Source organism: Vreelandella sp. L-15, assembly GCF_056857635.1.
This window is the reverse complement of record NZ_JBSXNN010000085.1, coordinates 1-56,284: the sequence shown is the minus strand read 5'-3', so window position 1 is coordinate 56,284 and position 56,284 is coordinate 1. Positions and strand designations below refer to the sequence as shown.

The 56,284-nt window shown below is 55.8% G+C and carries 56 protein-coding genes and 2 rRNA genes (1 of these 58 cut by a window edge); 22 read left to right on the top strand and 36 right to left on the bottom strand.

Features of this window, described 5'->3' with window-relative positions; translation table 11 throughout:
- The 3 genes in view from AC13CY_RS12910 to coxB are tightly spaced (at most 4 nt apart) and all read right to left on the bottom strand, a layout consistent with a single transcriptional unit that may run on beyond the window.
- Nucleotides 1–281 carry the 5' portion of a hypothetical protein gene (locus tag AC13CY_RS12910; RefSeq protein ID WP_172514358.1) on the bottom strand. Its footprint begins 64 nt before the window's first position, so the window shows 281 of its 345 coding nt (coding positions 1–281); the start codon lies at nt 279–281; its stop codon lies beyond the left edge, outside the window.
- A 4-nt stretch (nt 282–285) separates the two neighbouring features.
- On the bottom strand, nt 286–2,811 hold the full coding sequence (gene ctaD, locus AC13CY_RS12905; RefSeq protein WP_172514357.1) for a cytochrome c oxidase subunit I: 2,526 nt from the start codon (nt 2,809–2,811) through the stop codon (nt 286–288).
- Entirely contained in the window at nt 2,808–3,872 is a 1,065-nt protein-coding gene (gene coxB / locus AC13CY_RS12900; protein ID WP_074210739.1) for a cytochrome c oxidase subunit II, read from the bottom strand. Before coxB ends, ctaD begins: the two co-directional genes overlap by 4 nt.
- A gap of 68 nt (nt 3,873–3,940) precedes the next feature.
- On the opposite strand from coxB, the gene AC13CY_RS12895 reads away from it, so the two are divergent.
- Nucleotides 3,941–4,399 (top strand): DUF2231 domain-containing protein, encoded by a 459-nt coding sequence (locus AC13CY_RS12895; protein ID WP_058578324.1) that lies wholly within the window; start codon nt 3,941–3,943, stop codon nt 4,397–4,399.
- Nucleotides 4,400–4,448: 49 nt separating this feature from the next.
- On the opposite strand, the gene AC13CY_RS12890 is transcribed toward AC13CY_RS12895, so the two are convergent.
- The 8 genes from AC13CY_RS12890 to AC13CY_RS12855 all read right to left on the bottom strand — a co-directional run bounded on the left by AC13CY_RS12890 (nt 4,449) and on the right by AC13CY_RS12855 (nt 10,705).
- A complete protein-coding gene (locus AC13CY_RS12890; RefSeq protein WP_044630638.1) occupies nt 4,449–4,874 on the bottom strand; it encodes a CopD family protein in 426 nt (141 codons plus the stop codon).
- 92 nt (nt 4,875–4,966) lie between these two features.
- Nucleotides 4,967–5,830, bottom strand: a complete 864-nt coding sequence (locus AC13CY_RS12885; RefSeq protein WP_083602212.1) for a DUF2797 domain-containing protein — start codon at nt 5,828–5,830, stop codon at nt 4,967–4,969.
- A complete protein-coding gene (locus AC13CY_RS12880) occupies nt 5,814–6,098 on the bottom strand; it encodes a YeaC family protein (protein WP_044630636.1) in 285 nt (94 codons plus the stop codon). Before AC13CY_RS12880 ends, AC13CY_RS12885 begins: the two co-directional genes overlap by 17 nt.
- Before the next feature lie 41 nt (nt 6,099–6,139).
- Nucleotides 6,140–6,991: a rhomboid family intramembrane serine protease gene (locus AC13CY_RS12875; RefSeq protein ID WP_483052631.1), complete on the bottom strand. Its 852-nt coding sequence runs from the start codon at nt 6,989–6,991 to the stop codon at nt 6,140–6,142.
- Between the two features lie 200 nt (nt 6,992–7,191).
- Complete coding sequence (locus tag AC13CY_RS12870) at nt 7,192–8,178, bottom strand: metallophosphoesterase (protein WP_289094655.1); 987 nt, start codon at nt 8,176–8,178, stop codon at nt 7,192–7,194.
- Nucleotide 8,179: 1 nt separating this feature from the next.
- Nucleotides 8,180–9,112, bottom strand: a complete 933-nt coding sequence (locus AC13CY_RS12865) for an NAD(+) kinase (RefSeq protein ID WP_172416063.1) — start codon at nt 9,110–9,112, stop codon at nt 8,180–8,182.
- A 112-nt stretch (nt 9,113–9,224) separates the two neighbouring features.
- Nucleotides 9,225–10,094 carry a carboxylate/amino acid/amine transporter gene (locus AC13CY_RS12860; protein ID WP_054641093.1) on the bottom strand — a complete coding sequence of 290 codons (870 nt, stop codon included), beginning with the start codon at nt 10,092–10,094 and terminating at the stop codon, nt 9,225–9,227.
- Between the two features lie 86 nt (nt 10,095–10,180).
- Nucleotides 10,181–10,705 carry a YqaE/Pmp3 family membrane protein gene (locus AC13CY_RS12855; protein WP_044629749.1) on the bottom strand — a complete coding sequence of 175 codons (525 nt, stop codon included), beginning with the start codon at nt 10,703–10,705 and terminating at the stop codon, nt 10,181–10,183.
- A gap of 145 nt (nt 10,706–10,850) precedes the next feature.
- Between AC13CY_RS12855 and AC13CY_RS12850 the strand changes: the two genes are divergently transcribed.
- From AC13CY_RS12850 to AC13CY_RS12825, 6 genes are all read left to right on the top strand, one after another.
- Entirely contained in the window at nt 10,851–11,258 is a 408-nt protein-coding gene (locus tag AC13CY_RS12850) for a CBS domain-containing protein (RefSeq protein ID WP_044629750.1), read from the top strand.
- 278 nt (nt 11,259–11,536) lie between these two features.
- A complete protein-coding gene (locus AC13CY_RS12845; RefSeq protein WP_044629751.1) occupies nt 11,537–11,896 on the top strand; it encodes a hypothetical protein in 360 nt (119 codons plus the stop codon).
- Nucleotides 11,897–11,923: 27 nt separating this feature from the next.
- Nucleotides 11,924–12,787, top strand: coding sequence for a helix-turn-helix domain-containing protein (locus tag AC13CY_RS12840; protein WP_483052630.1), 864 nt, complete (start codon nt 11,924–11,926; stop codon nt 12,785–12,787).
- A 259-nt stretch (nt 12,788–13,046) separates the two neighbouring features.
- Nucleotides 13,047–16,238: a bifunctional proline dehydrogenase/L-glutamate gamma-semialdehyde dehydrogenase PutA gene (gene putA / locus AC13CY_RS12835; protein WP_483052629.1), complete on the top strand. Its 3,192-nt coding sequence runs from the start codon at nt 13,047–13,049 to the stop codon at nt 16,236–16,238.
- A gap of 298 nt (nt 16,239–16,536) precedes the next feature.
- Nucleotides 16,537–18,027 carry a sodium/proline symporter PutP gene (gene putP / locus AC13CY_RS12830; RefSeq protein WP_044629754.1) on the top strand — a complete coding sequence of 497 codons (1,491 nt, stop codon included), beginning with the start codon at nt 16,537–16,539 and terminating at the stop codon, nt 18,025–18,027.
- 251 nt (nt 18,028–18,278) lie between these two features.
- The gene (locus tag AC13CY_RS12825) at nt 18,279–18,905 is read left to right on the top strand and encodes an OmpW family outer membrane protein (RefSeq protein WP_348665220.1); all 627 of its coding nucleotides are present in this window, start codon (nt 18,279–18,281) and stop codon (nt 18,903–18,905) included.
- Nucleotides 18,906–19,023: 118 nt separating this feature from the next.
- On the opposite strand, the gene AC13CY_RS12820 is transcribed toward AC13CY_RS12825, so the two are convergent.
- Nucleotides 19,024–19,356, bottom strand: coding sequence for a YqcC family protein (locus tag AC13CY_RS12820; RefSeq protein ID WP_483052628.1), 333 nt, complete (start codon nt 19,354–19,356; stop codon nt 19,024–19,026).
- A 285-nt stretch (nt 19,357–19,641) separates the two neighbouring features.
- On the opposite strand from AC13CY_RS12820, the gene AC13CY_RS12815 reads away from it, so the two are divergent.
- The 4 genes from AC13CY_RS12815 to AC13CY_RS12800 all read left to right on the top strand — a co-directional run bounded on the left by AC13CY_RS12815 (nt 19,642) and on the right by AC13CY_RS12800 (nt 22,671).
- On the top strand, nt 19,642–20,694 hold the full coding sequence (locus AC13CY_RS12815) for a DUF3549 family protein (RefSeq protein WP_054645068.1): 1,053 nt from the start codon (nt 19,642–19,644) through the stop codon (nt 20,692–20,694).
- A gap of 52 nt (nt 20,695–20,746) precedes the next feature.
- Entirely contained in the window at nt 20,747–21,187 is a 441-nt protein-coding gene (locus AC13CY_RS12810) for a putative ATP-dependent zinc protease (protein ID WP_213262220.1), read from the top strand.
- Nucleotides 21,188–21,227: 40 nt separating this feature from the next.
- The gene (gene rimK / locus AC13CY_RS12805; protein WP_044629759.1) at nt 21,228–22,136 is read left to right on the top strand and encodes a 30S ribosomal protein S6--L-glutamate ligase; all 909 of its coding nucleotides are present in this window, start codon (nt 21,228–21,230) and stop codon (nt 22,134–22,136) included.
- A gap of 88 nt (nt 22,137–22,224) precedes the next feature.
- The gene (locus tag AC13CY_RS12800) at nt 22,225–22,671 is read left to right on the top strand and encodes a hypothetical protein (protein WP_062375354.1); all 447 of its coding nucleotides are present in this window, start codon (nt 22,225–22,227) and stop codon (nt 22,669–22,671) included.
- Nucleotides 22,672–22,692: 21 nt separating this feature from the next.
- On the opposite strand, the gene AC13CY_RS12795 is transcribed toward AC13CY_RS12800, so the two are convergent.
- The 10 genes from AC13CY_RS12795 to AC13CY_RS12750 form a co-directional block, all read right to left on the bottom strand.
- On the bottom strand, nt 22,693–23,481 hold the full coding sequence (locus tag AC13CY_RS12795) for a SanA/YdcF family protein (protein ID WP_083602213.1): 789 nt from the start codon (nt 23,479–23,481) through the stop codon (nt 22,693–22,695).
- An 18-nt stretch (nt 23,482–23,499) separates the two neighbouring features.
- A complete protein-coding gene (gene sufT, locus AC13CY_RS12790; protein WP_058578313.1) occupies nt 23,500–24,069 on the bottom strand; it encodes a putative Fe-S cluster assembly protein SufT in 570 nt (189 codons plus the stop codon).
- A gap of 8 nt (nt 24,070–24,077) precedes the next feature.
- The gene (locus AC13CY_RS12785; protein WP_074210745.1) at nt 24,078–25,343 is read right to left on the bottom strand and encodes an aminotransferase class V-fold PLP-dependent enzyme; all 1,266 of its coding nucleotides are present in this window, start codon (nt 25,341–25,343) and stop codon (nt 24,078–24,080) included.
- 14 nt (nt 25,344–25,357) lie between these two features.
- A complete protein-coding gene (sufD, locus tag AC13CY_RS12780; RefSeq protein WP_058578311.1) occupies nt 25,358–26,698 on the bottom strand; it encodes a Fe-S cluster assembly protein SufD in 1,341 nt (446 codons plus the stop codon).
- The gene (gene sufC / locus AC13CY_RS12775) at nt 26,695–27,444 is read right to left on the bottom strand and encodes a Fe-S cluster assembly ATPase SufC (RefSeq protein ID WP_044629764.1); all 750 of its coding nucleotides are present in this window, start codon (nt 27,442–27,444) and stop codon (nt 26,695–26,697) included. The genes sufD and sufC overlap by 4 nt, the downstream gene beginning before the upstream one ends.
- A gap of 70 nt (nt 27,445–27,514) precedes the next feature.
- Nucleotides 27,515–28,957, bottom strand: a complete 1,443-nt coding sequence (gene sufB / locus AC13CY_RS12770; protein WP_074210746.1) for a Fe-S cluster assembly protein SufB — start codon at nt 28,955–28,957, stop codon at nt 27,515–27,517.
- 69 nt (nt 28,958–29,026) lie between these two features.
- A complete protein-coding gene (locus AC13CY_RS12765; RefSeq protein ID WP_483052627.1) occupies nt 29,027–29,491 on the bottom strand; it encodes an SUF system Fe-S cluster assembly regulator in 465 nt (154 codons plus the stop codon).
- A gap of 306 nt (nt 29,492–29,797) precedes the next feature.
- The gene (locus AC13CY_RS12760) at nt 29,798–30,139 is read right to left on the bottom strand and encodes a zinc ribbon domain-containing protein YjdM (protein WP_054641090.1); all 342 of its coding nucleotides are present in this window, start codon (nt 30,137–30,139) and stop codon (nt 29,798–29,800) included.
- Nucleotides 30,140–30,232: 93 nt separating this feature from the next.
- Nucleotides 30,233–30,709: a YbhB/YbcL family Raf kinase inhibitor-like protein gene (locus tag AC13CY_RS12755; RefSeq protein WP_483052626.1), complete on the bottom strand. Its 477-nt coding sequence runs from the start codon at nt 30,707–30,709 to the stop codon at nt 30,233–30,235.
- A 52-nt stretch (nt 30,710–30,761) separates the two neighbouring features.
- Nucleotides 30,762–31,334, bottom strand: a complete 573-nt coding sequence (locus tag AC13CY_RS12750) for a hypothetical protein (protein WP_483052625.1) — start codon at nt 31,332–31,334, stop codon at nt 30,762–30,764.
- A gap of 159 nt (nt 31,335–31,493) precedes the next feature.
- On the opposite strand from AC13CY_RS12750, the gene AC13CY_RS12745 reads away from it, so the two are divergent.
- Nucleotides 31,494–31,955: a flavodoxin family protein gene (locus AC13CY_RS12745; RefSeq protein WP_139528436.1), complete on the top strand. Its 462-nt coding sequence runs from the start codon at nt 31,494–31,496 to the stop codon at nt 31,953–31,955.
- Between the two features lie 62 nt (nt 31,956–32,017).
- Here the strand turns inward: AC13CY_RS12745 and fadA are convergent, their stop codons facing one another.
- The gene (gene fadA, locus AC13CY_RS12740) at nt 32,018–33,196 is read right to left on the bottom strand and encodes an acetyl-CoA C-acyltransferase FadA (RefSeq protein WP_044629769.1); all 1,179 of its coding nucleotides are present in this window, start codon (nt 33,194–33,196) and stop codon (nt 32,018–32,020) included.
- A 24-nt stretch (nt 33,197–33,220) separates the two neighbouring features.
- Nucleotides 33,221–35,407, bottom strand: coding sequence for a fatty acid oxidation complex subunit alpha FadB (gene fadB / locus AC13CY_RS12735; RefSeq protein ID WP_062362021.1), 2,187 nt, complete (start codon nt 35,405–35,407; stop codon nt 33,221–33,223).
- Between the two features lie 258 nt (nt 35,408–35,665).
- Here fadB and AC13CY_RS12730 point away from each other — a divergent pair, with 258 nt between their 5' ends.
- The gene (locus AC13CY_RS12730) at nt 35,666–36,823 is read left to right on the top strand and encodes a DUF5924 family protein (RefSeq protein WP_137094187.1); all 1,158 of its coding nucleotides are present in this window, start codon (nt 35,666–35,668) and stop codon (nt 36,821–36,823) included.
- Nucleotides 36,824–36,895: 72 nt separating this feature from the next.
- The gene (slyA, locus tag AC13CY_RS12725) at nt 36,896–37,348 is read left to right on the top strand and encodes a transcriptional regulator SlyA (RefSeq protein ID WP_054641086.1); all 453 of its coding nucleotides are present in this window, start codon (nt 36,896–36,898) and stop codon (nt 37,346–37,348) included.
- Between the two features lie 3 nt (nt 37,349–37,351).
- On the opposite strand, the gene AC13CY_RS12720 is transcribed toward slyA, so the two are convergent.
- Nucleotides 37,352–37,894, bottom strand: coding sequence for a hypothetical protein (locus AC13CY_RS12720; RefSeq protein WP_044629773.1), 543 nt, complete (start codon nt 37,892–37,894; stop codon nt 37,352–37,354).
- 146 nt (nt 37,895–38,040) lie between these two features.
- On the opposite strand from AC13CY_RS12720, the gene AC13CY_RS12715 reads away from it, so the two are divergent.
- Nucleotides 38,041–38,493 (top strand): universal stress protein, encoded by a 453-nt coding sequence (locus tag AC13CY_RS12715; RefSeq protein ID WP_044629774.1) that lies wholly within the window; start codon nt 38,041–38,043, stop codon nt 38,491–38,493.
- A 53-nt stretch (nt 38,494–38,546) separates the two neighbouring features.
- Here the strand turns inward: AC13CY_RS12715 and AC13CY_RS12710 are convergent, their stop codons facing one another.
- Nucleotides 38,547–40,466, bottom strand: a complete 1,920-nt coding sequence (locus tag AC13CY_RS12710; protein ID WP_044629775.1) for an ATP-binding cassette domain-containing protein — start codon at nt 40,464–40,466, stop codon at nt 38,547–38,549.
- A 154-nt stretch (nt 40,467–40,620) separates the two neighbouring features.
- Between AC13CY_RS12710 and AC13CY_RS12705 the strand changes: the two genes are divergently transcribed.
- Nucleotides 40,621–41,625, top strand: coding sequence for an AraC family transcriptional regulator (locus AC13CY_RS12705; RefSeq protein WP_082051457.1), 1,005 nt, complete (start codon nt 40,621–40,623; stop codon nt 41,623–41,625).
- 11 nt (nt 41,626–41,636) lie between these two features.
- Here AC13CY_RS12705 and AC13CY_RS12700 read toward each other — a convergent pair whose 3' ends face one another.
- From AC13CY_RS12700 to AC13CY_RS12680, 5 genes are read right to left on the bottom strand one after another with little or no spacing between them, the layout of a single operon-like run.
- Nucleotides 41,637–43,289 carry a fatty acid--CoA ligase gene (locus AC13CY_RS12700; protein ID WP_483052624.1) on the bottom strand — a complete coding sequence of 551 codons (1,653 nt, stop codon included), beginning with the start codon at nt 43,287–43,289 and terminating at the stop codon, nt 41,637–41,639.
- 39 nt (nt 43,290–43,328) lie between these two features.
- Complete coding sequence (gene bktB, locus AC13CY_RS12695) at nt 43,329–44,513, bottom strand: beta-ketothiolase BktB (RefSeq protein ID WP_044629778.1); 1,185 nt, start codon at nt 44,511–44,513, stop codon at nt 43,329–43,331.
- A 50-nt stretch (nt 44,514–44,563) separates the two neighbouring features.
- Nucleotides 44,564–45,706: an acyl-CoA dehydrogenase family protein gene (locus AC13CY_RS12690; RefSeq protein ID WP_483052637.1), complete on the bottom strand. Its 1,143-nt coding sequence runs from the start codon at nt 45,704–45,706 to the stop codon at nt 44,564–44,566.
- Nucleotides 45,706–47,280, bottom strand: a complete 1,575-nt coding sequence (locus AC13CY_RS12685) for a fatty acyl-CoA synthetase (RefSeq protein ID WP_483052623.1) — start codon at nt 47,278–47,280, stop codon at nt 45,706–45,708. The genes AC13CY_RS12690 and AC13CY_RS12685 overlap by 1 nt, the downstream gene beginning before the upstream one ends.
- Before the next feature lie 6 nt (nt 47,281–47,286).
- Complete coding sequence (locus AC13CY_RS12680) at nt 47,287–48,516, bottom strand: ABC transporter substrate-binding protein (RefSeq protein ID WP_483052622.1); 1,230 nt, start codon at nt 48,514–48,516, stop codon at nt 47,287–47,289.
- 254 nt (nt 48,517–48,770) lie between these two features.
- On the opposite strand from AC13CY_RS12680, the gene AC13CY_RS12675 reads away from it, so the two are divergent.
- Nucleotides 48,771–49,631 carry a TatD family hydrolase gene (locus tag AC13CY_RS12675; protein WP_427722637.1) on the top strand — a complete coding sequence of 287 codons (861 nt, stop codon included), beginning with the start codon at nt 48,771–48,773 and terminating at the stop codon, nt 49,629–49,631.
- 13 nt (nt 49,632–49,644) lie between these two features.
- Nucleotides 49,645–50,124 carry a hypothetical protein gene (locus AC13CY_RS12670; protein WP_044629783.1) on the top strand — a complete coding sequence of 160 codons (480 nt, stop codon included), beginning with the start codon at nt 49,645–49,647 and terminating at the stop codon, nt 50,122–50,124.
- Here AC13CY_RS12670 and AC13CY_RS12665 read toward each other — a convergent pair.
- Entirely contained in the window at nt 50,121–50,702 is a 582-nt protein-coding gene (locus AC13CY_RS12665; protein ID WP_058577833.1) for an elongation factor P hydroxylase, read from the bottom strand. The genes AC13CY_RS12670 and AC13CY_RS12665 overlap by 4 nt on opposite strands.
- Nucleotides 50,703–50,838: 136 nt before the next feature.
- Here AC13CY_RS12665 and AC13CY_RS12660 point away from each other — a divergent pair, with 136 nt between their 5' ends.
- Together AC13CY_RS12660 and AC13CY_RS12655 are read left to right on the top strand one after the other, a co-directional pair.
- Nucleotides 50,839–52,284 carry an MATE family efflux transporter gene (locus AC13CY_RS12660; RefSeq protein WP_062362004.1) on the top strand — a complete coding sequence of 482 codons (1,446 nt, stop codon included), beginning with the start codon at nt 50,839–50,841 and terminating at the stop codon, nt 52,282–52,284.
- 375 nt (nt 52,285–52,659) lie between these two features.
- Nucleotides 52,660–53,364, top strand: coding sequence for a hypothetical protein (locus tag AC13CY_RS12655; RefSeq protein ID WP_044629786.1), 705 nt, complete (start codon nt 52,660–52,662; stop codon nt 53,362–53,364).
- Nucleotides 53,365–53,424: 60 nt separating this feature from the next.
- On the opposite strand, the gene tusA is transcribed toward AC13CY_RS12655, so the two are convergent.
- Nucleotides 53,425–53,676: a sulfurtransferase TusA gene (gene tusA, locus AC13CY_RS12650; protein WP_044629787.1), complete on the bottom strand. Its 252-nt coding sequence runs from the start codon at nt 53,674–53,676 to the stop codon at nt 53,425–53,427.
- Between the two features lie 28 nt (nt 53,677–53,704).
- On the opposite strand from tusA, the gene AC13CY_RS12645 reads away from it, so the two are divergent.
- Nucleotides 53,705–53,992 (top strand): antibiotic biosynthesis monooxygenase family protein, encoded by a 288-nt coding sequence (locus AC13CY_RS12645; protein ID WP_044629788.1) that lies wholly within the window; start codon nt 53,705–53,707, stop codon nt 53,990–53,992.
- A gap of 23 nt (nt 53,993–54,015) precedes the next feature.
- Here AC13CY_RS12645 and rlmM read toward each other — a convergent pair whose 3' ends face one another.
- Complete coding sequence (rlmM, locus tag AC13CY_RS12640) at nt 54,016–55,083, bottom strand: 23S rRNA (cytidine(2498)-2'-O)-methyltransferase RlmM (RefSeq protein WP_058577831.1); 1,068 nt, start codon at nt 55,081–55,083, stop codon at nt 54,016–54,018.
- A gap of 251 nt (nt 55,084–55,334) precedes the next feature.
- On the opposite strand from rlmM, the gene rnk reads away from it, so the two are divergent.
- On the top strand, nt 55,335–55,748 hold the full coding sequence (gene rnk, locus AC13CY_RS12635; RefSeq protein WP_172514353.1) for a nucleoside diphosphate kinase regulator: 414 nt from the start codon (nt 55,335–55,337) through the stop codon (nt 55,746–55,748).
- 165 nt (nt 55,749–55,913) lie between these two features.
- Here rnk and rrf read toward each other — a convergent pair.
- A 5S ribosomal RNA gene (gene rrf, locus AC13CY_RS12630) occupies nt 55,914–56,029 on the bottom strand.
- 139 nt (nt 56,030–56,168) lie between these two features.
- Nucleotides 56,169–56,284 (bottom strand): 23S ribosomal RNA (locus tag AC13CY_RS12625); the annotation flags it as partial.

Sequence of the window (56,284 nt, the reverse complement as noted above, 5' to 3'; positions counted from 1 at the left end):
AAGTAGAGCCAACCGGATACCACGGCATGAAAGCGCTGACGCCCCTGATGCTGCTTGGCTGTGCGGCAGCACCCCCAGGCCAAGAGCACAAGCCCGGCGGCACAGACTAGGGTAAAACCGCCCAAACCTACGTTGAGGAGCGTTAGCGCTCCCGCCTCGGGCGGAGGGGGGGTGACCGCGCACGCCACGGAAAGGCCGCTATACACGGCCACGAACCAAACGCTCCATAGCGTTAGCCCCACCGCCAAATGGATAGGATGAGTAAAGTTGAGTCGTTCCATCGCCCTACCCTCCTAACACGCGGGGCAGCACCGCTAGCGCCGCTATTAATAGACCAAAGGTGACCACGTTATAGCGCCACAACAGTGTTACGACGCCAGGCTCAAAAGGCGCATGAGCGCCTACATAGCCATAGCCCACTCGCAGCCCTTGTAGCACGGTCAAGATGACGGCTAAACCGCCGTGGAACAGCGCATAGACAAGGCCGACCAGCATCACCGCATCGTGGGAGGTTTGCGTGGGGGCAAGCTCAGCTTGCCACAGCGCCCAGCCCGTTAGCCCCACTTGTAGTGCGCCTAACGCAGCGGCTAAATAGAAGCCTGCACCTAGCCCGGCGTCACGCTGCTGGCGCAGCCCACGTACCAGCTTTTCCATCACACCACAACCGGCTAAAACCGCTACGCCAGCTGCACCCATTAATATGAGCGATAGCGGCGGCGTCTCTGGCATCTGCCATTCGGGTGAAACGGTCCAGAGGTAGAACCAGCCAAACAGGTAAGAGAGATAAAACGATCCGTTGGCGATCAGAAAAACACCCATCGCCCAGAGGCCGGGGCCATCCATGGTGCGCGAGTGAAGCGGTGGGTCGCCGGGTTTGACGCCTGCATCCGGTGCCGCCTTGGGGTGGGCACCGTTCTCCCAGGACCAGCGCAGCAGAAAGATACCGGCAATCATCACGAACACGCCTGCCAACGCGTACACCTTGGTCAGCAGGCTCAGGCACACCACCGCCAGCGCGGCAGCGGCAAACAGCGGCCACCAGGAGTTACCGGGCAGGTGGATAATCTCGCGCACCTTGCCTGAAATTGGATCGGTGCCCCACATCTCCCTTCTGCCGTGGGAAGCCACCGCCAACGAGTGCTTACCCTCGGCCATGGTATGAGGCAGATTTGGGTCATCCCACAACGGGTGGCGGGTTTCGACATTGGGAAGGCTGACAAAGTTATAGGCGCTGGGCGGCATGGTGTTGGCCCACTCCAGCGTATCGGCATTCCAGGGGTTATGCTTGGCAGGCTTGCCAAACCGAAAGTGCAGCGCGATATCCAGCAGCACCATGGCAATCCCTGCCGAGAGCACAAAGCTGCTGATCGACGAGAGCAGGTTAAAAATCTCCCAGCCCGACCCTGCTTCATAGGTGTAAATCCGCCGGGGCATACCGAGCAGCCCGGTCCAGTGCATGATCAAGAAGGTGCCGTTAAAGCCCAGGAAAGTAAGCCAAAACCCCCAGCGCCCCAGGTTTTCGGAGGGCATTCGCCCGGAGAAGAGCGGCAACCAATAGTAAAGCCCGGCGATCAGCGGGAAGAACATGCCCCCCACCAGCACGTAGTGCATGTGAGCCACTACAAAGTGGGTGTCGTGCACCTGCCAGTTAAACGGCACCAGCGCCAGCATGACGCCGGTTAACCCACCACACACAAAGATAATTAAAAAGCCCATCACCCACAGCATGGGCAGCTTCATTTTGGGTTTGCCAAGCCAGAGCGTGGCTATCCAGACAAACACCTGAATCGCCGTGGGCACGGCCACTAGCATACTGGCCGCCGAGAAAAACGCCTGGGCCAGCTGCGGAATGCCAATGGTGAACATGTGGTGAACCCATAGCCCAAAGCTGATAAAGCCCATAATGGTGATCGCTGCCACTACCCAGCCGTATCCCACGATGGGCCGCCCGGCAAACACGGGAATCAGCGTCGAAATAATCCCGGCAGCAGGCAGAAAGATGATGTACACCTCTGGGTGGCCAAACAGCCAGAACAGATGCTGCCAGAGTACCGGGTCGCCGCCGCCCGCAATTTGGAAAAACGGCATGCCTACCGCCCGTTCAAGCTCCAGCAGCACGCTGCCGAGTATCAGCGGTGGGAAACCCACCACGATCATTAGCGCCATGGCGAGGATATACCACGCAAACAGCGGCATCTTATGCAGCGCCATGCCCTGGGTGCGGGTGCGTAAGATAGACACCACCAGCTCCACTCCCGCCGAGAGCGCTGATATCTCCACAAAGGTAATGCCCAGCAGCCAAAAATCGGAGCCCAAATCCGGGGCAAACTCTTTACTGCTCAGCGGCGTGTACATAAACCAGCCGCTTGAAGGCGCCATCTCAATAATTAGGCTGGAGGTGAGGATGATCCCGCCAAACAGGTAGCAGAAATAACCCAGCGACGTTAGCCGTGGGCACACCAAGTCACGGGCACCAATCATTTTAGGGATCAGGTAAATCGCCAGCCCCTCCAGCATAGGGATGGCGAACAGGAACATCATCACCGTGCCGTGCATGGTGGTGACCTGGTTATAGATCTCCGGCGACATAAAGTCCTGGTCGGGCATCGCCAGTTGGGTGCGCACTAGCATGGCGAGAATGCCGCCAATCAGGAAAAACACCATCCCGGTGATCATAAAACGCAGACCGAGCGTTGTATGGTTCACGATGGTGAGGGCCTTTAGCCCTTTCGGGTTGCCCCAAATGTCATGTAGGTCTTCGTGTAGTTGCTGCGGGTCCTGCTCTACCGCCTCTTGATTCACGCTCTTCATGGGGTCAAGGTCTCCAGCCAAGCACCCAGGGCATCCAAGGTGTCCTTATCAATATCGTCGTGGGCGGGCATTTTATTGCCCGGCTTCAGCGTTTGGTGCTGCTGCAGCCACTGGCTCACCGCGCCCTCTTCCATGGCCATCACACCGGCACCCAGCATCGTGCGGCTACCGATATCCGAGAGGTTCGGCCCTACATCGCCCTGGCTGACGCCAGCCACTTGATGGCAGCTCGCGCAGTGGGTCGCAAAGGCCTCTCTTGCACCATCATGAGTGGTATCTTGCGTCGCTAATTCGCTTAGTTCTGCGTCTTGGCGAGCTGCCAGCCATGCATCGAATGCTTCACGAGGCACGGCTTCGACGTACAAATGCATATGGGCATGGCCCACCCCGCACAGCTCGGCACACTGGGCACCAAATACGGCGGGCTCATCGGCTTCCAGGCGGATTTTATTCACCCTTCCTGGCAGCATGTCGATTTTGCCGCCCAGGCGCGGCACCCAAAACGCGTGAATGACATCCGCCCCGCTCACATGAAAATCCACCGGCTCCCCGGCGGGCATGACGAGCTGGTTAGCGGTGACGACTTCGCCGCCTTCGGCGCCTGGGTAGCGTACCTCCCACCACCATTGGTGGCCGATCACTTCAATCACTTCAGGCGGCTCGCCTAGCGGGAGCGGTAGCATGCGTTGCCCGGCGGGCACCCCAAACATCAGCAGTGCAGTCACACTGGTGATCGGCAACACAAGGCCTCCACCAATAATCCAACGCCGGGCAATGCGTCGTTCTTGGGCAGGCGTGCGCTCCACGTTGCGCGGCTTGAAGGCGTACAGCCAAACCACGGTGACACCAATCAGCACGATGGTGGCAAAGCCCAGCATTACCCACCAAATTAACCGAACGTCTCGCGCGGCGGGCCCTGCAGGGTCTAAGATAGATCTGTCGCCAGTACAGCCCGCGACACTGAGCAGCAGGCTAAGCCCTAGCCAGCAGGCGGCTTGACGGGCTCGTCGCGATGTTAAACACGACATGATGGCGGACGTAGCGCTATTACGTTCCCTCATTAGCGTTTTCCCTGAAGTGCAGTTGATCTGTCCGACTGTTTTGCTTTGTCTAACCACAGGAAGTGACGATGACACCTACTCCCCAACGCTCGATCAAAAGCCGCGCGTCGCTGGCTGGCCATCCACTCCATCCGGTAATGATTCACTTCCCGGTGGCGGCCCTGATGGCACTGGTCGCTTGCGATATTGCCTACTGGTATACCCAGGATGCATTCTGGCTGCGCGGCGGGCTTTGGCTGGCGGGTGTCGGCGCGTTTGGCGGCTGGATTGCGTCGGTGGCAGGCATTATTGACTTGGTGTCGGTAGCACGCATTCGCCGCCTGATTACCGGCTGGAGCCACGCCATTGTGGCTGTGGTCATGCTCTCTCTGGCGTCGCTGAACTGGCTGCTGCGTTTCACTGAGCCCAGTGCGGTGCTGCCGTGGGGGTTGGCCATCTCGCTGGTAACGGCCGGCTTGATTGCGCTGGCTGGGTGGCTCGGTGGCCAACTGGTGTACGAGCACGCGGTGGGCGTTGAAGTAGAATAGTAACCCGAGCGGCTCAATGGCAGCCCGTAATTGGATATTGGCCATTGAGCTAGCTCCACTCCAGCGGTTTAGAGAGCACAAACCCTAGCACGCCAAAGATGCCCACCAGCGCCAACAGCAGCGCACACAAGCTGGCTGCCTTCACCCCTTTAAAAATTCCCATTTCCAGGCGCAGGATGAGCCAGCCAAAGCACCCGTGAGCGGCCACCATTAACACTACGGCCCCTAGCTTGAGTATTAGCCAGCCCCCTAACAGGCCATGCAACAGAAATAGCAGCGTGCCTGAGGCAATCGCAGCGAGTGCCGCCGGGGTAGCAATGGAGTTATAAAAAAAACGCGGCATGGGCGGCGTGCCCTGAGCGAAGCCCGCATCTTTACGTAGCTGAAGCGCCTGTAATAAAAGTGCAGGCAAATAAAGAAGAGCGCCGCACCAAATGACCAGCGCGGCGATGTGCAGCAGTTTTAGCCATGGCATCGAGGCTTCCTTGCGTTACTAGGGCAGAGTCTATTGTGACCCTGATAACCTTAGTCAACCGATGCCATTCTGGCTAGGCAAAACGCTAAGTTTCACTCCACCGAAATCTCGTAACCTGTGAATTTACGTAGATTTATCACACCCGTATCGAACATGAGATACTGCCCTTTCACGCCCTGAAGGATGCCTTCAACCAGCGGCTGCTTATCAAAATTATGAGAGACTACTTTGCGGGGAAACGCAGCCACAGGATAGTCGAACTGCAAAGGAGCCTCATCCAACGTGCGAATGGCGTCTTCGCCGTGAACACTACGTAGCTGGCCTAAACCGTCTGCCAGTGTGTTTAACAATCGGTCACGCTCAGCGCGCAGATCAAGGGGATCGACCTCACCTTTGACCATAGCGCGCCAATTGGTGCGATCAGCCACCTGCTCTTTGAACAGCATCTCGACGAACCCGGACTGCTGGCGGGTATTCACTTCGAGAATCGGCAGCGCCTGAATAGCGCCTTGATCCAACCAGCGAGTGGGCATTTGTGTTTTGCGAGTAATGCCCACCTTCAAACCGGAAGAGTTAGCCAGATAAACGATGTGGGGCTGAAAGCAGTGCGCCTCGCCCCACTCCGGCTCGCGGCAGGTGCCTTGGTAGTAGTGGCAGGTCTCTGGCTTCATGATGCAGGTATCGCACTGCGCCAAGCGCTTAAAGCAAGGGTAGCAGTAGCCTTGTGCAAAGCTTTTTTTGGTTGCCCGACCGCAGTGGGTACAGGCAATAGCACCGCTCCATGCAAGGCGCATGGGGGAGCCAATACGCTCATTCAACGCCACCCGATGCTCACCAGCGCGCAGATGGTAAACCACTTGCTCGTCTTGGCGGCTAGGCAGTGCCGCCGCCATTTTTTGCAAACACCCTTTAACGGGAGAGACCTCGGGGATTAACAAATCAGTCACGCGTGGCATCCCGGCCAAGGCCCGCCATTTCTGGGCTAACGCCTGCGCCCGTCGCACCCGCCCCACAGGTACGCCGCTCCAAATAACCTACGCGATTCTCTTCCGGTACATTGTTTTCAACTTCGTAACGCATGACGGCCTCCAAACACAGCTCGGTTTGCTCCGGCGTTAAGCGGCGGCCGTCAGGCCATTTGCGTAGCGACACCGCCTGCTTAAGGCTTTCATAAATCGCAGGCGTCATCTGGCTGATCATTTTATCGAAGGTCATATCGCTCACGGTTAGCACCTCAAGTATTTGCTGCTTTCAAATTGGCGGCGTTAGGCTTTGCTACGTTTGGAGGAATAATACCAGCCCGTGGCGAGCCCCACGAGCAGCCCGCCCAGGTGGGCTTCATTGGCCACGTTGCCAAAGCCGACGGTACTGGCAATATCGGTCATGGTGAACACCATCCAGCCGAGCATAAACACCACCAGCATTTGCGGCACGAAAAAGCCACTGTTCGGGGCACGGCGGGACATGAGCCACACATGGCCCAATAGCGCATAGACCACGCCGGACATACCGCCAAACAGCACCGTTCCGGTGACGTATTGCGCCAAGTTGGCACCGATACCGGCGACGAGAAGCAGGAGCAGCATCGTTTTACTGCCTTGGCGCAGCTCGATTTGCCGTCCGAAGTACCACACCCACATCAGGTTGAAAATCAGGTGCATCCAGCCAAAATGCAGGAATGCGGGGGAGAGCAGACGCCATACCTGCCCCCCCATCACGGTGTCTGCCAGCGACCCATATACCAATTGGCCGCCGGAGATGCCCACCGGCACAATGGTGAGCGCCACAATTAGCAGATCGCCGGAAATGCCGCTTAGGGCAAATACCAGCAGGCTCACGCCGATCATCAGGCCAGTCACCGGCACTTGGCGTAGCGTGGCAGCAAGGCTGTGGGCCGCAGGCGGGCGTTTGGGCCGGGTAGCTTCAAGAATCAGCGGTTCGCCTCGCTCCCAGCGGCTAACCAGGGTACGTAACTCTTCATGTTGGCGGGGGTCGGCCACCCAGAGCAGCTGGCCGTCCGCTTCGTCGGTGATCCGGTGGCCAATACGGTAGTGCCATAACGCTTTGCGCAGTGCCTGTGTGTCTGCGCCCGCGGGTAAGAGCATGACTGGATGCATGGCATCTCCCTTCTATCCAAGTGGTGGTCGCGCTTTAGCGCCGCTTTACCAAAGGATAAACAAAAAAATCCGGCGGAGGGGGCCGCCGGATAAAAGCAAGGGATCATTCAAGGGAACACTTACTCTGATAGCCGGCAGCTAGATTAGTTCAGCAGTTTTGCAAAAATTATGTAACCATTTGTAAATCATCCACAGCACGCTTAATCAAAATCTATTTCCCAGGGTTTGGGCAGCGCACGCTCCTCTTTAGGTACTTGAATCCATACGAAATGATCAGCGTTCAACTGGGTTTCACCGCTCCAACGATAGGCAACCAAACGGCCAAACTTTACGGCGCTGTAATCCAAGCAGGCGATATTTGCGGCAGGCAGGGCGGGAATTCCTTCGCACCAGTAGTGGCCAATAAATAGCGGCGGCTGCTCTGGGCCGTAATAACTTAGCCGCTCTCGCTCACTGTCGGTGAGTGGTCGCGCTTCCAAATCGCCGGGCAGGTTATCTGGCTGAAATACCACATCTCCCCACTGCTGCGGGTTAGCTGCCCAAAAGTGGGCGCGAAAGCTTTGTCGGGTAAAACCGTCCCCCGAGTGAATCGCGACACCTTTTGGTAACCGTATATGGGGGCCACGGGTAAGACGATCAAGGATTCGATACGCCTGGGAGCCTGGGTCGTTGGACTCTACCAGAAACTGATCATCCATTCGGGCAGTCGGTAAGCGCTGCTTGAGCTCGCTGATCAGCGCATCATCCCAACACGCGTGTACCACGCGAATACCGTCTAGCTCTAGAAACAGCGGAATGGTTTTGAACCAGGCCAGCGTGTCCTCCCACTCGTTGGTATGGTGGCGATACTGATCAAGAGTGTCTTGAATAATGCGGTTGTGGCGCGGGGTATGTTCGCGCAGCCAGCGCTTGTGGCTGCCAGAGGGCGCGGGATGGGTATAGGCCAACGCGTTATACTCGTGATTGCCCATCACAATATGCGCTTCGCCCGCCTCTACCATGCGCCGTGCAATGGTCACCGCCAAGCGAATACGTGGCCCACGATCAATCAGGTCGCCTAAAAAAATCACTTTGCGCCGCGGGTGGCGATAAACACCGCCGTGCTGGTGGTAGCCAAGCTTTTCCAGCAGTGCCGCTAGCGTGGCACCGCAGCCGTGGATATCACCAATTAAGTCGTAACCCTCCATATTAATCCCCTAGCCGGTGGCTCCAGCCGAGTTTACTGCGCAGCACGTCATAGAAGTTGTGCCCAATGGGATGCACTAATTGAACGCGCTCCGACTTACGGGTGATAACCAAGACATCGTCAGGCTTGGCCACCGCGCGGGTTTGCCCGTCGCAGCTAATATGGGGGTAGGTCTGATTGGTTTCGCCAATATGAATGCGTATTTCGCTGGCCGCATCAATCACAATCGGCCGACTGGAGAGCGTGTGCGGGAACATCGGCACCAGCGTCACCACATCCAACTTCGGGTGCATAATCGGCCCACCACCGGAAAGCGCATAGGCGGTAGAGCCGGTTGGAGTGGCGACAATCAGCCCATCGCTGCGCTGGCTGTAGACAAACTGCCCATCGATAAACAGTTCAAACTCAATCATGCGGACCGCTTTACCGGGGTGCACCACAACTTCGTTAAGCGCGTCGCCATTTCCTACGGCGACCCCATTGCGGTAGAGCACGGCATCCAGCAAGAAGCGCTCTTCAACCTCAAACTCCCCCGCCAGCACTTCGCCTACCCGGGTCTCTAACTCATCGGGAGAAATATCGGTTAAGAAGCCCAGCCGCCCGCGATTGACGCCTAGAATCAGCGTACCGCTGCGGCACAGGGTGCGTGCAGCGCCTAACAAGCTGCCATCGCCACCCACCACAATCACTAAATCGCACAGTTCACCCAACATGCGGCGGCTAGCTTCAGGTAAGCCGTGTTGGGGCAGCGCCGTGGCGGTGCGGTCTTCGATGAGTACCTTATAGTCATGTTCCGTTAAGTAACGGACCAAGCGTTGAAGCGAGTCGACAACTTTGTCGCTGCCTAAGCGGCCAATCAAGCCAATCGTCTTGAACGGCTTCACTGGGTGACTAAGGCTACCGGGGTTGGAACCTGACGATGTGGTATTAGACATGGGCGACTCTCGCTAGCATCAGCCCACATTATGGAGAGGAAGGCAGTATCGAGCAAATCACCCGGTGCGCCAGAGGTAAGCCTTGCGCACCGGGAAAAATCAGCGGTTTAGTTTAAGCAGCCGCCACCTTGCGGCGCTGCAGCCACCAGTGGTTTAGCCACAGCGAAGCGCCCATAATCGCCGCCCCCAAAAGCAGCTTGCCCACATCAGCATCGCGGTTCCAAATCACCAGGTTAACGACCAAACCAGCCGGCACCAGCGCATTGTTCATAATCGCCAGGGTGCCCGCATCCACCTTGGTTGCCCCTTGGTTCCAGGCAAAATAGCCAACGCCCGATGCCACCAGCCCCAACCACGCCAATACGCCCCACTGCAGAGTGGTGGATGGCAGCGCGGTGCTATTACCAAACAGCAAGAAGGCAGGTAGCGCTACCAGAATAGCCCCGATAAAGAACCAGCCAAACACGTTATGCCAAGCAAGAGTGGGCGGCAGGTCTGCCGCTAGGCGGCGGTAACCGACTTGGCCGATGGCGAAACATAGGTTAGCGCCCTGCACGACCAAAAAGCCGAGCCAGAAGCCGCTGTCGATGCCGTCGTAACGAATCACCCCGGCGCCTAGTACTGCCAAAATAGCTGTTACCAAATAGATCGGCGTAAAGCGTTTGAACATCAGGTCATCCAACAACGCGATATACACCGGCGTAAAGATGGTAAACAGCAGCACCTCCGGCACGGAGAGTAGCAAGAAGGAGTGATAAAAGAAGGTGTACATAATGCCTAACTGGATCGCGCCCAGCGCCATCAATGCCAAGCGCTGCTTACCGCGCAGCAGGCTTGGGCGCAGAAAAGGTAGGAACACCAGCATTGCTAGGGTCACGCGGACCAGCACGGCAAAGTAGCTATCAACCTGACCCGCCAAATACACACCAATTAAAGAGAACGAAAACGCCCAGAGCGCCGTTACGCCAACCAAATAGCCCATCAGTAAACCTCAAACAAGAAGAAAGTTGACGGGGATTATACGCCTTTAGAATCCCCTGCCAATGGGCCAAAAGCGTAAGGCGGTTTTTACCGTTTATTCAGCCAAACAAGTGCATAGACAACACCGGGTAACCAACCTATTAGCGTCAGCACGACACTGATTAACACACGCTGGGCCCCGCCTTCGGTTAAACCAACGGCTAAGGGCGGTAGCAGCACGGCCAGGGCGCGATAAGCTAGCTGTAAGTTGGCAGGTTCTTTCGCGGGTGTGGCGGGTGGTTCTGGTGAAGTTTTTTCTTCAGGGGCTATAGGCTTCGCTGAGGGGGTAAAGTGCCCAACGGCCGCTTGTGCTTTCTCGGCCTGCTCCTTTTCATGGGCAAGCGCTTTACGGTGCGCCTCTTTATCTATTTTTTGCTCTAGGGTGTCTGCGCCCTCTGCCAAGTCGTCGTGGTAGCGCTCCCAATCTTCCCAGTCGTAGGGTGTCCCCGAGTTGGGCCGATGACTGCCTGCGCCACGGGCACGCTCCCAGGCTTTCTCTTCCAGCGTATTGGGCCTGTCAGGGTCTCGATCTAGGCCAACGCCTTTACGGTTCAGATATTCACGAGCATCCATAACGACTCCTCACAGCATTTGAAGCGGGCTTGAAAAATTGGCAAAGCGTTGAATAGAGACAGTATGGGGTCAGCACAGGGTGAGTTAAATCACCTACAGTAAGAGAATCGGCAGTGGCCTGTCGATCACGTTAAGGAGTGCTCCAATGAATAAAAAAATCCCGGATACCGTACGCGATATTATGTCCCGCGACTGCTACCGCGTCTCTAGAGAAACGTCTATCACTACCCTTGCCCAAGGGCTTGCCCTGCACCGTTTGCCGGGCGCCCCGGTGGTGGATACGGCTGACCGCTTAATCGGCTTTATCTCTGAGCAGGATGTTCTGGGGCACGTGCTCGACAGCATTTACCATGACCACGAAGCGCCGTTGGTCCGAGAGTTAATGCGTCAGGACGTGCTCACTACCTCCCCCAATAAAAGCGTGACCGATTTAGCGCAGGAAATGCTGGGCGCGAAACCGAAAATTTATCCGGTCGTCGAACAGCATCGCTTAGTGGGCATCGTCACGCGTCGGGACATTTTGATGGCCTTACTAATGATTCGCCGCCATTAGACGCTTGAACACCTGCGGCATGATGCTAATAAAGGTACCTACAAAAAAAACCGCTGCTTGAAACAAGCAGCGGAAGCAAGGGATCGAAAACAATAGCCAGAACAACACTATTAGCGACTGCTATCGCGATGTTGTCTGTACATACTCAGACACCCTGCAGAGAAAAAGTTCGCAAAAGGTTAAAATTTTCGTCTCAGCAGGCGCAGGCGTATACTAGGTGGCTATTCTCAACTGGGCGCATAAGCTGGCGTCTATCCTGATGTGGCCAGGAGCTATGCATGGCACTTTACTTACTGGTGTTTGGCGTTTGTTTACTGGTAATGGGGGCTGTGTTGCTGGTGCTGATGAACGCAGGAACGCCTCGCTACCGCACCGAGCCCAAGGATCTGATCGCGCTGTTTGATAAGGCGCTGGAGAGCAAGGTCAGCGAGACCGAGTGGAATGCTCTGATTGGCTACCCTATCCGCCATGATGAGTATTTAGACAACGTTCGCCGCCGTGCCTCACACCTAATGGATACACACGGGCGACGCTGGCAGATTGCTCAGGGCAAGCCGCTCCTCAACCAGGAGGGTTACGCGGAGCTAAAAGCATTACGTGATCATTTAGCGGCACATACAGCGCTTCGTCAGCGCTAACAGAGCAGCAGCGACGAGGAGAACCGTATGCCGAGTACCATTCGTCAAATACCCCTGGAAACGGCGACGAAGCATCACTCCCATGACTTCCATCAGATAGTGATCACGCTATGTGGCTCTTCTGAATTTGAAATCGAGGGGTTGGGCGGCCGTGTAAACGCTTTTTCCGGCTGCATCGTGCCTGCTAACCACGAGCACTACTATTCTGGCAACGGCCATAATCGTCAGTTGATTCTAGATTTACCAGAAGATGCTCCCGCTTTGACGGGTGAGCACCGTGAATTGGTGGCGCTATTTGATGTGCCGCGCTTTTTTGCCTTAGACAGCCCGCTGCGCCACTATCTTACCTTTGTCGAGAGCGAACTGGCCCGAGGATTAGACAACTCTGCCACCTCGTTTCAGCAAGACCGCCTAGCGGCCACGCTGTTAGGCTCGCTAAAAGCCCGCCTAGGTGCCTCAGGGAGCGCTGCCCAGCGACGCATTGACCTTAACCAGATTGACCGGTTTATCCGCCGTCACTTAGCCGATGAGCTGCGGGTGGCCGACCTGGCCAAGCTCGCCTGCCTGAGCGAAGCACATTTTTCTGAGCGTTTTCGCGCCCAAACCGGCCTCTCCCCCTGGCAGTATGTACGACGGCAGCGGCTTCACGCGGCGCGCCAGTTGGTCATGCAAAGTCGTTTGCCACTTACCGATATCGCCATACAAACAGGGTTTGCCAACCAGAGCGCGCTGTCCCATGCGTTTCGCCGCAGCTACGGAGCCTCGCCGCGCCAGCTACGCCAAGGCTTTGCCAGCCCCTCCTTAGATACCAACAATCGTTCAACGGCTCATTCAACGGCGTTATCATCCTCAGCCACCCCCGCAGGGGCAGGCGCGCTCTCGTCTCGCTGATATTACGTTGGTGGATGTAGTAAAAAAGTCGCGTTGTTTGCCGCTAGCGAGCCGCACCCAACTCAACTAAAGTCGTAAATAGGCACAGCTTGCCGTGAAATTGACACGTTTTGCCACGAAAACGACATACACCTAACGACGGCTAGCTCTACATTCGAACGTCAGTCTGGGCATCTGCCCTGCCACCACTTTTTGAACGCTAGCTGACACAGCTATTCGCTCAAGCTGTTCGTTTCAGACCTGTCTTACGGGGGCCTCAATGCTCAATGCTAAAAAAATGCGTGACCCTGCCACCTGGCAAACCGATCTTGATACGCTAATGCAGCGTGTCAGCGAACACTATATCGTCGATGAAGATGCCTACGTCAGCGAGCTGATTAAACTGCTCAACGCCGACCAAGACGATTTTTCGCGCATTGAGGCCAACACGGCAGCGCTGGTGCGCGACGTACGCAACATGGATACCGCCGTTGATACTATCGACGAGCTGCTGCAGCAGTACAGCCTGGATACCCATGAAGGCCTGATGCTGATGTGCCTGGCGGAAGCGATGCTGCGTATTCCCGATAAAGCCACCGCAGATGCGCTGATCGAAGACAAGCTGGGCCCAGCGGATTGGCAGTCCCATGTAGGCAAAAGCGAGTCGTGGATGGTCAACGCCTCGACCTGGGGCCTGCTGATGACCGGCCGCGTGCTGAAGCTGGACCATCCGAAAGAGGGCCAGCCCGCCCACTTTATTAACCGTATGGTTAATCGTATGGGCGAGCCGGTGATTCGACGGGCGATGATGGAAGCGATGAAAATCATGGGCAAGCAGTTCGTGCTTGGCCGCGATATTAACGAAGCCCTGAAACGCTCTAAGCCGCTATTCAATAAAGGCTACACCTACTCTTACGATATGCTGGGTGAAGCCGCGCGCACCCGCGACGATGCCAAACGCTACTTTGACGACTACGCCCGTGCCATTGAGCAAGTGGGCAAAGCGTGCAAATCTCTGGGCGACAAAACCCCGGCACCATCGGTCTCCATCAAACTCTCTGCCCTGCACCCCCGCTATGAGTTTGGCCGCCGCGAACAGGTACTGACCGAGCTGGTAGATACCGTCATTCAACTGGTCACCAAAGCGCGTGAGCTGGATGTGGCTGTGACTATTGACGCTGAAGAAGTCGACCGCCTGGAGCTTTCTCTGGAAGTCTTCCGCGCGATTTACCAGAGCGACGCCGTCAAAGGCTGGGGCCACTTTGGCCTAGTGGTTCAGGCATACTCCAAGCGTGCTCTGCCAGTGCTGCACTACATCAACCGCTTGGCGGATGAACAAGGCGATGAAATCCCGCTACGCCTAGTAAAAGGTGCTTATTGGGATAGCGAAATCAAAGAGTCTCAGCAGCTTGGTATCGATGGCTACCCGGTCTATACCCGCAAGGCGTGTACCGATGTAGCCTACTTGGCCTGCGCGCAGTTCCTACTGTCTGACGACACCCGTGGCCGCATCTTCCCTCAGTTTGCGACGCACAACGCTCACACCGTGACCACCATTCTGGAGCTGGCGAACCACGACAGCCGGCCGTTTGAATTCCAGCGCCTGCACGGCATGGGCGAAGCCCTTTACGATGCAGCCCTTGAGCGCGCTCCCAAAGGCACTTACTGCCGTATTTACGCGCCGGTCGGTGCCCATAAAGACCTACTGCCCTACTTGGTACGTCGCCTGCTGGAAAACGGTGCCAACTCGTCGTTCGTTCACCAGATTGTCGACCCGGACGTGCCGGTGGAGTCGCTGTGCCAGCACCCTATCGAAACACTGCGCCAGCAAAAAACCTTCTACAACAAGCGCATCCCGCTGCCAAAAGACATCTACGGGCCGAAGCGCCGCAACTCCCGTGGGGTCAACTTAAACATCCGTAGCCACTACTACCCGCTGATGGAGAAAATGGCGACGTTCATGGATAAGCAGTACCCCACCAAGCCGCTGCTAGCGTTTGATGTGGCCGACGATAGCACCAATACCCATAGCGTCACTTCGCCTTTCGACCGCCGCCAAACCGTCGGCAGCGTGCAGTGGACCAGCAAAGAGCAGGCAGCGAAAGCCCTCGACGCTGCCTGGGAAGCCTTCCCGCGCTGGGACACGACTCCCGTAGCCGAGCGCGCAGCGATTGTGCGTCGGCTGGGCGACCTGATGGAAGAGCACATGGCGGAGCTGATGACACTCTGCTCCCGTGAAGGCGGCAAGCTGCTCACTGACGGCGTCGATGAAATCAAAGAAGCGGTTGATTTCTGCCGTTACTACGCCATGCGCGCTGAAGAGTCGTTTGGCGAACCCATCGAACTGCCTGGCCCGACCGGTGAATCCAACCGCTTGATGATGGGTGGTAAAGGTGTTTTTGCCGCCATTAGCCCTTGGAACTTCCCGGTAGCCATCTTCTGCGGTCAAATCGTTGCCGCCGCCGTTGCAGGCAACACGGTGCTGGCAAAACCCGCCGAGCAAACCTCGATCGTTGCCCACCGCGTTATCGAGCTGCTATACGAAGCCGGTATGCCCCGTGATGTGGTGCAGCTGCTGCCGGGTGACGGCCCGACCGTGGGCAGTGTGCTGACCTCTGACCCGCGCATTACCGGCGTAGTGTTTACCGGCGGTACCGACACAGCGCAAATTATTAACCGTGCTCTCGCCGCCCGTGACAATGCACCGCTACCCACGCTGATCGCTGAAACCGGCGGCATGAACGCGATGATCGTTGACTCTACCGCCCTGCCTGAGCAGGTCGTAGTGGATGTCATTCAGTCTGCCTTCCAGAGTGCTGGCCAGCGCTGCTCTGCCCTACGGGTGCTCTACCTTCAGGAAGACGTTGCTGACCGCGTTATCGAAATCCTCAAGGGGGCGATGAGCGAACTGCGCATTGGCGACCCTCGTGACCTGGGTACCGATGTCGGCCCGGTCATTGATGAAGACGCCCGTAAAGGCTTGATGGAGCACATCGAGAAGCTCAAAGGCGAGAACCGCTTAGTCGCCGAAACACCGATGTCTGCCGAGCACACCCAGCACGGCACCTTTGTACCGCCGGTGGCGTTTACCATCGACAGCATTGATGCCCTTTCTCGCGAGCAGTTTGGCCCGGTGCTGCACATTGTGCGCTACAAAGCCCGCGAGCTTGATAAGGTGATCAACGATATTAATGGCCGGGGTTATGGCCTGACATTTGGGGTGCATAGCCGTAACGAATCCTTTGCCGCTGAAATAGCGCAGAAAATTCGGGTAGGCAATGTGTACATCAACCGTAATATCATCGGTGCTGTTGTTGGTGTTCAGCCGTTTGGTGGCCAAGGGTTGTCAGGTACTGGCCCTAAAGCAGGCGGACCGCACTATTTGCAGCGCTTTGTGACCGAAAAAACGATTACTAATAACACCGCCGCCCTGGGTGGCAACGCGTCGCTTCTGGCGCTAGGGGATGAGTAACGGCTCATCAACACTACTAACCTGAACTCCTGAAAAGGAACCGTCTCATGGTTGACAACAATAGAGCGATTGCCTTCACATTCGCGGCCCCTCAAGGCCGTGTGCTGGGTATAGGGAACATTGCACATAAACGTAGCCATACCCCCTCTAATGACATCCCTAGCGGTTACTCGCTAGGGTCAGCGACTTGAATACGAAAAGGGGTTAACAACAACAAGACTGCGCGGCGGCCAACGTTACTTGGTCGGCGCAGGCACCTGTCGGAGCTAGCTCCGTCCTGATGAATTGGAGATATTTTATGGATATTGGCGTTTGGGTCAGCCTTTTTGCCTACTTTGCGCTCATGATTGCCATCGGCGTTTATGCTATGCGCAAATCGACATCTACGTCTGAGGATTACATGCTGGGTGGCCGTACCCTCAGCCCTAAAGTAGCCGCCCTGTCGGCTGGCGCGTCGGATATGAGCGGCTGGCTGCTACTGGGTTTACCAGGGGCGATGTTCGTCTCTGGCTTGGGTTCGGCCTGGATCGGGATTGGCCTATTTGTGGGCGCACTCTTTAACTGGATTCTGGTCGCGCCGCGCCTTCGTGAACAGACAGTTCACTATGGTAACGCGATTACCATTCCAGCCTTCCTAGCCAACCGCTTCCCCACTCGGGCGCTGTCGCTGAGAACGGTGTCCGCTATCGTCATCGTGATTTTCTTCGCCGTTTACACTGCTTCTGGCTTGGTCGCAGGCGGCAAACTGTTTGAGAGCGCCTTTGCTGGCGTTATCAACATCGGTGGTATGAGCGACTACGCGGTGGGTGTGGTAATCACGCTGGGCGTGGTGCTGGCCTACACCGTGGTTGGCGGCTTTTTGGCCGTGAGCATGACGGACTTTGTGCAAGGCTGCATCATGATGCTGGCTTTGGTCATCATGCCAGCAGTAGTACTGTTTGGCGAAGGCGGTGGTGGCTTTACTCAAGCCTCACAGACCCTCAATGAAGTTGATCCCACGCTGCTGTCGTGGACTGAAGGGTTGACGTTCATTGGGTGGCTCTCTGCCGTTACCTGGGGCCTGGGCTATTTTGGTCAGCCGCATATTATCGTGCGCTTTATGGCTATCCGTACGCTGAAAGATGTTCCGATTGCCCGCAACATCGGCATGAGCTGGATGGCTATTTCCCTGATCGGTGCGGTCTCTCTCGGCATCTTTGGTCGCGCCTATGCGGTTCGCAATGGGATGGAAGTCCAAGACCCGGAAACGATCTTTATCATCCTGGCTGAGTTGCTGTTCCATCCGCTGATCACCGGCTTCCTCTACGCGGCCCTGCTTGCTGCTGTGATGAGTACTATTTCTAGCCAGCTGCTGGTGTCATCTTCATCACTGACCGAGGACTTCTATCGCCTGTTCCTGCGTAAAGAAGCTACAGACAAAGAGTGTGTGGCCGTAGGTCGTGTCAGTGTTGTGCTAGTGGGTCTGATCGCAGCCGTGATTGCCTCTGACCCGAACTCGCAAGTGCTGGGGCTGGTGAGTAACGCTTGGGCAGGTTTTGGTGCCGCCTTTGGCCCGCTGATTATTCTGTCGCTGATGTGGTCGCGTACAAACGGCGCAGGTGCTATCGCCGGTATGGTGGTGGGTGCTGCCACGGTTATGATCTGGATTGCGCTGGGCTGGAACGGCTCCTTCATGGGTGGCCCTGGCGTTTACGAGATCATCCCAGGCTTTATCGCTTCTTTCATTGCCATCCTGGCAGTAAGCAGCATAACCGCCGATGCTGGCGAGTATCAGCATATTGAACGCTAAACGAGTGTAACGTCGCTTAATTAGCCTAAGGCTTAACGGGTTGAAGCTAACCCGTTAAGCCTCCTCTTTTTTAGCCCCTTCTTTAGCCCCTTCCCCCTTCAGATATTTACCTTGCTAGGCGCTGAACCTATCAGTTCACAGCTCTTTGCCCTAGGTCAATAACGCTCCCTCGTTGGCTCGATACACTGGCTATATGGTTTACGACAACTTTAAACCACTCACCCACCATGTTATCGGTCAGGAGCGACGCTATGCGCTATCTATCTCTGCCTACCCTACTAGCTACCGGGCTTGCCGCTGCCACTTTGGCAGTTAGCAGCCAAGCCGTTGCCTACGGCGCTGGCGACTTCTTCACTCGCGTTGGCGTCGCCAAGGTTGCACCGAAAAGCGACAACGGCTCGCTAGCAGGCGGTGCCTTCGCGGTCGACGTACAGGATAAAACCGACTTCGCTTTTACCCTGGGCTACCGTTTCCACGACAAAATGGGCGTTGAGCTGCTAGCCGCCCTGCCCTTCGAGCACGACATTGAATTAAATGGTGATAACCTGGCGTCAACAAAGCACCTTCCGCCTACCCTAACGCTGCAGTACTACCCGCTGGGTGGCACCGACTCTCGGGTACAGCCCTACGTGGGCGCGGGCATTAACTACACGCGTTTCTCCGATGAGAGCCTCGCCATTGGCGAGCTTGAGCTAGACGACTCATGGGGCGCGGCCGCTCAAGTGGGTGTTGATCTGCTCATTGATGACCACTGGGCACTCAACGCCGCTGCCTGGTACTTAGACATCGACACCGACGCCTCTATTAATGGCGCAGGTGCGGGTACCGTCGAGATTGACCCCATGGTGGTCATGGCAGGTTTAAGCTACCGCTTCTAGCCTCTAGCCTCTAGCTTCGCCAATATGTAATAAAATGCCCAGGGTTCACGCTCTGGGCATTTTATTCTAAGTAATATTAACTTCGGCACTGCTATGTGGCTTGCCTTACGACGAGTGGTTAATTTTCCGTGACGATCTGGTCAACGCGCTCGACCGCCTTAACCACCAGCAGTTGATCACTGGCGCGGGCTTTCTCCTGCATTAGGTAGGCCGCAACGGCGGGGGCGACGTCACACTTGGCAGGCATAGCCGCTTTGGCATCAATCAACGCCTTTAAGCGGGCGATAAATACATAGCGCACCCACTGGGGCAGCGACATGGTATCGATACAAAAGGGTTGTTGGCTGGTAAACGCCGCCGCATCCGGTATGGGGGTGCGCCAAAGGTTGGCGACCTTCATGGCGGCTTCAAGCTCAAGAAGTGCGGTTTGAAGCTGTTGATGGACGCTCATAAGCACCTTATGGGTTGGTCATATTTAGCGTTCATTATCCCAACTCTGTGGGTAAGTTGCCACTCAAAGGCGTGCTCAATGGAGTTATTCACCGATTCACAGAAAACCTGCAAGAGGCTGTGGATAAACTATGGAAAGGTGTCGCCACCGCTAGTCTCACGCGGCTTACGCAAAGTTGCTCATTTTTTAACCACTTAGATGATAAAGCATGGATAAATCAGCGGTTGCGGCTGACAGTGGCAGAACAGCAAGGTAGAGTGCAGGCTTGAAATGCGGAAGGATGTCATGCAGCCAATTAACACCCTTGATGAATTTTTTACACGCAGTGGCGCTGAGGTGTCGCTTTACCATATGGGGCGCAGAGTGACTGCCTGCTCCAGGGAAACCCTGCGCGCGTTTGAAAATGCCGAACAGGCCTGGCCTGAACCGTGGCAAGGGCAAGCACGCCTGGGGATCGTCTTTCGCCTAGGGGCAATGGAAGAGCCTGCTATCTGGTTTTTAGCGCTGCCACTGGATGAGCAAGGCATGCTATCGCCCGCACAGCGCGATGGCTTTATTAACCGCCTATTGGAAACCCTGGGTCGCAATGCCGCTGCTTCTGACCCGACTGTGCTCGACGCTGCAGAATCAGCAGACGTGGACCATTTAATGAAGGATAATCCGCTGGCCTTTACGCCTGATATCACCTTTCAGGCCATGCTCAATGCCCGGGCCACCTATGCCAGCGCCCTACCTGCCAGCCAGCACCTAGAGCCTGTAGAAGCCTATTTAAGTGGCCAACAGACGATTGATTGGCAAGCCCTGGGACTACAAGGCATCGCCGATTATGTAGTACGTTTGGATACACCAACGGCAGATGCCCTAGCGCTACGTATTCCTCAACTGCCGGTGAGCGTTATTCATTCGCTCTGCTACTGCCTTGAGCATCAGCCACTGTCTGAAGCGCTCATTGATGCGTTGCGGACACGAGGCGAGCAGGCGGCCAGCAGCGGCGATTTAGAAACGCTCTGCGCCTGCGTACGTAGCGTGGGTAGCTCAGCGCCGGCTTTTGCAGGCGACTGGTATACCAACCTACTAAACGATAGCGCGGCCTGCGGCCCCGACCTGATGGCCGCCATCGCCGGGCGCGGTTGGCCATTACTGGAAGATGCCGAGCGTTTACCATTATTCTTACAACGTTTAGCAGAGGATGAGCGCAGCCACTTTGCGGCCGTTGTGCGCGATATCGCTTTAATTCCTCGGCTGCGTCTGCCCGTCATGCTGACCTTGCGCGACGCCCCAGCAGGCTCGGCTATCCAATCGCGTTTGTCGGCCATGCAGCCTAACCAAAAAGGCTAGCAGGAATCGTCATCACTATGTCTTGTTTCTCTTATATCGTCAGGAGTGCGCTGTGAAGGAATTACCCTATCAGGCCAAAGCGGTCATCGGCCGCCGTGAAATGGTGACGTTACCTGAGCTAGGGCTTCACCTTTGCTGCAAAGCCGATACAGGCGCACGGACATCGGCGTTGCACGCCGAAGACATTGAAACCCATGAAGATGCTGATGGACAGTTATGGGTAAGCTTTATTACCCATAGCGGTGGGCCAGAGACACCTGCCCACCGCTATCGCCTGCATTTACACGACCGTCGCCGCGTCACCAGCTCGAACGGCCATAGCGAGTGGCGCTATGTTATCCGTACCCCAATGCAACTGGGCGAACTGAACTTTCCGGTTGAACTTACTTTGACCGACCGTAGCAATATGCGCCACGCGATGCTGCTTGGCAGGCGCGCTATGCGCCGCCTACTGGTGGCCCCCGGCGCTGCATTTTTGCACGGCGAGCCTTAAACACATTTAAACGACGACCCTTTTTGGCCCGGAGCCCTGCATGCATATTGCCCTGCTTTCCCGTAACCGAAACCTTTACTCTACGCGCCGACTGGTGGAAGCCGCCGAACAGCGCGGCCATACCGCCCGAGTGGTCGATACCCTGCGCTGCTACATGAGCATCGCCTCGCACCACCCCTCTATTCACTATAAAGGCGCAGAGATTGAGCCGTTTGATGCGGTAATTCCGCGTATTGGCGCCTCGGTGACTTTCTACGGCTGTGCGGTACTGCGCCAGTTTGAAATGATGGGCACCTACGTGATTAACGATTCGGTCGCGATTACCCGCTCCCGGGATAAGCTGCGCTCGCTGCAGCTGCTGTCGCGTAAGGGATTAGGCCTGCCGATTACCGGCTTCGCCCACTCACCAGATGATATTCCCGACCTAATCACCATGGTGAAAGGCGCGCCCCTGGTGATTAAACTGCTGGAAGGCACCCAGGGTATTGGTGTGGTATTGGCTGAAACCAACCAGGCCGCTGAATCCGTCATTCAGGCCTTTATGGGCATGAAAGCCAACATCATGGTTCAGGAATACATCAAAGAAGCGCGCGGTGCGGATATCCGCTGCTTCGTGATTGGCGATAAGGTCGTGGCATCCATGAAACGTCAGGCCGCCGACGGCGAGTTCCGCTCCAATCTTCACCGTGGCGGCACTGCTAGTGTGATCCGCATCACCCCGGAAGAGCGTTCCACCGCGATTCGTGCAGCCAAGGCGATGGGACTGCGCGTCGCGGGCGTGGATTTGCTTCGCTCGAACCACGGCCCGGTGATTATGGAGGTCAACTCTTCACCAGGTTTGCAGGGCATCGAGAGCGCTACCGGTAAAGATATTGCCGGCATGATCATCGAGCATATCGAAAAGAATGCAGTGCCTGCTCGCAAAGCACCACCCAAGCCTAAAGGCTAACGGTCAATTGCAAAAATAATCCCTATTAGGGGTGGCAAATCAACGCCGCCCCCCCCACAATCTGCGTCACCGAAGGAGGTAGACGCTCATGTTTCTCGACAATCGCCAAGTGGCGATGGACAGCGTGCTGGAAGCGCTGGCCGATAGCATTGATTATTTCCAGGATAATATCGAACGCCTGCGCCCCTCGCTGCGCGATGCACTGAAGCCGCACTATACTGAGCGACTCAAGCAGATGCGTAAGCTGCAGGAACTTGCCCGCGCGCACTTAAAAATGCTGCCTCGGGATGCTGACGTTGAGCGTGATGACTTCTTATGGCTCTGGAGCCGTTTAAAGAGCTTCGTTGGCAGCGATAGCCAAGTCTTGATCAATGAGCTGTTAGAACAAGAGCGTGTACTGATGCAGGCCCTCTCAACCTTGTTTACCCACCCCCTACCCGACCCGATCGAACCGGTAGTGGATGAGTGCATGCGGGGATGCCGTAAGCTGATTCGCGAGCTATACAACCTGCAAAAACGTAATACTCGCCGCTAACTTTGCGGCGTTAACTCGGCTTTAATGCTCAGGGACTGTATATGCCTGCAGTGACTGCTGAAAAAATAGAGCGGCGTTGATATTGACGGTCGCCTCAGGCGTGTTTTCGCTACTCTCTTCTCTACTTTTATCGCCACCCTCCTGGCGATGAAGCTCGATAGGCTCAGCGGGGCCGAGAAAGTAGGGCTCCCTCTGCCATAAGTAGAGATCTCCCAGAGTAGCAATTCGCGCTACCCATTCACGCATTTTTAACCGCCACTCATCTGCCGCTGACTGCTCCTCAGCAATACAGCCCGTCACTTCCATCCCCAGCGCACGCCCGATAAAAATAGCCCGAGGCAAGTGCCAACTCTGGGTAACCAGCAGCGCCTCTTTAAGCTGAAACACATCCCGCGCCCGCACCATCGTGTCATAGGTGCTGAAGCCAGCGAAATCCATTGTCAGTTGCTCTGCAGACACCCCTCGGCGATACAGATCGCGCCACATGGCACGCGGCTCATTATAGGCTTGGGTGCGATTATCGCCAGAGATGAGCAGATGCTGAACACGCTGGTCAGCGATAAGGCGTGCAGACGTTCGCATGCGGGCATGAAAATGCGGGTTACGTAGCCCACTACGAGTCCAGTGGGAGGTGCCAAAGACAATCGCCACGTCTGTGGGTTGGCACTGCTCTAAATGACCGTCGATATAGCGTGCGGTACTTGCAAGCACCCATAAATTACCGGCTATAAATAGCAATGTCGCCAGTAGCAGCAAGGCTCCTAGCGACATTAGAAAACGCTTTATCCAACGTAATAACAGGCTGTGCATCCAGCTCCCCAGCAGGGGTTAAAACATGCCGAGCTCAAGCTTGGCTTCATCGCTCATCATGTCACGACTCCAGGGTGGGCTAAAGACAATTTCGGTATGCACCTTGCTGATCTGCGGCGCTCCCAGAATCTTGTTGCGCGCATCGGCAGCGATGACATCGCCCATGCCGCAGCCAGGCGCGGTCAGCGTCATACGGATAGTGACTATCCGCTCGCCACTAATCAAGCGCTCGATCCGACAGCCGTACACCAGCCCTAGATCAACAATATTCACCGGAATTTCCGGGTCAAAGCAGGTGCGCAGCTGATCCCAGACAAACTGCTCAATCTCTTCATCAGTAGCACTTTCTGGCAGTGTCGGACGTGGCAGCGACTCAAGCCCCAGCGCATCAAGGTTACGCCCTTCAATCAGGTATAAGCGCCCCTCAAAACCAACACTCACCGAGCTACCTTTGGCTTGCATTACGCTGACAATACTGTCTTCCGCCAGCGTATCCGTTTTGCCGAACGGAATCGCGATAGCCTCTACATCCCGCTGGAGCGGGAGTTTTTGACCGCGCTCAAGACTCGCAATTTGCTCGATATCCATAGATGTCCTTAGCGTACCATTCCAATCACACGGTTGAGCGCTGCCACAAACGTGTCTACTTCATCAAGGGTATTGTACGCAGCAAACGATGCACGACAGGTCGCCTCAACGCCAAAGTGATGCAGCAGCGGCTGGGCGCAGTGGTGCCCGGTACGAATTGCTACACCCAGCTGGTCAATCAGCAGACCAATATCCTGCGAGTGCGCACCTTCAACAACGAAGGAGAGCACGCCCGCTTTATGCGGCGCAGTGCCTAATATCCGCAGGCCCTCAATGCCACTCACCGCCTGAGTTGCATGGTTGAGCAGCACGGCTTCCCACGCACCAATCGCCTCAACGCCAACGCCCTCCATCCACTCAAGCGCACGGCCAAGCGCAATCACTTCGGCAATGGCGGGAGTACCCGCTTCAAATTTATGCGGAATATCTGCAAAGGTGGTACCTGCATCAAAGGAAACGGTTTTGATCATTTCACCGCCACCCTGCCAAGGCGGCATGACCTCTAGCAACGCCTGCTTGCCATATAGCACGCCAACACCCGTTGGGCCGTACACTTTATGGCCTGAAAACGCATAGAAATCCGCATCGATAGATTGAACGTCCACCTGCTGATGCGGCGTCGCTTGGGCGCCATCCACCAAGATGAGCGCGCCATGCTGATGCGCCAGCGCTGCCATCTCTTTCACGGGGTTAATCGTACCCAGTGCGTTAGAGACGTGATTCACCGCCACCAGTTTCGTGCGCTCACTCAAGAGTTCACGATACGCCTGCATATCGAGCGCCCCGTGCGCGTCCACTGGGATGACCTTGATCGTGAAGCCGCGCTCCGCCGCCAGCAGTTGCCAGGGAACGATGTTGGAGTGGTGCTCCAACATCGAGATCAGCACTTCGTCTCCGGCATTTAGCTGGCTGCGGCCCCAGCTTTGGGCCACTAAATTGATCGCTTCAGTGGTGCCCCGCGTGAAGATGATTTGGCGGGCATCTTCGGCATTGAGAAACGCTTTAACACGATGACGCGTGGCTTCAAAGGCTGCCGTCGCTTCATCGGCGAGCGTATGCAAGCCGCGGTGAATATTGGCGTTGTAGCGCGAGTAGTAATCGCTAAACACGTCAATCACCTGCTGCGGCGTTTGGCTGGTGGCGGCATTATCCAAATACACCAGCGGCTTGCCGTGAACCTCACGATTCAAAATCGGGAAGTCGCGGCGTAGCGCTTCAACGTCATAGGCCGCAACGCTGCGCTCGGTAGGCTTCTCAATCACGCTATGGGGCATTGATGACTCCTTGATTAATCGTTGAGCGCAGCCGCCGCTTCAACCAGTCCGGCGAGATTGAAACGCTCAGGCAGTTTACCGGCTACCGCCAGCTCAACGCGCTCGGCAATAGCATCAAGCGCCACTTGCTCAAGTACTTCACCAGCGAAGGCGAGGGTTAACAGGCCACGTGCCGTGGCTTCGTCGATACCCCGGGTACGCAGTGCGTAGATCGCATCCTCGTCCAACTGACCGGTGGTGGTGCCGTGGGAGCACTTCACGTCGTCGGCGTAGATTTCGAGCTCGGGTTTTGCGTCGATTTGCGCGCGATCTGACAGCAGCAGGTTCTGGTTGCTCTGGAAGCCTTCAATCTTCTGACTATCGCGCTTCACGTACACTTTGCCATTGAAGACACCGTGAGCGCGATCATCCAGAATGCCTTTGTAGTTCTCGTTCGAGAACGTCAGTGGCGCGTTGTGGTTCACCTTAGTGTGGTTATCCACGTGCTGGCGACCCTGGCCAAAGAACAGGCCGTAGAAGTTCGTTTCAGCGCCCTGACCGTTCAAGTCACTGACCAGGTCGTTGCGCACCAGCGCGCCACCCAAATTCAGGTTGTACGAGGTGTAGCGGCTGTCGCGGTTCTGCTCGACGTGAATGCTCGCTACGTGCAGGTCACCAATGGGTGCTTCCTGGAGCTTGTAGTGGTTCAAAATTGCCCCACGGTCCAGCATTAGCTCTGCCACGACGTTGGTAAAGTTGGCGGCATCCGCCTCACCCACGTAGTGCTCAATGAGGGTAGCTTCGCTACGCCCAGCGGCTTCGACCAAAATGCGCGGATGGCTCATCACCGGCGTCCCCGCACGAGACAGGAACTGCAGCAAAATGGGCTTTTCGACGACGGTGCCCGGCGCGATGCGCACCACTGCGCCCTCTTCCATAAAGGCGGTATTTAAAGCGGCGAACGTGGAGAAATCGACCCCGGTTAAACGCCCCAGCGGGCCGCCCACGGCTTCATGGTTCTCGGCCAGTGCCTTAGAGAGCGGCATCACCTGCACGCTGTCGGGAAGCGCATCGAGGTCCGATAGCGCTGCCGAAAACACACCGTCCACGAACGTCAGCCGGTAAGCATCCAGGGGCAGCGTGAGGGCAGCCGCCTGGGCCTGAGAGAACTCGGCGTTCTCTGCCAAGGCAAAGTTGCCCTGGGCGATGGCGCGCACGTCGGTGTACTTCCACTCTTCGTCGCGGCGGGTCGGGAAGCCCATTGCTTCGAAGCGAGCCGCGCCCGCCTGGCGGCGAGCGGCGATCCAGGTAGGCTCTCCAGCGCGCTGTTGGCTACGCGTGGCTAGCGTGTCCAAAAACGTTTGCGTATCGCTCATGCCACGGACTCCTCAATGCCTTCGTAACCATTGGCCTCAAGCTCTTTGGCAAGCTCGGCATCGCCGGTTTTGACAATACGGCCATCGACCAGAACGTGGACTTTGTCCGGCACAATGTAGTCCAGCAGGCGCTGGTAGTGGGTGACCAACAGAATGGCGCGCTCTTCGGCACGCAGGCTGTTCACACCGTCCGCGACGACTTTCATGGCGTCGATATCGAGGCCAGAGTCGATTTCATCCAGCATGGCCAGCTTCGGCTGTAGTACCAACATCTGCAGGATTTCGTTACGCTTTTTCTCGCCGCCGGAGAAGCCTTCGTTCACTGCACGCTGCAGGAAGCTGGCATCCATTTTCATAAAGCCGAGCTTCTCTTTGACCAGCTTCATGAATTCCGGCGCGGGCATTTCGCCTTCACCACGCGCAGCGCGCTGAGCGTTAAGCGCAGACTTCAGCAGGTAAATGTTTTTTACCCCTGGGATTTCCACCGGGTATTGAAAACCTAGCAGCAGGCCCGCTTGGGCGCGCTCTTCGATTTCCATTTCCAGCACGTCCTTGCCTTCAAACGTGATGCTGCCTTGGGTCACTTCGTAGCCATCTTTACCAGCAATAACCGCTGACAACGTGGATTTACCCGCGCCGTTGGGGCCCATGATGGCGTGCACTTCACCGGCATTAATGGTGAGCGTCAGGCCTTTCAGAATCTCTTTGCCTTCGACGGTGACGTGTAAATCGTTAACTTGCAACATAGTGATCGCCTTTTAAATACTTGCGGGTCGCGAGTGCGACGCCCTAAAAATAAGTTGGGTGCCGGAGCGGTTAGCCCACCGCGCCTTCCAGAGTGACATTGAGCAGTGCTTCCGCTTCCACCGCGAACTCCATCGGCAACTCTTGGAAAACATCTTTACAGAAGCCATTCACAATCATGCTGACCGCATCTTCTTCTGAGATACCGCGGCTCTGGCAGTAGAAGAGCTGATCTTCACCGATTTTAGAGGTGGTGGCTTCGTGCTCAATGGTCGCGGTGCTGTTGCCAATTTCCTGATAGGGGAACGTGTGGGCACCACACTTGTCGCCAATCAGCAGCGAATCGCACTGGGTAAAGTTACGCGCGCCCTTGGCACGCGGCCCAATTTTGACCAAGCCACGGTAAGACTGGTCGCTCTTACCCGCTGAAATACCTTTGGCAACGATATAGGAGCGTGTACCTTCACCAATATGAATCATCTTGGTGCCGGTATCCGCTTGCTGGCGACCGTTCGTTACTGCAACAGAGTAGAACTCACCGATGCTGTCTTTACCGCGCAGCACGCAAGAGGGGTATTTCCAAGTAATCGCAGAGCCGGTTTCTACCTGTGTCCAACTGATGCGTGAACGCTCACCGCGGCAGTCGCCACGTTTGGTCACGAAGTTGTAAATACCGCCCTTACCCTCTTCGTCACCCGGGTACCAGTTCTGAACGGTGGAGTATTTGATGTAGGCATCATCCAGCGCTACCAGCTCGACAACCGCCGCGTGCAGCTGGTTCTCATCGCGCATGGGCGCGGTGCAGCCTTCCAGGTAAGAGACCTGGGCGCGGTCTTCACAGATCACCAGCGTACGCTCAAACTGGCCGGTGTTAGCCGCGTTGATGCGGAAGTAAGTCGACAGCTCCATCGGGCACTTGACGCCTTCCGGTACGAAGACGAACGAGCCATCGGTGAACACGGCAGAGTTCAGCGCAGCGAAATAGTTATCCGCTACCGGCACCACGGTACCCAGGTACTGCTTAATGAGATCCGGGTAATCGCGAATAGCCTCGGAAATGGAGCAGAAAATTACTCCCGCTTCCGCCAGCTCTTTTTTGAACGTGGTGGCAACCGATACGGAGTCGAATACCGCATCAACCGCGACACCGGCGAGCGCGGCACGCTCGTGCAGCGGAATACCCAGTTTTTCGTAGGTTTCCAGCAGCTTGGGGTCGACTTCATCCAGGCTCTGGGGGCGATCTTCTGGGCGCTTGGGCGCACTAAAATAGGAGATCTCTTGGTAATCGATGGGCGGATAGTTCAGGTGTGCCCAGGACGGCTCTTCCATCTTCAACCACTGACGGTAAGCGTCCAGGCGCCACTCCAGCATCCACTCCGGCTCGCCTTTCTTCTTGGAGATGAAGGCGATGGTGTTTTCATCCAGGCCAGGTGGCAGTGTGTCGCTTTCAATATCGGTTACAAAGCCATCTTTGTACTCGCGACGAACCAACTGTTCCATTTCTTCGCTTGCCATGGTGATACCCTCCGGGCAGTTGGGTGGCGAGGTTAGCTCGCCGTGAATAGGGTTAAATTGCCTAACGGTTTAAGCCGATGCCGCCGATAGGCTGATACTTTGAATCGGTAACTGTACGGGTAGCTTGATGGGCGCGGTGTCCGCCAAGTGAGCAAGCGTCACGCTTTCAAGCAGCGTGCGCATAGCCAACGATACCCGCTGCCAGTTATCTGCTACGCCACAAGTGGCGACCAGTTCACAGCCGCCTTCCGCTTGGCTGCACTCGGTCATGGCGACCGGCCCTTCAATCGCACTGATAATGTCGGCGGCAGTAATTTTCGAGGCGGGACGCGCTAAGCGGTAACCGCCTTGGGCACCGCGCTGCGACTCCAAAAGCCCTGCTTTCACCAGCATCTTAAGGGTTTTGCTCACCGTGGGATGGGGCAATTGAACCGCTTCTGCTAAGTCAGCCGCCGCATGCGACGCCTGGGGATGACGGGCAATTTGTGCCATCACCACAGCGGCATAATCTGTCAGCCGAGAAAGCTTGAGCATAGTCACTCCGTTTGCCGTCATCGTTCACCACGACTAATCCACAACGGCTCACTTACCACTACGCCATGCAGGAATGAGCCGTTGGCTTACCCGTTAATTGAGTACCATTTTAGTCCTGTATAAATTTGATGTGAAGCCCTTCTGCAAAATCCTTATCAAATAGCGCGACTTCTTAGCACGTTCGCGGCTGATAACATCAAAAAAGCCAATCATTATCATTTAGAGAAGCTATGACAGCTCGAAAAATAAAGCCCACGAGATTCATCGCAGGCTTGGAGAGGGAACTAGGATGATCTTAGCTCGATGCTAAGCTTTTTTGACAAAGATGGACTTCAGCTTCATGGGGCCAATCCCATCGACTTTGCAGTCGATATCATGGTCACCGTCTACTAAGCGAATATTCTTCACTTTGGTACCCACTTTCACAACGGAGGAGCTGCCTTTCACTTTGAGATCTTTAATTACAGTGACGGTGTCACCATCAGCCAGCATATTGCCGTTTGCGTCACGGATGCCTGAGCCCGCCTCCACTTCGCTTGATTCGCCGTCCTTAGACCATTCATTACCACACTCTGGGCAAACGTATTGAATGCCATCGTCATAGGTAAACTCAGAGGCGCAAGCAGGACAGTTGGGCATATCACTCATCAAAGGCTCCATCGCAGCAGACAATCACACAAACATTAGCAAGCGACGGAGCCTACACGGCTTCAGCGGAATGCTCCAGCCTGGGGAGGTAAATCAGGCGCGCTCGTAGGTGCCGACGAGACGGTTCATGCCTAACAAGTGAGGCTCAACGGCGCTCAATAGTTCAGGCAACGTAAGTCCTTCCGGCAGCATTGTTTGTTCATCCAGCGCCAGCACCCAGAAATAGTAAAGGTGGCTGCCGTGGCCTTCTGGGGGCATGGGCCCGCCGTAGCCAGGTTTACCAAAATCAGCCATACCCAACGTGCCTAGCGTGGTGTTTTCATCCAGCGAGGTGATATCCCCCGGCAGGTTGTAAAGCACCCAGTGCACAAACCCGTAGCTGCCCTCTTTCACCAGCGGGGCATCAGGGTCGTGGCAGATCACCGCAAACCCTTTGGCGCCTTCCGGAGCCCCTTGCCAAGCGAGCGCAGGGGAAACATCGTCGCCCTCACCCGTGTGCTTGGCAGGAATCGCTTGATGGTTACCAAAGGCCGTGCTGGTGACTTGCATGCTAGATAGTGCAAATGCCATAGAGCTCTCCTAATCAGCGAAATAAGGGGCAAGGGTCAATGTAGCGAATGTGTTAGCGCAACTCCAACTGTGTCGCATAGCGCTCCCACCACTGCTGAGCAATGCGCCGATTTTCCCCATTGGCGCTTGGGTCCAGTACCGTCGGCAGTTGAACGGCTTCGCCGCCGGTTTGGAAGGTCACGAGCGGGTCTTGTGTGGCTAACTGCAATGCGTAGAGCACCAGCATAAGTTCGTACTGGTCCTCGGTATTGAGGCGGGCAAACAGCAGCGGAACGGCAGGCATACCTATTTCGCCCAGACGCTCGGCTGCGATATACCAGGGTCTTGGGTTATCGGGCCCACCATACTGGCTGACAAAACGGCGGTCGGATAACCGGCTCACATAGTAAGCGGCGTCCTCTTCCGGGCTCGCCTGCAGCGGGGGTGCCCAATCTTCCGCCTGTGCCATTCTGACGGGTTGATAGTTCGATGCGGCTGCAGCAGGAACTATCTCTTCACTGCTCGCGGCAGGAGCTGAACGGCTGTCGTTACGGGCTGAGGCACTTGGTTGACCCGCACACCCTGCCAACAACAGCGTTAATGAACAAAGACTGGCGATCCCTATCATTTTGGCCTGCTGACGCATGACGCGATTCCCTTTTTGATCGTTCAACACGGAACACCCTATCCCATACGCGGTTTGAAAGCGTTTGATTGGTTTGCCCTAAGGCCTCTAGGCTGTGTCATTAAGTGCCTACAGTGTGGCACCTCTTGAACTTACCGCCAATTGCCTGAAGACATCCTCATGAAACGCTTATTAATCGTCGCTCACTCCCCCTCCATCAATACCCGCGCCTTGAGCGAGGCCGTACAGCGAGGTGCAGAACATGAGGATATCGAGTCAGTGACGTGCATCGTCAAAACGCCTTTCGACGCAGGACCGACGGACATCCTCGATTGTGACGGTATCGTATTGGGCACTACCGAAAACCTAGGCACCATGAGCGGCGCGCTAAAGGACTTTTTCGACCGCAGCTACTACGGCGTACTGGAAGAGAAGCAGGGCCTGCCCTGCGCACTCTACATCCGCGCGGGGCATGATGGAACGGGTACTCGTCGGGCAGTGGAAAGTATCGTTACGGGACTACGCTGGCGCTGGGTGCAGGACCCTCTGATTTTTCGCGGCGAGTGGCAAGAGGCGTTTATCAGCCAAGCCGAAGAGCTGGGCATGACCCTTGCTGCTGGGTTGGACAACGGATTGTTTTAACGTCTTGAAACAAAAAACGGCACCGCTCAGGGTGCCGTTTTCATTACGGGGAAGAGCGCGTATTACTTCAAACGCTCGAACACCGTGGCAACCCCTTGCCCCATGCCAATACACATGGTGGCTAGGCCCAGGGTGGTATCGCGCTGCTGCATGACGTTCAGCAGCGTCGTGCAAATGCGCGACCCGGAGCAGCCTAACGGGTGACCCAAGGCGATGGCACCGCCATGCAGGTTCACTTTTTCGTCCATGGCGTCCAGGAAGCCGAGGTCTTTCAACACCGGCAGCCCCTGCGCGGCAAATGCCTCGTTCAGCTCGACGGTTTGAATATCCGCTGCAGACAAGCCAGCCGCTTTCAAGGCTTTCTTGGACGCGGGTACCGGACCATACCCCATAATAGATGCATCGCAGCCTGCGACACCGGTCGAGAGCACTTTGGCAATCGGCTCCAGCCCCAGCGCCTGGGCACGCTCGTAGCTCATCACGGCCATGGCGGAAGCGCCCACTGAAAGCGCTGACGAAGTGCCCGCCGTCACGGTACCGTTACGCGGATCGAAGACCGGCTTCAGGTTCGCCATGGATTCCAGGCTGGCATCGGCGCGAATCACCTCATCGTTTTTCACTAGCACTTTGAAGCCACGCTGGTCGTGACCTTCGACGCCGATGATCTCATTATCGAAGTAGCCCTTCTCCATCGCCGCTTGTGCACGTTGATGCGAACGGACACCGAACTTGTCCTGATCTTCGCGGGAAATACCGTGCATTTTACCCAGCAGTTCCGCCGTGAGCCCCATCATCATGGCGGCTTTGGCCGCGTATTTACTCGCCGCCGGATTCACGTCGACGCCGTGAGCCATCGGTACGTGCTCCATGTGCTCAACACCGCCGATCACGTAAAAATCACCCATGCCCGCCTTAATGTTTGCAGCAGCAATATGCAGTGCGGTCATCGAAGAGCCGCAGAGGCGGTTCACCGTTTGGGCAGGCACCGTACGAGGAATACCGGTCATGATCGCCGCGTTGCGAGCGATGTTCATGGACTGCTCTAGTGTCTGATTGACGCACCCCCAGATCACGTCGTCTACTTCCGACGGATCCAGATTAGGGTTTCGGGTAAACAGCGCCTGCATCACGGCAGCGGAGAGGTTTTCGGCACGCACGTTGCGGAAGGCGCCGTTTTTCGCTTTCGCCATGGCGGTACGAACACCGTCAACCACCACGATATCTCTCGGATTCAAACTCATCTTATTTCTCCTGTGGGTGGTGACTTAGGCCTGAGCGTTTGCAGTGGTGCCAGCGTAGAACTGCTCGTTATTCTGTGCCATAGCACGCAGCTTCTCGGTGGGTGCATAAAGCGGCCCCAGCTCTTGTGCTAAACGGTCGGCCAGCGCAACAAACTCGGCTACGCCCAGCGCGTCGATGTAGCGCAGCGCACCGCCACGGAAGGGAGGGAAGCCAATGCCGTAAATCAGCGCCATATCGGCTTCTGCGGGCGTATCGACAATGCCATCTTCCAAGCAACGCACAGTCTCAAGGCACAGCGGCACCATCATGCGAGCAATGATGTCCTCATCCGAAAACTCTTTTTGCTCTTTCACCACTTCTTTTACTAGTGCGTAAGCCTGCTCGTCGCTGACTTTCTTAGGCTTACCCTTCTTATCTTCTTCGTAGGCGTAGAAGCCTTTGTCGTTCTTCTGACCCAGGCGCTTGTTATCGTACATCACTTGAATAGCGGTTTTGCCTTCACGTGCCATACGATCCGGGAAGCCTTCGGCCATCACCTCGTTGGCGTGCACGGCGGTATCCATGCCGACGACATCCAGCAGGTACGCCGGGCCCATGGGCCAGCCAAACTTCTCCATGACTTTATCGACGCGCTGGAAGTCGGCACCCTGCTCGACCAGGAAGCTAAAGCCACCGAAGTAAGGGAAAAGCACACGGTTGACCAGGAACCCAGGGCAGTCATTCACCACGATGGGGGTTTTACCCATGGCCCGGGCATAAGCCACGGTTGCGGCAACGGCGGCGTCCGAGGTTTTCTCGCCACGAATGACTTCCACCAGCGGCATGCGGTGCACGGGGTTGAAGAAGTGCATGCCACAGAAGTTTTCCGGGCGCTTCAGGTTCTTAGCCAGACGGTTAATCGAAATGGTCGACGTGTTGGAAGTTAGAATCGTGTTCTCACTTACCTTGTCTTCTACTTCGGTCAACACGGCGTCTTTGACGTTGGGGTTCTCGACCACCGCTTCTACGACCAAATCGACATTACCGAAATCGCCGTAAGAGAGCGTTGGACGGATGTTAGAGAGTTTTTCGGCCATCTGCTCGGTGGTGAGCTTTTTACGCTCTACCTGTTTAGAGAACAGCTTGCGCGCCTCTTTCAGGCCTAGCTCGATGGCATCGTCCTTGATGTCTTTCATCAGGATCGGCGTACCCTTGCTGGCACTCTGGTAGGCGATACCCCCGCCCATGATGCCAGCACCCAACACGGCGGTTTGCTTGACTGGCTGCGCCTGCTTCTCGTACTTGCTGCCTTTCTTTTTAACGACTTGGTCGTTAATGAACAGACCTACCAAGTTGAAGGCAACGCTGCTCAGCGCGAGCTTGGCGAACGACTTGGCTTCAATGGCCTGCGCGCGGGCGCGAGTCTCACCGGCGCCCTTTTGAATCACTTTGATGGCTTCAACCGGGGCGGGATAGTGCGGGCCCGCTTTGCCAGCGACGTATCCTTTAGCGGTTTCGAACGCCATCATTTGTTCGATGGCGTTGAGTTTGAGCGGTGATTTTTTCTCTTCGCGACGAGCGTGATAATCCAATTCGCCTGCATTGGCGCGGTCGAGGATATCCAGTGCCGCCTCTTCCAACTGTTCGTGGGCAACAGCCGCATCCACAGCACCCACTTTAAGTGCTGCATCTGCGCGGTTTTCAGTGCCACCCGCAATCCACTCAACGGCGTTATCGGCACCTATCAGGCGCGGCAGGCGCACGCAGCCACCCCAACCCGGCAGAATGCCCAGCTTGGTTTCTGGCAGGCCAATTTTGGCCTTCTCGCTCATCACGCGGAAATCGGTGGTCAGCAGCACTTCGCAACCGCCGCCCAGCGCCAACCCGTTGATCGCCGTCACGGTGGGGAAAGGCAGGTCCTCAATCGCATTGAAGATGTCGTGAACCTTGAGGTTCATCTCCACCAGATACTCTTCGCCCTTGTCGAACAGGCTGTGAAATTCGGTGATGTCGGCGCCGACGATAAAGGCGTCTTTGCCACTGCGTATCATCAGCCCTTTCAAACCACTTTCGGCCTGAATCGCTTTTACCGCATTGCCCAGCTCTGCCATAACGGCGCTGGATAGCTTATTGACGGACTCATCTTTCAAATCGAAAGTGAGAATTGCGATGTCATTGCCACCCAGGGTGTCACGACGCTCCACCGTGATGGCATTGCCTTGATAGATCATGCGCGCTCTCTCCACAAGTTCGGGCTGGCACGCCGTTGACGAGCCTGCCACGCATTTCATACGGTCGTTTGATTGCCTTAGCTTGGTTGAGTTACGCCAGTACGTCAAGCCCTGACTTTTGGCTAATCCGCTTGCTTGATAGACACCTTTCTAAATGCACACATTTCTTACGCTTTTTAAGCGCATAATGGCGTATCACATCGACTTTACCCGCTATCCCAACGATCATATACGTTTCATTGACGAGTTTTTAACGCTATGGGGACACTCTTAACTCCCGCCCGCATGGAAGCACTGCAAGGGCGCGTCGAAAGGATCGTAGAGCGCCTAAAGCCCTGGAGTTGGCTCTGGCCGCCCATGGCGTTTGCGGCCGGATTAGGCAGCTTTTTCCTCGTTGATCGCCAACAGTGGCTGGGGGCTGTTCTAGCACTGGGGCTGCTGTTTGCTTGGCTACTGCTACTATCCGAAAGTTTGATTGGCCGCTGGCTGGCCCATCGCGGTCATCCGACGCTGCCGAAAGGCATTACCGCTTTTATCGCTCAAATGATTCACCAGGAGACGCTGTTTTTTACCTTGCCGTTTATTCTGGTGACCACCGTGTGGAACAGCGGCCAAGCGCTGTTCGCGCTGTTGGTGATTGGCATGGCCGTGTGGTCGATTATCGATCCGCTCTACTACAAGCTCGCTGGGCGCTGGCGCAGTCTCTATTTTATGTTTCATGCCCAGTGTGTGTTCTTGGTACTACTGGTCATTCTGCCCATCATGGTGCACCTCACCACGGGACAGAGCCTACTGTTAGCATTGGTATTAACTGTTTTAGTGGCTCTACCTAGCTTTTGGCATTTATTGAAAAAGCGCTCCCTCGCGCGCTGGCTAGGCTTTTTTGCACTAACCGTGGTGCTGGCTTATGGGGCATGGCTTGGTCGCGTGTGGGTACCGCCCGCTAGCCTCTGGATGACCAGCACAGCGCTATCCCCAGCGTTTGATACACAGCAGCGCACACCTCAAGGCACCATGGCATTGACGCCTGATGCTATCCGCAGTAATGGGCTGTATGTGTATACCGCTATTCGTGCGCCTCGCGGATTAAGCGAAACTATCTACCATGCGTGGCATCATAACGGTGCAGAAATGGACACTGTGGAGCTTGCGATTAACGGCGGGCGCGAACAAGGCTACCGCGCATGGAGCCACAAGCAGAACTTCCCCGAAGACCCATCGGGGGAGTGGCGGGTCGATATTATGACGGACGGTGGCCAGCGGCTGGGCCTAATTCGGTTTACTGTGTCGGAAGATGCTGACAAGGCAACCGTCGCCGATAGCACCATTCAGCCTAGCGGGCTGAGCGCGCTTAATTTACGTCGTTTTATCCCTGGAAAGAACGGCACTCAAAGCGACTCATCAGAGCCGGAGTAGCAGAACACCTTGCATTCAGCGACGCAGCTTATGACAATTCGTTCACTTACACTTTTCGGCAGTTAGTTACCTATGGCATCAACAATTGGTTTTCGTATTGCTCGTTTGCCCCATCTGTGGCGCTCGATCCTCGATCGCAGGCTGGCACCATTAGGGCTGACCCAAACCCGGTGGGTGACTCTGTACCATCTTTGGAAACTGGGGGAAGGCAATCCTCAGTGTGATTTGGCGCGCGCGATCGGTGTCGAGGCGCCGTCGCTGGTGCGTACTTTAGGACAGTTGGAGGCGCAAGGTCTGGTCGAGCGTCGCGCCTGCGATGACGATCGACGCAGCAAACGGCTCTACCTTACTCCAGCCGCCATACCGCTCCTGGAGCAGATCGATAGTGTGGTACTGGCTGCGCGTCAGGAGATGCTAGCAGGCTTGAGCGAACAGGACCTGGACCAGTTGGATAAGTGGCTTGCGCTGATCGAATCCAACGGTCTGGCGATTCAGACAAGGGATCAAGATAGCCCCACAGCCTAATCGTTAGACGTTTCTTTGTTCCACGCCATCTGGCGCTAGCGGTTTGGCAGGTGGGTGGTCTGAAAGGCCGCTCAACGCCTTCTTGAGAGGTTCGATATCCGCCAAATAGCGCGTAAACCGCTCGGCGGTTTGTGATTCCCACCACCATAGCGTCAGCGAATGGGCGTTAGATTCCAATACCAACGCATCCTGGGGCAGACGCTCTAACAGAGTTCGTAAGTGTGTGCTGGCCACATCGGGCAAGGGACGCAGCGGCGCAATGCGCCAGCGCCAACCCGCGTGAAAAGGCTCCAAAGCGTCACTAGCGTTGGAGTCACGTACCAGTACAAAATCAGGCCCAGGCGCCTGTTGCGGGTAGTGCCAGCGATACGCGGGCATCGTGCCTCTAAAATGATGTAGAGGTGGTTTGGCCATTTTGACCGTCACCCCCTGACGCGCTGCGCAGGAGCGCAGCGCCATCTGGCGCTTTTGGCGCGGGCTTGGTTTTAACCACATGACTGGCGCAATCACAAACATCAGAATAAAAACGATGATCAACCATTCCATTGCAACGCTTACCCTCTTTTCGTCAAACTCAACTCGCAATATTTAAAAACTATGACCTAGGTCGTTGTTAAGATTCATTTTCAGACCTAAAGTAAAGGTATCGAACAAGAGCCTTTCTGTGTGCCACATCACCAAGGAGATACGCCATGAGCTATCGCCATATCCTGGTCGCCGTCGACTTAACCAAAGACTCTCACAAAATCCTTGAGCGTGCGGTGGCGATTGCCGAGCGCAACAACGGCGCGAAAATTTCGATCATGCACACTCTGGAACCCTTGGGATTCGCCTACGGCGGCGATATTCCTATGGATCTTACCAGCATCCAGGACCAGCTAGATGAGCATGCCAAGAAGCGCTTAGCGGAGATCGCCGCGCCTCACGTCGAGGCTGCTGACCAGCATGTGGTGGTAGGTATGCCAGACACGGAGATTCACCGCTTTGCCGAAGAGCACGACGTTGACCTCATCGTGGTCGGCTCCCATGGCCGTCACGGCTTTGCTTTGCTGCTTGGCTCCACCTCTACTGGCGTATTACGCGGCGCTCAGTGCGACGTTTTAGCCGTTCGTGTGGGCAAAAAAGGTGAAAAAAGCGACGAATAGCTTTTTTAACGGTAAAGGCCCCACCCGGGGCCTTTAGCATATAACAGCGCTAGCTATTCGCCATTGGCCATTGCTTCAAGCTCCATCCAACGCTCCATCGCCACTTCCAGTGCCTGCTGAACCTTCTCTAGCGCTTGCAGTTTAGCCGTCACAGCGGTGGCCTCCTGCTGATAAAACGCCGGGTCGCCAATCTCCTGCTCAAGCGTCTCTACGTCCCCCTCTAAGCGTTCAATCTCAGCGGGCAGCGCATCTAGCTCACGCTGTAGTTTGTAAGAGAGCTTAACGGCTTTTTTAGTCGGCTCCGCCGCTGGGGCTGGAGCAGCTTTTTTAACGGCCTCGCTGGTGGGCTCGGTTTGCTGCCGCGCCGCGCCTTCCCACGGTGCAGGGGGTAACTTACCGCCCTGGCGAATCCAGTCGGTATAGCCGCCCACGTATTCACGCACGCGCCCTTCACCTTCGAAGGCCAGCATGCTGGTCACCACGTTATCCATGAAGGTTCGGTCGTGGGAAACCAGAAGCAGCGTGCCATCAAAATCTAACAGCAGCTCTTCAAGCAGCTCCAACGTTTCCATGTCTAGGTCGTTGGTAGGCTCATCGAGCACCAGTACGTTAGCAGGCTGAGTAAACAGCTTGGCTAACAGCAGGCGATTGGACTCTCCCCCGGATAGCGCTTTCACTGGCTGACGCACGCGATCTGGGGTGAACAAGAAATCCTGCAGATAGCTCATCACATGGCGGTCTTTACCACCCACGCTGACTCGGTCGCTACCTTGGGCGACGTTATCGTAAACCGTTTTTTCCAGCTCAAGCCCGGCACGTAACTGGTCGAAATAGGCCACTTTGAGATTAGTACCTAACTGTACGCTGCCTTCGGTAGGGACTAGCTCGCCAAGCAATATTTTCAACAGCGTGGTTTTACCGGCACCGTTACGCCCCAAGAAGCCGATGCGGTCGCCACGCATCACTTCCAGGTTCACATTACGCAAGATCACCTCATCACCAAAGCGCTGAGTAACGCCTTTCAGCTCTACCACGCGCTTACCGGTCCGCTCTCCGCTATCCACGGTTAGGTTGGCTGTTCCCTGCCGCTCGCGGCGTTGACTACGCTCATTACGCATGGCCTCTAGCGCGCGGACCCGGCCTTCATTACGGGTGCGGCGCGCTTTAATACCTTGGCGTATCCAAGCTTCTTCTTGGGCGAGTTTTTTATCGAACTCGGCGTTCTCACGGGCTTCCACTTCCAGCTCATGCTGTTTGCGCGCCTGGTATTCAGCGTAGTTTCCGGGGTAGCGCCCGAGTTTGCCGCGATCCAGCTCAAGGATGTTAGTAGCGAGTTTCGACAAAAACGCCCGATCGTGGGTAATGAGCAATACGGCGCCATTAAAGGCAAGTAGCTGTTCTTCCAACCACGCAATGGTATCAAGATCCAGGTGGTTGGTGGGCTCATCAAGAAGTAACAGGTCAGGCTCTGACACTAGCGCGCGGGCCAGCGCTACACGACGACGCCAGCCACCGGACAGCGCGCTCATCTCGGCTTCTGGCGGCAGACCCAACCGGGTTAACACCACGTCGATACGCTGATGAAACGACCAGCCGTCAATGGCTTCAAGACGCGTTTGCAGCGTCGCCATGCGGTTCATATCCGGGTCTGGGTCGTTGATGAGGTGCTGATATTCAGACAGCAGCTCGCCCGCTTCGGGCAGGCCTTGAGCCACCATATCAAAAATCGTCATGCCCGAGGATTCAGGCAATTCCTGGGCCAGCACGCCAATTTTCAAGCCCGGCGCACGCCAGATGGAGCCGTCGTCGGCCTGAATATCGCCCGCCACCAGCTTTAGTAGCGTGGATTTACCGGTGCCGTTGCGCCCGACCAGCGCCAGCCGCTCGCCTCTTTCAACCGTCAGGTCGGCGCGATCGAGCAGTACTTGGGTGCCGTAAGCAAGTTGCAGCTGTTCGAGTCGTAACAGGGTCACGCAGTGTCCTCCTTCGTCGTGAGGCGCACAGTGTAACGCATGCTTCCGAATTACGATGCCCCCTTGTAGAGCCAAGCGAGACAACGTGCTAACGTCATAGGCTAATTAACAACAATAAAGCGGTGTTGAAAAACGCTGGTAAGGTGAAATCACCGTGACAGTGACAGTCTCCATGCATTTTGTTAATGAGTTATTTCGTGGCCTAACCGCTGCGGGGCAACCACCCACCCGCTATTTAGAACAAGCAGGCATTTCACCCTTTTTACTTAGTGCTCCTAATGGGCGCGTCACCGTTGAGCAATTTGCTGAGCTCTACCGCCTGCTGGCCGTTGAGCTAGACGATGAAACACCGCGTTTTTTCTCACGCCCTTTACGCTGTGGAACCCTCAAGCTGCTGTGCTTAAGTATGCTGGAAGCGCCTACCCTACAGGTCGCCCTGCATCGCTATACCCAGTTTTTTCGCATACTTCTGGATGATTTTGGCTACAGCTTTACGATTGAAGACGACTTAGCGCGTCTGGCGCTGGAAGAGCATGCGCCGCTGCAAGGCAGCCGCATTTTAGTCCATGAGCTGATGCTAAAACTTTTCCACGGCATCGCTTCCTGGATGATTGCTCGCAAGATACCGCCCGTTTTAATGGAGTGCAGCTACCCGCAGCCCGCCCACAGCGCCGACTACCTCTATTTTTATCCGGGAAAAGTGAAGTTCGACCAGCCACAAACAGCTGTTTACTTCGACAAGTCGCTCTTAGAACAGCCTATTCGGCAAACAAAGCAGCATTTGGGGGCTTTTTTACAACGCGCACCGGCGGATTGGTTTTATGTCTCGTTTGAAGACCGCTTAGCCACCCACCGGGTGAGAGAGCACCTCAGCCGTCACTTGCCGGAGGCGTGTACCGTTCAAGAGGTTGCCGAGGCGCTGCATGTCTCCGTACGGACGCTCTCGAGGCATTTACAACTAGAGGGTACGCGCTTTCAAGCTGTTAAGGATGAGTACCGGCGTGACTACGCTATTCAAGCGCTGACCCGAAGCCAGCGTACGCTATCTTCCATTGCAGAAACGCTTGGCTTTGAGGACTTAGCCTGCTTTAGCCGCGCCTTTAAGCAGTGGACAGGCAACTCCCCTGCCGCCTACCGTAAAGCACAGGCGACAAGGTGAGAGGTTCGCGCTTATATCTCGGTACGAATGCGCTTTTTATCTAGCTTGCCGACGCTGGTTTTAGGGATTTCATCGACGATACGAATCAGAGAGGGAACACCCCAACGGTTGAGTTTGCCTTGCGCCACAAACTGTTCCATAAAGCCCTGGATAGCCTCTACGGTAGGCGGCTGTTTGAGATCACTGGGCACCACCAGCGCGGCCGGGCGCTCTCCCCACTTATCATCTGCCACGCCTATCACCGCCACTTCGGCAACACCAGGACACTGGCTGATATAGCTTTCCAGCTCCAACGAGGACAGCCACTCGCCTCCGGTTTTAATGACATCTTTAATACGGTCGCTAATTGCTAGGAAACCATGCTCATCCAGAGAACCCACATCTCCGGTATGCAGCCAGCCATCCCGCCACAGCTCCTCACTACGCTTTTCTTCTTTATAGTAAGCCTGGGTTAGCCACGGGGCTTGGACACGCACCTCCCCGACACTTTTGCCATCGTGGGGGAGCGGCTGGCCGTCAACATCGACCACCTGCAGCCGCACGAACGGCACCGGAAGACCGGCCTTACAGCGCCAGGGAAGCTGGCTTTCGAAGTCAGCCTCCGCAACCTCCTTCGGCAAGATATCGGCAGTGAGCAGAGGACACGTTTCCGACATGCCATAAGCGCTGCGGGTGTCGATCCCAAGCGCCCAGGCACGGCTTGCCAACGCCTGGGTCAAGGCGCTACCTCCGACCAGCACTTTCCAGCCAGTCAAATCGACTTTTTTCGTCGCGATGGCCTCCGCGCTCACCACCATGTTGAGCAGTGTCGGTACGCAGTGAGAAAAATCGACCTTTTCACTGACCAGCAGCTTCACCAGCATCTCCGGCTCGTATTTGCCCGGGTACACTTGCGTCGCGCCCAGCAGCGTGGCGGTGTAAGGGACGCCCCAGGCATGCACGTGAAACATCGGCGTAATGGGCATATACACCTTGTCTCGGTTCAACAGCTCGAAGCCAGGCGCCTGGAACGTGCTGGCCTCGCCCAGCGTGTGCAACACCAGCTGACGATGAGTGAAGAACACCCCTTTCGGGTTGCCGGTCGTGCCGGTCGTGTAGAACAGCGTGGCCACGCCATTTTCATCGAACGTGGGGAAATCATAATGGCTGGGCTGGTCAGCCAGCAGGGCCTCGTACTCCCCCACCAGTGGCAGCGACGTCGAGACGTCACGGCGCTCTTCCTGACAAAGCACGTAGCCACGAATATCGGGAAGTTGCTGCGCCAGCGGCTCCAGCAGAGGCACGAAGTCTTCATGCACCAGCACAAAGACATCTTCTGCGTGCTCCATGGTGTAAAGAATCTGTTCGGGTGCTAAACGGACGTTCACCGTATGCAGCACCGCACCGATCATGGGGATGGCGAAAAAGCACTCCAAATAACGGTGGCTGTCCCAATCCAGTACGGCCACCACGTCTCCAGCCTGAACGCCTTGTGAGGCCAGAAGGTGGGCCAACTGATGGACCCGCTCTTGAAATCGGCGGTAGTCGTGGCGGCTTTGATCGCGATACACAATTTGGTTGCTGCCCGCCATGCGCACACCCGACTCCAGCAGATCCTTGATCAGCATGGGAGGGTTGGTGGCAGAGGACGTAGAAGGAAGCAGTTTTGGGGTTATCGTCGACATAAGACATACCTTTGATTGTTGTTAGATACCCGGTGCGGCTTAGCGCTCGATCAATAGCGCGATACCTTGCCCACCGCCAATGCAGAGCGTAATGAGCCCATATCGCCCCTGAATGCGTTCCAGCTCATGCAGCGCTTTCAAGATTAAGATAGCGCCTGTCGCCCCCACGGGATGGCCAAGGGCAACCGCCCCGCCATTGGGATTTAACTTTTCCAATGGAAAACCAAGCGTCGATGCCACCGCCATCGCTTGGGCCGCAAACGCTTCATTGGATTCAATCACATCGATATCGTTGATCGTAAGCCCTGCCTGCTGAAGACAGCGCTTGACTGCTGGAATAGGCCCCAAACCCATTAGCGATGGTTCGACCCCCGCCGTGGTGGCCACCCGCAGCCGAGCACGTACCGTCAGCCCACGCGCCTGTGCCTCTTCGGCATGAGCCAAAACCAGCGTTGCCGCGCCATCATTAATACCCGAGGCGTTGCCAGCCGTGACCACGCCGTCGCGTTTGAAAGCAGGTTTTAGACGCGCTAAATCACCGAGTTCAACGCCCTCACGGACATGCTCATCACGGGCAAAGGTCAGCGTTTGCTTCCCTTTCGTCACCTCAACTGGAACGATTTGAGTATCAAAACGCCCTTCTGATATAGCCCGCGCTGCTTTTTGATGGCTATCAAGGGCGAACTGATCCAACTGCTCACGACTCAGCCCGTACTGCTGAGCAATATTTTCAGCGGTGATCCCCATATGGCCACTGCCGAACGGGTCGCTAAGCACCCCAAGGGTTAAATCTTGAATGGAGCAATCCCCCATACGAATACCGTTACGCGCCTGGGGGGCTAACACATAGGCACCACGGGACATGGTTTCGGCACCGCCTGCTAAGGCAAGTCGGCTGTCGCCTAAGGCAATTTGCTGCGCAGCCGACACCACCGCTTGCACACCGGAGCCGCACAGCCGATTGACATTAAAGGCACCGGCTTCTTTTGGGACGCCTGCATTGAGCGCAATATGGCGGGCCAAATAGGCATCTTCAGGGCCGGTGGTGATAATATGACCGTACACAGAGTGGTCAATGTCATTGCCTTCCACCCCTGCTCGGCGCAGCGCTTCTATGGCCGTAAGGGTACCTAGCTCATGCGGGGCAAAGGATGACAGCGCCCCACCAAACCCACCGATGGCCGTGCGTGCACCGCCCACAATGACTACGCTATCCAGCTGCATACATGCTCCTTGTTAACAATACTCAGGTCCTAACATCACAGGTCCTTGCATCACGGGGCCTTGCCCAGCAGCGAACGCGCGATCACCTCTTTCATGATCTCGGAGCTGCCGGCGTAAATCGTTTGTACCCGTGCATCCAGATAAAAGCGTGAAATGGGGTACTCCTGGGTGTAGCCGTAGCCACCAAACAGCTGCAAGCAGCGATCAATCGCGTGGCACTGCAGTTCGCTCAGCTGTAACTTGAGAATAGCCGCATCGGTGCTACTCATGGTGCCTTGACGATACCGTTCGACGCACTGATCGAAATAGGCTCTTGCCATCTCCAGCTGGGCTTTAATCTGCGCCAGCGTAAAGCGGGTATTTTGAAAGTCGGCGATTCGCTGGCCAAAGGCTTCCCGCTGGCTGACGTACTCAAGCGTTAGCGCTAGCGCACCTTCTATCGCCCCCAAAGCTTGGGCACCCACGCCTAAACGCTCCCGGGGCAGCTCTTGCATGAGGTAGCGAAACCCTTCGCCCTCGTTGCCCAATAGCGCGTCTGCGGGCAACTTCAACTGATCAAAGGCCAGCTCCGCAGTGTCGCTGGCATGCTGGCCAATTTTCTTGATCGGTTTACCTCGGGAAAAGCCGGGCAGCGACGTTTCCACTAAAAATAGCGAGACCCCTTTGGCGCCGGCACAGGGATCGGTTTTCGCGCACACGATCACCAGATCGGCCACCTGACCATTGGTGATGAACAGCTTGCCACCGTTGAGCAACCAGCCATCCTCTACCCGCGTGGCGCGGGTTTTCATCGCAGCCAAATCACTCCCGGCGTGGGGTTCGCTCATGGCAATGGCCCCCAGGCTCTCCCCCAAGGCCATGCGCGGCAGCCACTTTTCCTTCTGCTCAGGTGTCCCCAGCTTCTGGACATACGGCATGACAATATTGGCGTGGATGTTGTAAGCACTGGCGAGGCCACCAAAGCCCTGACGAGACATCTCTTCGAGCACCCTTTGCGTGATGGCGATATCGGCCTCTGAGCCACCGTACGCTTCTGCCAGGTCAATACCCAACAGCCCTGCCGCCCCCAGCGCCAGCCACAGGGAGCGTGGTATTTCCCCCGCCTCCTCCCACTGCTGGTAAAAAGGCGCTACTTCCTGTGCTAAACAGCGGGTAATCATGGGCTGAAAGAGCCCCAGCTCCTGGTCGTCCATCATGACTCTCCCAGCGCCTGGCGCAGATGGCGCTTGAGAATTTTACCTGCCGTACTCTTGGGCAGTGCGTCGGTAAACATCACCCGCTTGGGTACCTTGTAAGGGGCGATCAGGTCCTTGGCGTGTCGAATCAGCTCCGCTTCACTGGCGCTTTGCCCCTCCTTGAGCACCACCACCGCGGTAATCGCCTCGATCCATTTGTCATCGGGTAGCCCCACGACCGCCACCTCTGAAACCGCCATGTGCTTGAACAGCACCTCTTCCACTTCTCGACTGGCGACCAGCACACCGCCGGTATTGATCACGTCCTTGATACGGTCGACGATGTACAAATAGCCCGCTTCATCGACATACCCCACGTCTCCAGAGTGGAACCAGCCTCCCTGAAATGCCTCCGCGGTCATCTCAGGTTTGTCCCAGTAGCCCAGCATGAGCTGCGGAGAACGATGGACAATTTCCCCATGCTCTCCAGGCGGAACATCGTTGCCCTCCAGATCGACGATGCGCGTTTCGACCGTGAGAATCGGTCGTCCAGCAGAGGCCGGCCGTTCGGCATGCTCTTCTGGTCGCAAAACAGTCGCCAGGGGCGCTATTTCGCTCTGTCCGTAGCAGTTGTACAGGCCGACACCATCAAAGCGCTGCTGCATCTCTTCGAGTACCGGCACCGGCATGATGGAGGCCCCGTAATAGGCTTTTCTGAGGCTCGAGAGATCATACTGATCAAAGTGAGGGTGCCGTAACAGACTGATCCACACGGTAGGAGGAGCAAAAAAAGAGCTGATCTGGTGCTGTGAAATGGCAGCCAGGCAGCTTTCCGGCAGGGGGGCTTCCAGCAGAATGACGGGCGCTCCCAGCAGTAGCGCAGGCATCAGAAACACGTGCATTTGCGCCGAGTGGTACAAGGGCAGCGCTGCCAGCACGACGTCATCTGCCTGGATATCCAACTCCACCATGCACGCCATGTATTCGGCCATGAGCGCTTGATGGCTCATGATGGCAGCCTTGGGCGCTGCCGTGGTACCAGAGGTATATAGCAACTGGGCAACGCTGGCCCCCTCCAGCGCAACGTCTGGCTCATGGGCAGCATGAGCCTGAGAAGCATGGAGCCCGTGGGTACACGCCAGTACGTCGAAGGCGTCTTCTTGAAGCGATGCCCCCTCCGCCTGCAGGGTACCGTTGACGACCAGCGACAGCCCCGCGACGGCAGCGCGAACCTTGTCACCTAGCACCGTGTCACTCAGTACCCCTTTTGCGCCCGACTGCTCCAGAATGTAGCGAAGCTCGTCACTGCTCAGCGCAAAATTGACAGGGACGTGAATCAGGCCCGCCTTGCTACAGGCCAGCCACGCGATCACATAGGCATCCGAGTTTTTACCGTATACCGCCAAGCGATCGCCCGGCGCCAGCCCTGCTTCCAGCAGCGCATTTGCCACCTGGTTGGCCGCGTTATTGAGCGCTTGATAACTCCACGTACGCTCGCCGAACGTCAAGGCCCGCTTCTGGGCATGCTTGCGCGCGCTGCGGTTAAGCGCAGCGCCAATCGTATTGCGATGAATGTTATCTACAGACGTCATGGCTGTTTAACCCTTTACGAGTGGGCAGACACTTTCAGACAGTGGCCGGAACGCTTCCTCGGCAGGAATGGTGCGGACCACCCGGAACAAGTCGTCTTCATCTACTGACTTTGCTGGGGTTTTGACTTCCACGAGGTACATGTCGTGGACCATACGGCCGTCTTCACGGATATAGCCATTTTTGGCAAAAATATCGTTAATCGGCGTATCGGCCATCTGCTGGCGCACCGTCTGTGTATCGTCGGTACCCACCGCTGCAATGGCCTCTAGATAGTGGCGCGTGCTGGAATAAATCCCGGCGTGAACCATGGTCGGCATGCTGCCTGTGCGCTCACGAAAACGTTCTGCCCAGGCCCGCGTCTCTTCGTTAAGGTCGTAATACCACGCCTTGGTAAACTGCAGCCCTTGCGCATTCTCAAGACCAATACTGCGGATATCGGTACTAAACAGCACCATACCTGCCAGCACCTGGCCGGCCTGGGTAATACCAAACTCACCCGCTGTTTGTACCGCGTTAATGGTGTCGCCACCGGCATTGTTTAAGGCAATGACATCTTCGCCAGAGGCTTGCGCTTGTAACATGAACGATGAGAAATCGTTATTGGGGAATGGATGACGCGCACGCCCTACGATGGTGCCACCGTTTTCAGTGACCACGCGCTCGACGTCTGCTTCCAACGCATGACCAAAAGAGTAGTCGGCACTCAACAAGTACCAGTTTTTGTAGCCTTCTTCGGTAATGGCTTTAGCGGTGCCGTTCGACATTGCCCAGGTGTCATACACCCAGTGAATATGATGCGTAGAGCAGTGTTCGTTGGTCACGCCGGAGGAGACGGCACCATTCACCAGCCCCAGCTTGTCGGCCTCCTGCAGCAGACTGACGGCCGCCAACGTGACCGATGATGCCACCAGGCCCGTGACCATATCGACGTTGCGCTCATCGATCCATTCACGCACCACGCTGGAGCCCACGTCAGGGCTGTTACGATCATCGGCACTGAACACCACGATATCCGCACCGTTGACACTGCCACCAACATCCTCAATCGCCATCTGAATGGCATCGAGCCCCAGAGGACCGATAGGATCGCGGTACACACCTGACATATCGGCCAGATAGCCAATGCGGATTTCGTTATCAGAAATCCCTTCATGGGCGGCGACAAACGGAACGAAGCCTGCAGCAACCACCGCAGAGGCTAACGCAGACAGGGTGAAACGACGTGATAACGGCATGAGGGTACCTCGCTATTGTTGTTATTGAGGTGAAAATCACAACGCTGGTGTTGCGCCTTCACTCATTGAATCACGAGCATGGCGGTGACTCATTTTCATGGTAAGAGCAAACAGGCCTGCACTGTTTACCTATTGAGCCAGTTTTTTTGCAATTCGTGCCATTTGCAGTGTGATCCTTGCCACGTTCATGGCGGCTTGCGTTGGCGAGCCAAGCGGCACCAGCGTTACAATGGGGCCACTGGCCCATAGGAGAGATGACCACCTTGGCGACTCAGCAAGCACACAACGCGTTACCTGAAGCGCTACAGTTTCGCCCCAGCACACCGCTGGTCGATATTGGCGCCAACCTGACCCATGAGAGCTTTCAGCGCGACTTGAGCGACGTGATTGCCAGGGCCCGAGCTGCCAACGTGACCACAATGATCGTGACCGGCACCGATGTCGCCCACGCTAAGCAGGCCTTGCAAATGGCGCAGCAGTACGCGGGGGTCTACGCAACGGCGGGCGTTCATCCCCATGATGCCAGTGGGTGGAATGACACGGTCGCCCAAGAAATGCGGCAGCTTTACCGTATGCCGGAGGTTGTGGCGGTTGGCGAGTGCGGGTTAGATTTTAATCGCAACTTTTCAACCCCAGAGCAGCAGGAGCGTGCGTTCGAGGCGCAGTTGGCTCTGTCAGCAGAAAGCGGCCTGCCGCTGTTTTTGCATGAGCGGGATGCTGGCAAGCGAATGCAAGACATACTGCGCAGTTGGCGAAATGATATTAGCCAAGCGGTTATACACTGCTTTACGGCAGACCAAGAGACGCTGCATGGCTATCTTGATTTAGATCTGCACATTGGTTTGACAGGCTGGATATGCGATGAGCGCAGAGGCCATCACCTGCGCGACATGGTGCGCGATATACCGCTAGACCGCCTGATGGTGGAAACCGACTGCCCTTACCTACTGCCCCGCAATTTGCCTGCTAAATTGAAGGGACGCCGCCACGAACCAGCGCTACTGCCCTGGATTGTTAAAGAAATAGCCCGCTGGCATGACGTGAGTGATACCGAGCTTGGCGTGGCGACCACTCGCACCGCCCAGCGTTTTTTCCGAATTGAAGCGGACGCTTAAAAGGAGCAACTGCGTGGCTGACTATCCTGGATTTATTGCCATTGAAATAGGCGAAGATAATGGCTTGCCGCTCTCTATTGCGTGGTCGTTACCCGACGGACGAATCAAACAAACGCTGATCCAGCCGGACGACAGCTGGATCACCGAAGATAGCAATGTGATGGGCGCTTACAGCATTGAGGAGTTAGAGAGCCTAGGCGTCAGCCCTCTAGATGTGATTCGTGAATTAGAGAACGACCACTTCTCTGCCACGCTATACACCAGCGATAACGGCGAAGATGAGGCCGCGCTGGCGCGTTTGTTTGACACCTACGGCCTGGACCCTTTTGTAGAGCTGGCACCCGCAGGGGTACTTTACGATCAGATCAGCTCTAGTGAATGGCACCGCCTACGTAGCGAGATGTTTAACGACTTGGGCTTAGAGCCAATGCGTCCAGAGCACGAAGTTAAGGTGATGCTCACGTTGCACCAACAGCTTAATGAAAAAGATTAAGCGCTAACTTCAGTGGCTGCTAGCAGCGCTCTGCCTGCGGCTATTGCCTGTTCCAACGTATCGCCCTGCTGATAGTAGCGCGCCAAGGCTAAGTAAAACGCATTGGCGCGTTGCGGCAACCCTTCTGCTAAATAGCGCTGCGCCCGGGCAGCGACTCTCTGCGCAAAGGCATCTCGATCTACCTCTACTTCGCCCCCTAGGTTATCCACGCTCACGTGGAAGGTACGCCCGCAGGCCTGGGTGAATAGCTGTTCCAGCGCCTGAGGAGCAATTTCAGCATTTTCGAATGCTTGCTGCTCTTGGGCGTTACGGCCATCGGGCAAGTACCAATAGCCATAATCTTCTAACAGTCGCCTTTCTTTGCCCGCAATACACCAATGGCTGATTTCATGTAGCGCACTGGCAAAGTAACCACGCGCAAAAATGACCTGATGATAAGGCGTTTGATCGGTGGCTGGTCGATACAGCGGCTCATCGCCTCCTTTTATCAAACGCGTCTGGTAATGCGCCGCAAAGACGCCATCAAACAGCGCCATAATATCGCCCAGGGTCCAACGCTCTTGCTCTTCAATCACCATATTGCCACTTTTCCCATGCATTTCGCGCAGTATACCCGCTGTGGCTTAACCAGCTAAAGAGGAGACAGCAAAGCGCAGCGACTCCTGCTACTCTATCGGCCTTTCTTAGGTCTCTTGGCTAAAGGGGAGCCATACCTTGGGCGGCTTTACTAGCGATATCAAATCCATCTATTGGCCAGAAACTCGCACACTTGTTGCGCTGGCCTTGCCTATTTGCGGCGCTCAGCTAGCCCAGGCGGGCATGAGCGTTGTCGATGTCATGATGACAGGTAGACACAACGCAACGGACTTAGCCGCCGTATCAGTGGGCTCAAGCTTATGGATGCCGCTGATGCTGTTTATGACCGGCACGCTGATGGGGCTAACGCCGATCGTGGCGCACTTATTAGGCGGCCAGCGCAATAACGATATACGCCCAGCCGTACATCAAGCCCTTTGGGTGGCGTTGGCATTAGGCATCACTGCCGCTGGTTTATTATGGGTCGCCGTTACACCTATTTTTGAACTGATGAACGTTCCTCCTGGTGTTGCACAGGAGTCGGCGGCTTATCTAAGCGCCGTTGCTTTTGGAATGCCTGGGATCGCGCTTTTTCAAGCGTTACGCGCCTTTTCAGATGGCATGAATCATACTCGCCCTGCTCTCTGGATCAGCCTTGTGGGCCTTGCCGTTAACATCCCCTTTAACTATTTGCTCATTTACGGTGGTGATGGCCTAGTCAATCTATTGGGTACTGGCATCCCTAATAGCTTGCAACAGCTACCGGCGCTGGGGGCTTTTGGCTGCGGTATTGCCACCGCTATTTCGATGTGGACAATGGCCATCGCGATGGCGCTTTATACAAGGCGCGGAAACACCTACCGCAGCGTTTCACTTTGGGAGCAGCTTACGCCGCCACAATGGGCGGGCATTCGTGAACTTGTGGTGGTGGGTGTGCCTATCGGCGTCGCGATTTTTGTTGAAGTCACTCTATTTACTCTGATCGCGCTTTTTATAGCCAGCTTTGGAGAAGTTACTGTAGGTGCGCACCAAATCGCCCTCAGTTACACCACCATTCTGTTTATGCTGCCCATGTCGTTAAGCATGGCGTTGACCGTTCGAGTAGGTAATACGCTGGGCCAGCGACGCTTAGCCATGGCACGTAAAGTTGCCTGGAATGGCATTACGATTAGCGTCATCGTTGCGGCGATCAATAGCACGCTATTGTGGTTTACGGCCCCAACAGTGATTTCGCTATACACATCCAATACTGAGATCCAGGCATTAGCATTAACTATTATCGCGCTAGCGGTTATTTTTCAGCTGTCGGATTCTCTGCAGGTAAATTTAGCAGGGGCCTTACGAGGCTACAAAGACACGCGCATTGTCATGGTCATTACCGTGCTCTCTTATTGGATTGTGGGCTTAGGAGGGGGCCACTGGTTAGGAGCCTATGGCTTGGGAGTTGTGTCTGAACCAATGGGTGTACACGGTTACTGGATTGGGCTGATTGCTGGTCTCAGCACAGCCGCTATATTGCTGGCTTGGCGATTAAAAACGATCAGCCAACAGGAGTCCCCAAGCAACGTTACGGCAAGTGGCTAGCCGCTTCGGCGAGCCTATTTCTGGTGGGATATGGTGACAACAGCGCCGACCAAGCCTGGCGCAGCAGTCTGAACAGTGGCTGACCCACGTCAATCAATTAATTGACGTTCACCCTATTTCCTCCCCTGAGGCTATTACGGCCTATCAAACTTCGTGGTTCTCTATGAGTGAGTAACCCTGAGGCACCTTGGCTACAATTTCAGAATGCTTTGGAGGAGCGCCAGCAACTAAAAGCGGCATTTTCTGCCTGTGATGTCGATTAAAAATCATGTTTACGCTTAACCTCGCGCTCAAGCTGTGCTATTGGTGAAGGTAGCGGCAGGCGGTGTTCACTGTCTGCCAATGTCGTGACCACGCAGTACAAGGAGGGACACCATGGGCGCACCCCTGTCAACTCGCTCTGCCCAGGTCATCGACCTGGAAACCGTGCGTCAGCGTCAGCAGGCGCGAAAGTGTTTAGTTCGTTTAGCACCAGAGCTAGATGGCTTAGAGATGGTCTACCAGCTCGCTGCGAGTCCCGACACCTACTACGGCCTGCCCATTCTTGCCTGGGGGCTTAGGGAAGATGGCAACGTTGTGGGGCTTGTTCCTTGGATGGAGTCGCTGGCGGCCTGCCATGAGCTGGATAGCCATGAAAGTGGTTTCTTCGTCGGCTACCGAGACCCTGAAACCGACGAAATTTTCGAGCTTCCCCCTGACCATAAGTACGATGAGCTAAACGCCGCTGCCAGCTATTTTGAGTATGAGGCTTCTAGCGAAATTACGCTGATTCAACAGCTTCCTGATACTTTGGGCACACATGCACTCTGCATGAACCACCCTAATGCGCCATGGCACATGAAGCCTGTGTACGGATGGCGGCTGTATAGTGATGGCAGCATAGAAGCGATGGTGGCAGACGAGCAAAAAGCCACCATGACCCCCATTTTACTGGGCGACAAGTGCTTGTACGACGCGCATTCTCGGCATCAAACCGTCTATTTCTTCCAACGCCATATTGCTAATCGCATTCTGGAAGAGGATCCAGCCACGCTTGAGGCACTCGCCATGATGGTAGTGCCGAGTAGTGATCACGCTTAGCGATAATAGGCAAGGCGCTACACCCTTAGTCGTTGAGCGCCTTGCTTTGGCTCCACAAGATCACGCTAAGCGGATAAAGTAGACGTACTGATCGTCTGCGATATTTTTATCTATCAGCTCGTGCCCTAAAAATTGACAAAATTTTGGCACATCGCGCGTAGTCGCAGGGTCGGTTGCCACGACCTTCAATACTTGGCCTGCTGTCATATCACGGACTTTATTATGCATCAGCATAATAGGCTCAGGGCAATACAGCCCGGTGGTATCTAGTTCAGCGTCAAACGCGTTGTGGTCATCGGTATTATCAGTCATCGACTCTCTCGGTTAGGAAACAGACACTATGATAAAAATCATCATTGAACGGCGCATTATGCCCGGTTTAGAGGACGAATATGAACAAGCAGCGCGCGAAGCAATGCGTGTGTCACTGGGCGTTAGAGGCTTCGTTGGTGGTGAAACCTTGGTTGAGCTTGGCCACACAGACCGCCGTTTAATGATTACCAAATGGCGCGACTTGCGCGCTTGGAAAGAGTGGCACGCCAGTGAAGAGCGCGCCATGGCAATGCAGCGTATTTTACCGCTACTTACCGAAGACGAAACCATCCGCATTTATGAGCCAGGCTACTAGCCCAGCGGCGGATACCTGCCAGGTTAGTGAGCCAGCCTAACGTATACCGTCACCTCTTCCCGATCATGGTAGAGGTGGCGACAACGAATAGTGGCCCCTACGCCCGCTGTCGCTAACGCTTCTTCTAGCGTTGTCAAACAGCGAGTTACTTCATCCCAGCGCTTTTTCATCGGCAGCTTGAGGTTAAAAATGGCCTCCCGGCACCACTTGCGCGTCAGCCAGCGCTCAACCATGGCCAAGACCCGTACTGGCTTGTCGACGATGTCACACACCAGCCAGTCCAAACGCTGGGGCGGCTCCCAGGTAAAGCCATCTTCACGTAGGTGATCGATCTGCCCGGTGGCCATGAGCTGTTTGTCCATTGGGCCGTTATCGATGGCATAGACATACATACCACGCTGCACAAGCTGCCATGTCCAGCCACCTGGCGCTGCGCCTAAATCAGCCGCCTGCATATGCGTAGCTAGGCGCTCGTCCCACTCTCCTCGGGGGATAAACTCGTGCCAGGCTTCTTCGAGCTTCAACGTTGAACGGCTAGGTGCTCTGGATGGAAAACGCAGGCGACGAATTCCGTTAATTAACTCACTGCGGTTATCGGGAAAGCTCATGCCTAGCTGCACACGATCACCGTCTGTCCAAAAAATATGCAAGCGGCGAGCCCCCGCCTTACCCCGTAATGCACCACGCTTTTTCAACATACTCTGAAGAGGTTTTGTCAGCGCTTTAATTAATCCGGCTAGCGCTTTGCCATCATTAGTATCCGGCGTTTCGTGCCAAATTTCTTCAAAGCTCCAGCGGCTTGCTTTGACCTGATCTAAAATCGCCGTAAGCCGATCATCCCGAGACAGGGTCAACGCGGGCAGCGCTGCTAAACTTTGCCTCGCAAATATGAGCCGTTTAAAGGCTGCCTGACGGTGTAAATCATTTATCGCCTCGCCATCATGGCGCGTTAAACTTACCCAGCCTTCACCTTGCATCGGCTCACAGGGAACCCCCTGTTGCTTCGCATGGTGCTGCATCTCTGCCAACGCATCGTGTTCAAAACCTGGCCGGCAGTAAACAAGCCATGACGTGGGTACCGTGTCACTCACCTTTCACCTCTAACATAATCTGCAACCCATAAACGCGATATAACAGCTTGCTCGCGTAGCGGCCTGCATCATAGCACTTTATGCGCACCTCACTCTAAGCGCGTCGTCTTTTCGTTCGAAGTGTCGTACACTACTAGCTTGATATCTCGACAGTCCTTTCTTTATGGAGAGGGCTTTTTTTATGTCATTCAATACCATTTGTATAACGACGCAACCAGCCTTTTGCTACTGCGTTTGCCAAGGAGAGCATCATGGGGCAGCGACCTCCCCTTATAATCAATCGACTTGATGCAGACCGCTTGCAGCGCCTGATTGATGCAGCGACTGAAAAGGATCAAATGGTGGCCGAGCTGTTACAAGATGAGCTTAGTCACGGGGAAATAGTCAATCCCGAAGAGATTCCTGATAACGTTGTGAGCATGAATAGCCAAATTCAGTTTACCGATCTCACCCGTAATCAGCAGATGGTACGTACACTGGTTTACCCGCACTCTCTCGGTAACACCGAAGATGCCATCTCCATTATGGCCCCCATCGGTGCTAGTCTTTTAGGTGTGAAGGTAGGCGATACTATCGATTGGCCACTGCCTAACCGACAGGCAACCCGTTTACGGGTAGACGCCATTCTATGGCAGCCTGAACGCGAGAAACAGTACCACCGCTAATCGTTTAGTAACCTATTTAGCCGCCCCTAACGGGCGGCTTTTTATTGCCGATCCCCCCGGACGGAGCATGCCCACAGCAAAAAGCCCCGAACATGCTGTGTTCGGGGCTTTTCTTCGGCGCAACAAAAAACCCAGCCGTTTGGCTGGGTTTTTTGCGGTATAGGTGCCTGACGATGACCTACTCTCGCATGGGGAGACCCCACACTACCATCGGCGCTAAGCGGTTTCACTGCTGAGTTCGGCATGGGATCAGGTGGTTCACGCTCGCTATGGTCGTCAGGCGTAACTGTAAATGCATACCATGCTGTGTTTTGTGTGCGTCTCTTACCAAGCCGTTTGATCGGCTCAGTACACGTATCCGGTTATCCGAGTGTTTTCACACTCATCGTTATCACGGCGACCAGACCCCTTGGGTGTTATAGGGTCAAGCCTCACGGGCCATTAGTACACGTTAGCTCAACGCCTTGCAGCGCTTCCACACCGTGCCTATCAACCAGCTGGTCTCGCTGGGCCCTTTAGGAGACTCGAGGTCTCAG

Excerpts from the sequence above, each read along its gene's own strand:
- ctaD (WP_172514357.1), bottom strand. The coding sequence starts at position 2,811 with ATGAAGAGCGTGAATCAAGAGGCGGTAGAGCAGGACCCGCAGCAACTA.
- coxB (WP_074210739.1), bottom strand. The coding sequence starts at position 3,872 with ATGAGGGAACGTAATAGCGCTACGTCCGCCATCATGTCGTGTTTAACA.
- AC13CY_RS12895 (WP_058578324.1), top strand. The coding sequence starts at position 3,941 with ATGACACCTACTCCCCAACGCTCGATCAAAAGCCGCGCGTCGCTGGCT.
- AC13CY_RS12890 (WP_044630638.1), bottom strand. The coding sequence starts at position 4,874 with ATGCCATGGCTAAAACTGCTGCACATCGCCGCGCTGGTCATTTGGTGC.
- AC13CY_RS12885 (WP_083602212.1), bottom strand. The coding sequence starts at position 5,830 with ATGCCACGCGTGACTGATTTGTTAATCCCCGAGGTCTCTCCCGTTAAA.
- AC13CY_RS12875 (WP_483052631.1), bottom strand. The coding sequence starts at position 6,991 with ATGCATCCAGTCATGCTCTTACCCGCGGGCGCAGACACACAGGCACTG.
- AC13CY_RS12870 (WP_289094655.1), bottom strand. The coding sequence starts at position 8,178 with ATGGAGGGTTACGACTTAATTGGTGATATCCACGGCTGCGGTGCCACG.
- AC13CY_RS12865 (WP_172416063.1), bottom strand. The coding sequence starts at position 9,112 with ATGTCTAATACCACATCGTCAGGTTCCAACCCCGGTAGCCTTAGTCAC.
- AC13CY_RS12860 (WP_054641093.1), bottom strand. The coding sequence starts at position 10,094 with ATGGGCTATTTGGTTGGCGTAACGGCGCTCTGGGCGTTTTCGTTCTCT.
- AC13CY_RS12855 (WP_044629749.1), bottom strand. The coding sequence starts at position 10,705 with ATGGATGCTCGTGAATATCTGAACCGTAAAGGCGTTGGCCTAGATCGA.
- AC13CY_RS12850 (WP_044629750.1), top strand. The coding sequence starts at position 10,851 with ATGAATAAAAAAATCCCGGATACCGTACGCGATATTATGTCCCGCGAC.
- AC13CY_RS12845 (WP_044629751.1), top strand. The coding sequence starts at position 11,537 with ATGGCACTTTACTTACTGGTGTTTGGCGTTTGTTTACTGGTAATGGGG.
- AC13CY_RS12840 (WP_483052630.1), top strand. The coding sequence starts at position 11,924 with ATGCCGAGTACCATTCGTCAAATACCCCTGGAAACGGCGACGAAGCAT.
- putA (WP_483052629.1), top strand. The coding sequence starts at position 13,047 with ATGCTCAATGCTAAAAAAATGCGTGACCCTGCCACCTGGCAAACCGAT.
- putP (WP_044629754.1), top strand. The coding sequence starts at position 16,537 with ATGGATATTGGCGTTTGGGTCAGCCTTTTTGCCTACTTTGCGCTCATG.
- AC13CY_RS12825 (WP_348665220.1), top strand. The coding sequence starts at position 18,279 with ATGCGCTATCTATCTCTGCCTACCCTACTAGCTACCGGGCTTGCCGCT.
- AC13CY_RS12820 (WP_483052628.1), bottom strand. The coding sequence starts at position 19,356 with ATGAGCGTCCATCAACAGCTTCAAACCGCACTTCTTGAGCTTGAAGCC.
- AC13CY_RS12815 (WP_054645068.1), top strand. The coding sequence starts at position 19,642 with ATGCAGCCAATTAACACCCTTGATGAATTTTTTACACGCAGTGGCGCT.
- rimK (WP_044629759.1), top strand. The coding sequence starts at position 21,228 with ATGCATATTGCCCTGCTTTCCCGTAACCGAAACCTTTACTCTACGCGC.
- AC13CY_RS12800 (WP_062375354.1), top strand. The coding sequence starts at position 22,225 with ATGTTTCTCGACAATCGCCAAGTGGCGATGGACAGCGTGCTGGAAGCG.
- AC13CY_RS12795 (WP_083602213.1), bottom strand. The coding sequence starts at position 23,481 with ATGCACAGCCTGTTATTACGTTGGATAAAGCGTTTTCTAATGTCGCTA.
- sufT (WP_058578313.1), bottom strand. The coding sequence starts at position 24,069 with ATGGATATCGAGCAAATTGCGAGTCTTGAGCGCGGTCAAAAACTCCCG.
- AC13CY_RS12785 (WP_074210745.1), bottom strand. The coding sequence starts at position 25,343 with ATGCCCCATAGCGTGATTGAGAAGCCTACCGAGCGCAGCGTTGCGGCC.
- sufD (WP_058578311.1), bottom strand. The coding sequence starts at position 26,698 with ATGAGCGATACGCAAACGTTTTTGGACACGCTAGCCACGCGTAGCCAA.
- sufC (WP_044629764.1), bottom strand. The coding sequence starts at position 27,444 with ATGTTGCAAGTTAACGATTTACACGTCACCGTCGAAGGCAAAGAGATT.
- sufB (WP_074210746.1), bottom strand. The coding sequence starts at position 28,957 with ATGGCAAGCGAAGAAATGGAACAGTTGGTTCGTCGCGAGTACAAAGAT.
- AC13CY_RS12765 (WP_483052627.1), bottom strand. The coding sequence starts at position 29,491 with ATGCTCAAGCTTTCTCGGCTGACAGATTATGCCGCTGTGGTGATGGCA.
- AC13CY_RS12760 (WP_054641090.1), bottom strand. The coding sequence starts at position 30,139 with ATGAGTGATATGCCCAACTGTCCTGCTTGCGCCTCTGAGTTTACCTAT.
- AC13CY_RS12755 (WP_483052626.1), bottom strand. The coding sequence starts at position 30,709 with ATGGCATTTGCACTATCTAGCATGCAAGTCACCAGCACGGCCTTTGGT.
- AC13CY_RS12750 (WP_483052625.1), bottom strand. The coding sequence starts at position 31,334 with ATGCGTCAGCAGGCCAAAATGATAGGGATCGCCAGTCTTTGTTCATTA.
- AC13CY_RS12745 (WP_139528436.1), top strand. The coding sequence starts at position 31,494 with ATGAAACGCTTATTAATCGTCGCTCACTCCCCCTCCATCAATACCCGC.
- fadA (WP_044629769.1), bottom strand. The coding sequence starts at position 33,196 with ATGAGTTTGAATCCGAGAGATATCGTGGTGGTTGACGGTGTTCGTACC.
- fadB (WP_062362021.1), bottom strand. The coding sequence starts at position 35,407 with ATGATCTATCAAGGCAATGCCATCACGGTGGAGCGTCGTGACACCCTG.
- AC13CY_RS12730 (WP_137094187.1), top strand. The coding sequence starts at position 35,666 with ATGGGGACACTCTTAACTCCCGCCCGCATGGAAGCACTGCAAGGGCGC.
- slyA (WP_054641086.1), top strand. The coding sequence starts at position 36,896 with ATGGCATCAACAATTGGTTTTCGTATTGCTCGTTTGCCCCATCTGTGG.
- AC13CY_RS12720 (WP_044629773.1), bottom strand. The coding sequence starts at position 37,894 with ATGGAATGGTTGATCATCGTTTTTATTCTGATGTTTGTGATTGCGCCA.
- AC13CY_RS12715 (WP_044629774.1), top strand. The coding sequence starts at position 38,041 with ATGAGCTATCGCCATATCCTGGTCGCCGTCGACTTAACCAAAGACTCT.
- AC13CY_RS12700 (WP_483052624.1), bottom strand. The coding sequence starts at position 43,289 with ATGTCGACGATAACCCCAAAACTGCTTCCTTCTACGTCCTCTGCCACC.
- bktB (WP_044629778.1), bottom strand. The coding sequence starts at position 44,513 with ATGCAGCTGGATAGCGTAGTCATTGTGGGCGGTGCACGCACGGCCATC.
- AC13CY_RS12690 (WP_483052637.1), bottom strand. The coding sequence starts at position 45,706 with ATGGACGACCAGGAGCTGGGGCTCTTTCAGCCCATGATTACCCGCTGT.
- AC13CY_RS12685 (WP_483052623.1), bottom strand. The coding sequence starts at position 47,280 with ATGACGTCTGTAGATAACATTCATCGCAATACGATTGGCGCTGCGCTT.
- AC13CY_RS12680 (WP_483052622.1), bottom strand. The coding sequence starts at position 48,516 with ATGCCGTTATCACGTCGTTTCACCCTGTCTGCGTTAGCCTCTGCGGTG.
- AC13CY_RS12675 (WP_427722637.1), top strand. The coding sequence starts at position 48,771 with ATGACCACCTTGGCGACTCAGCAAGCACACAACGCGTTACCTGAAGCG.
- AC13CY_RS12665 (WP_058577833.1), bottom strand. The coding sequence starts at position 50,702 with ATGGTGATTGAAGAGCAAGAGCGTTGGACCCTGGGCGATATTATGGCG.
- AC13CY_RS12655 (WP_044629786.1), top strand. The coding sequence starts at position 52,660 with ATGGGCGCACCCCTGTCAACTCGCTCTGCCCAGGTCATCGACCTGGAA.
- tusA (WP_044629787.1), bottom strand. The coding sequence starts at position 53,676 with ATGACTGATAATACCGATGACCACAACGCGTTTGACGCTGAACTAGAT.
- AC13CY_RS12645 (WP_044629788.1), top strand. The coding sequence starts at position 53,705 with ATGATAAAAATCATCATTGAACGGCGCATTATGCCCGGTTTAGAGGAC.
- rnk (WP_172514353.1), top strand. The coding sequence starts at position 55,335 with ATGGGGCAGCGACCTCCCCTTATAATCAATCGACTTGATGCAGACCGC.